General features: G+C 57.9%; 38 protein-coding genes. 26 read left to right on the forward strand and 12 right to left on the reverse strand.

All coding sequences use genetic code 11. The features are described 5' to 3' along the window. Positions 1-580 precede the first annotated feature (580 nt). A complete protein-coding gene (locus tag IEQ42_RS26310) occupies positions 581-1603 on the reverse strand; it encodes a zinc-dependent alcohol dehydrogenase family protein (protein WP_210706058.1) in 1023 nt (340 codons plus the stop codon). A gap of 269 nt (positions 1604-1872) precedes the next feature. On the opposite strand from IEQ42_RS26310, the gene IEQ42_RS26315 reads away from it, so the two are divergent. Then, positions 1873-2787 (forward strand): LysR family transcriptional regulator, encoded by a 915-nt coding sequence (locus tag IEQ42_RS26315; protein WP_042559271.1) that lies wholly within the window; start codon positions 1873-1875, stop codon positions 2785-2787. 160 nt (positions 2788-2947) lie between these two features. On the opposite strand, the gene IEQ42_RS26320 is transcribed toward IEQ42_RS26315, so the two are convergent. Then, entirely contained in the window at positions 2948-3697 is a 750-nt protein-coding gene (locus IEQ42_RS26320; RefSeq protein ID WP_232392151.1) for an SDR family NAD(P)-dependent oxidoreductase, read from the reverse strand. Between the two features lie 192 nt (positions 3698-3889). Between IEQ42_RS26320 and IEQ42_RS26325 the strand changes: the two genes are divergently transcribed. Next, complete coding sequence (locus IEQ42_RS26325) at positions 3890-4783, forward strand: AraC family transcriptional regulator (RefSeq protein ID WP_210706060.1); 894 nt, start codon at positions 3890-3892, stop codon at positions 4781-4783. Positions 4784-4799: 16 nt separating this feature from the next. On the opposite strand, the gene IEQ42_RS26330 is transcribed toward IEQ42_RS26325, so the two are convergent. From IEQ42_RS26330 to IEQ42_RS26340, 3 genes are read right to left on the reverse strand one after another with little or no spacing between them, the layout of a single operon-like run. Continuing rightward, complete coding sequence (locus tag IEQ42_RS26330; RefSeq protein ID WP_210706061.1) at positions 4800-5774, reverse strand: saccharopine dehydrogenase family protein; 975 nt, start codon at positions 5772-5774, stop codon at positions 4800-4802. After that, positions 5771-6172 carry a VOC family protein gene (locus IEQ42_RS26335; RefSeq protein WP_210706062.1) on the reverse strand — a complete coding sequence of 134 codons (402 nt, stop codon included), beginning with the start codon at positions 6170-6172 and terminating at the stop codon, positions 5771-5773. The genes IEQ42_RS26330 and IEQ42_RS26335 overlap by 4 nt, the downstream gene beginning before the upstream one ends. 18 nt (positions 6173-6190) lie before the next feature. Beyond that, entirely contained in the window at positions 6191-6934 is a 744-nt protein-coding gene (locus IEQ42_RS26340; RefSeq protein ID WP_200617189.1) for an SDR family NAD(P)-dependent oxidoreductase, read from the reverse strand. 138 nt (positions 6935-7072) lie between these two features. On the opposite strand from IEQ42_RS26340, the gene IEQ42_RS26345 reads away from it, so the two are divergent. Next, on the forward strand, positions 7073-7966 hold the full coding sequence (locus tag IEQ42_RS26345) for an AraC family transcriptional regulator (protein WP_200617190.1): 894 nt from the start codon (positions 7073-7075) through the stop codon (positions 7964-7966). Positions 7967-8123: 157 nt separating this feature from the next. On the opposite strand, the gene IEQ42_RS26350 is transcribed toward IEQ42_RS26345, so the two are convergent. Continuing rightward, positions 8124-8276 carry a hypothetical protein gene (locus IEQ42_RS26350; RefSeq protein ID WP_191623970.1) on the reverse strand — a complete coding sequence of 51 codons (153 nt, stop codon included), beginning with the start codon at positions 8274-8276 and terminating at the stop codon, positions 8124-8126. A gap of 334 nt (positions 8277-8610) precedes the next feature. Here IEQ42_RS26350 and IEQ42_RS26355 point away from each other — a divergent pair, with 334 nt between their 5' ends. The 9 genes from IEQ42_RS26355 (at position 8611) to IEQ42_RS26395 (ending at position 22131) form a co-directional block, all read left to right on the forward strand. Beyond that, the gene (locus IEQ42_RS26355) at positions 8611-10350 is read left to right on the forward strand and encodes a dipeptidase (RefSeq protein ID WP_210706063.1); all 1740 of its coding nucleotides are present in this window, start codon (positions 8611-8613) and stop codon (positions 10348-10350) included. A 191-nt stretch (positions 10351-10541) separates the two neighbouring features. Beyond that, positions 10542-10889 (forward strand): DUF4190 domain-containing protein, encoded by a 348-nt coding sequence (locus IEQ42_RS26360; protein WP_210706064.1) that lies wholly within the window; start codon positions 10542-10544, stop codon positions 10887-10889. Between the two features lie 15 nt (positions 10890-10904). Beyond that, complete coding sequence (locus IEQ42_RS26365) at positions 10905-11357, forward strand: DUF805 domain-containing protein (protein ID WP_210706065.1); 453 nt, start codon at positions 10905-10907, stop codon at positions 11355-11357. 272 nt (positions 11358-11629) lie between these two features. Continuing rightward, complete coding sequence (gene mexE / locus IEQ42_RS26370; protein WP_042559279.1) at positions 11630-12883, forward strand: multidrug efflux RND transporter periplasmic adaptor subunit MexE; 1254 nt, start codon at positions 11630-11632, stop codon at positions 12881-12883. 15 nt (positions 12884-12898) lie between these two features. Beyond that, entirely contained in the window at positions 12899-16090 is a 3192-nt protein-coding gene (locus tag IEQ42_RS26375; protein WP_210706066.1) for an efflux RND transporter permease subunit, read from the forward strand. Then, complete coding sequence (locus IEQ42_RS26380; protein WP_210706067.1) at positions 16087-17508, forward strand: efflux transporter outer membrane subunit; 1422 nt, start codon at positions 16087-16089, stop codon at positions 17506-17508. Before IEQ42_RS26375 ends, IEQ42_RS26380 begins: the two co-directional genes overlap by 4 nt. Before the next feature lie 243 nt (positions 17509-17751). Further along, complete coding sequence (locus IEQ42_RS26385; RefSeq protein ID WP_210706068.1) at positions 17752-18807, forward strand: tetratricopeptide repeat protein; 1056 nt, start codon at positions 17752-17754, stop codon at positions 18805-18807. A 157-nt stretch (positions 18808-18964) separates the two neighbouring features. Then, on the forward strand, positions 18965-20464 hold the full coding sequence (locus IEQ42_RS26390; protein ID WP_210706069.1) for an ATPase domain-containing protein: 1500 nt from the start codon (positions 18965-18967) through the stop codon (positions 20462-20464). After that, on the forward strand, positions 20461-22131 hold the full coding sequence (locus IEQ42_RS26395) for an ATP-binding protein (RefSeq protein WP_210706070.1): 1671 nt from the start codon (positions 20461-20463) through the stop codon (positions 22129-22131). Before IEQ42_RS26390 ends, IEQ42_RS26395 begins: the two co-directional genes overlap by 4 nt. Positions 22132-22237: 106 nt before the next feature. On the opposite strand, the gene IEQ42_RS26400 is transcribed toward IEQ42_RS26395, so the two are convergent. From IEQ42_RS26400 to IEQ42_RS26420, 5 genes are read right to left on the reverse strand one after another with little or no spacing between them, the layout of a single operon-like run. After that, the gene (locus IEQ42_RS26400; RefSeq protein WP_042559284.1) at positions 22238-22615 is read right to left on the reverse strand and encodes a response regulator; all 378 of its coding nucleotides are present in this window, start codon (positions 22613-22615) and stop codon (positions 22238-22240) included. Between the two features lie 44 nt (positions 22616-22659). Further along, positions 22660-23874 carry a hybrid sensor histidine kinase/response regulator gene (locus IEQ42_RS26405; RefSeq protein WP_210706071.1) on the reverse strand — a complete coding sequence of 405 codons (1215 nt, stop codon included), beginning with the start codon at positions 23872-23874 and terminating at the stop codon, positions 22660-22662. Continuing rightward, entirely contained in the window at positions 23868-24461 is a 594-nt protein-coding gene (locus tag IEQ42_RS26410; protein WP_210706072.1) for a chemotaxis protein CheB, read from the reverse strand. The genes IEQ42_RS26405 and IEQ42_RS26410 overlap by 7 nt, the downstream gene beginning before the upstream one ends. Next, the gene (locus IEQ42_RS26415; RefSeq protein ID WP_042559287.1) at positions 24458-25291 is read right to left on the reverse strand and encodes a CheR family methyltransferase; all 834 of its coding nucleotides are present in this window, start codon (positions 25289-25291) and stop codon (positions 24458-24460) included. Before IEQ42_RS26415 ends, IEQ42_RS26410 begins: the two co-directional genes overlap by 4 nt. Next, the gene (locus IEQ42_RS26420) at positions 25291-28785 is read right to left on the reverse strand and encodes a response regulator (RefSeq protein WP_210706073.1); all 3495 of its coding nucleotides are present in this window, start codon (positions 28783-28785) and stop codon (positions 25291-25293) included. Before IEQ42_RS26420 ends, IEQ42_RS26415 begins: the two co-directional genes overlap by 1 nt. A gap of 263 nt (positions 28786-29048) precedes the next feature. Between IEQ42_RS26420 and IEQ42_RS26425 the strand changes: the two genes are divergently transcribed. The 13 genes from IEQ42_RS26425 (at position 29049) to IEQ42_RS26485 (ending at position 43915) form a co-directional block, all read left to right on the forward strand. Then, entirely contained in the window at positions 29049-29420 is a 372-nt protein-coding gene (locus IEQ42_RS26425) for a response regulator (RefSeq protein ID WP_210706074.1), read from the forward strand. A 153-nt stretch (positions 29421-29573) separates the two neighbouring features. Continuing rightward, positions 29574-30881 carry a glycosyltransferase gene (locus tag IEQ42_RS26430; protein ID WP_210706075.1) on the forward strand — a complete coding sequence of 436 codons (1308 nt, stop codon included), beginning with the start codon at positions 29574-29576 and terminating at the stop codon, positions 30879-30881. Between the two features lie 114 nt (positions 30882-30995). Next, positions 30996-31892 (forward strand): phosphatidylinositol-specific phospholipase C domain-containing protein, encoded by an 897-nt coding sequence (locus tag IEQ42_RS26435; protein WP_210706076.1) that lies wholly within the window; start codon positions 30996-30998, stop codon positions 31890-31892. A gap of 86 nt (positions 31893-31978) precedes the next feature. Continuing rightward, on the forward strand, positions 31979-32884 hold the full coding sequence (locus tag IEQ42_RS26440; RefSeq protein ID WP_210706077.1) for an AraC family transcriptional regulator: 906 nt from the start codon (positions 31979-31981) through the stop codon (positions 32882-32884). 323 nt (positions 32885-33207) lie between these two features. Next, positions 33208-34518 carry an ABC transporter substrate-binding protein gene (locus IEQ42_RS26445; RefSeq protein WP_210706078.1) on the forward strand — a complete coding sequence of 437 codons (1311 nt, stop codon included), beginning with the start codon at positions 33208-33210 and terminating at the stop codon, positions 34516-34518. Between the two features lie 142 nt (positions 34519-34660). Next, positions 34661-35587 (forward strand): carbohydrate ABC transporter permease, encoded by a 927-nt coding sequence (locus tag IEQ42_RS26450; protein ID WP_210706079.1) that lies wholly within the window; start codon positions 34661-34663, stop codon positions 35585-35587. A gap of 8 nt (positions 35588-35595) precedes the next feature. Beyond that, on the forward strand, positions 35596-36426 hold the full coding sequence (locus IEQ42_RS26455) for a carbohydrate ABC transporter permease (protein ID WP_150591945.1): 831 nt from the start codon (positions 35596-35598) through the stop codon (positions 36424-36426). 165 nt (positions 36427-36591) lie between these two features. After that, complete coding sequence (locus IEQ42_RS26460; protein WP_210706080.1) at positions 36592-37695, forward strand: ABC transporter ATP-binding protein; 1104 nt, start codon at positions 36592-36594, stop codon at positions 37693-37695. Between the two features lie 19 nt (positions 37696-37714). After that, positions 37715-39187, forward strand: a complete 1473-nt coding sequence (locus tag IEQ42_RS26465; RefSeq protein WP_210706081.1) for a mannitol dehydrogenase family protein — start codon at positions 37715-37717, stop codon at positions 39185-39187. Between the two features lie 207 nt (positions 39188-39394). Further along, positions 39395-40891, forward strand: a complete 1497-nt coding sequence (gene xylB, locus IEQ42_RS26470; RefSeq protein WP_210706082.1) for a xylulokinase — start codon at positions 39395-39397, stop codon at positions 40889-40891. Positions 40892-40904: 13 nt separating this feature from the next. After that, positions 40905-41843 carry a carbohydrate kinase family protein gene (locus IEQ42_RS26475; protein WP_210706083.1) on the forward strand — a complete coding sequence of 313 codons (939 nt, stop codon included), beginning with the start codon at positions 40905-40907 and terminating at the stop codon, positions 41841-41843. A 22-nt stretch (positions 41844-41865) separates the two neighbouring features. After that, entirely contained in the window at positions 41866-42510 is a 645-nt protein-coding gene (locus IEQ42_RS26480) for a transglycosylase SLT domain-containing protein (protein WP_395593659.1), read from the forward strand. Positions 42511-42712: 202 nt separating this feature from the next. Beyond that, positions 42713-43915: a hypothetical protein gene (locus IEQ42_RS26485; RefSeq protein WP_210706085.1), complete on the forward strand. Its 1203-nt coding sequence runs from the start codon at positions 42713-42715 to the stop codon at positions 43913-43915. A gap of 134 nt (positions 43916-44049) precedes the next feature. Here IEQ42_RS26485 and IEQ42_RS26490 read toward each other — a convergent pair whose 3' ends face one another. Continuing rightward, entirely contained in the window at positions 44050-45351 is a 1302-nt protein-coding gene (locus tag IEQ42_RS26490; RefSeq protein WP_210706086.1) for an OprD family porin, read from the reverse strand. A gap of 374 nt (positions 45352-45725) precedes the next feature. On the opposite strand from IEQ42_RS26490, the gene IEQ42_RS26495 reads away from it, so the two are divergent. After that, positions 45726-48017: a type VI secretion system Vgr family protein gene (locus tag IEQ42_RS26495; RefSeq protein WP_210706087.1), complete on the forward strand. Its 2292-nt coding sequence runs from the start codon at positions 45726-45728 to the stop codon at positions 48015-48017. Positions 48018-48215: the final 198 nt, after the last annotated feature.

Below are 48215 nucleotides of genomic sequence, written 5' to 3' on the forward strand. Positions count from 1 at the left end.
GTCTGCTTACGTTTGCCGGCGTACTCAGCATCGGCGAAGGACATCTGTTTCATCGGGACTCAACCGTTCGATTCCTGTGAGGCGGGTATTTCACCAAATCTGGAAGCCTTTTTCAGAGTTTCCCTAACACTTACAAATTCGTAGTTATTTGAAACACTTGACCTGACAAAAACTCTGTTTTTGTCAGGTCAAGACTTCAAGCCATTGTTTTACATAGGTATTTTTTATTGTTAATTAATCCTAGGAAACTTCCCACAACGTCCCACGACAAGTGATTACAAGAAAAAGAGAAGGCGTTTAGGAATAGCCCTACAGCAATTAAACAAAGAATGCCGTGTTTAACAAAACCGGGGGTTATATGTTGAGGTCGACAAATTGAATGCACAGCCATGGCTCATTCCTTGAGATGAAAGTAATCATTCAATTATCAGGGCTTACATTGCGATTAGAAGATACAGATCCGGGCCAAAAACCAGTTCAGTTGCTGAACAGGTCCCGGACATGGCACCAGAGAGGCTTGCTTTTCGAGGGATGATAAACACGAAAGAGTCCGTGGGGCCACGGACTCTGATTGCCAGGGTTACACCGACTCGATTTGGAGAGCAACCCGTTCGCGGCATGGGCATTCGTCCATGTAGCGATGCGCTTCGACGAACTCGCTGAACGGGAACACCCGGGTCTTGAGCGGAAGCAACACGCGGTCTGCGGTCAACTGGTTGATGTCACGCAGGGCACGTTGCACGGCGACGTGGTCCTGGGCGATACCCAGCTCCGGCTTGCCGGTGAAGTTGCCGATGCAGTGCACAAAGAACTGGATGTTCTTCTGGAACGCTGCGCAGGCCGGAAACGGTGTCTGGTTCCCACCCTGAAGGCCGTACAGCACAAGGCTGCCCCGGGGCGCCAGTACATCGCCAAGCAGCGACATCTGCGGACCGCCAAGGCCGTCGAACACCACATCGACGCCACGGTTGTCGGTGATCTTGTTGATTCGCAACAACAGATCTTCCTCTTCGGTGACAATCACCTTTTCCGCGCCCAGAGACAGCAAGTACTCGCGCTCCTGCGCCTCTTTGGTGGCGGCAATGACGCGCACGCCCATGGCCTTGCCCAACTGTACAAACGAAGGGCCGGCGCAATGGCTGGCGTCAGTGACCAGGGCAAACTGCCCGGGTTTGACCCGCGCCAGATCGGCGTAGGCGAAATAGGCGATCAACAGAGGTGTGTAATGCACACTGGCTTGGATCGGGCTGAGCACATCCGGATAACGGGTCAGCGCAGTACGCGGCAACACGATCGACTCGCCGTAGACGGGATAGTCGTTCGGACTTTCGGCCGGGAAACTGGCGACCTTGTCACCGACGGACAGGTCTTCGACACCAGCGCCAATCGCCGTGACCACACCAGCCATTTCATGGCCAAGGCCTGATGGCAGACGCGCCTGGGATGACGCCAGGTTCTGGCGCCACAGCGTGTCGTACCAACTGATGCCGATTGCCTCGACACGCACCTGCACTTCGCCAGGACCTGGCTGAGCGGCCGCATGCTCTTCGCATTTGAGCACCTCGGCCGGACCAAACTTGTGAAAACGGATCGTGCGGGACATCGCAAACCTCGTCAAAGTAACCTCTAATGCCATGAACTCTATCTGGGCTTTTAACCCAAGACTATCAGTGGCTATTAATAGTCGACATGCCTGTCATTGATTCCGCAGTATGTGCGGTATTGGCAAAATCCTTGAAAAACTGCTGCCACCTTCTGAGTAAAGCTGAATTTTCCGGTGCAGAGTACCAGTCTTTCCCCGTAAGATTCATGCCGGCCATTGTTCTCATATGGCCGCCCTCGTCAAGCTTGATGACTCTGCCAGGACTCCAGATGAATCGTAATGACCTGCGTCGTGTCGACCTGAACCTGTTGATCGTATTCGAAACGTTGATGCATGAGCGCAGTGTGACCCGTGCTGCCGAGAAGTTGTTCCTCGGCCAGCCGGCGATCAGTGCGGCGCTGTCGCGCCTGCGCAGCCTGTTCGATGATCCCTTGTTCGTGCGCACCGGCCGGAGCATGGAACCGTCCGCCCGCGCGGTGGAAATCTTCGCCCTGCTCTCGCCTGCCCTCGACTCGATTTCGACCGCTGTCAGCCGCGCGGCAGAATTTGATCCGGCCACCAGTACTTCGGTATTTCGGATCGGGTTGTCGGATGACGTCGAATTCGCCCTGCTGCCGATGCTGCTAAAACGACTGCGCGCCGAATCGCCGGGAATTGTGCTGGTGGTGCGCCGGGTCAACTACATCCTGATGCCGGGCTTGCTGGCTTCCGGCGAAATCTCGATCGGCGTCAGCTACACCACCGACCTGCCAGCCAATGCCAAGCGCAAAGTGCTGCGCCGCAGCGCGCCCAAGTTGTTGCGCGCCGACACCGTGCCGGGGCCGTTGAGCCTCGACGACTATTGCGCCCGCCCCCACGCCCTGGTGTCGTTTGCCGGCGACCTCAGCGGTTTTATAGATGAAGAACTGGAGAAACTCGGCCGCAAACGCCATGTGGTACTGGCTGTGCCGCAGTTCAATGGTTTGAGCACGCTGCTGGCCGGAACTGACATTGTCGCGACCGTGCCGGACTATGCCGCCGAAGCACTGACGTCTGCGGGTGGCGTTCGCGCAGAAGATCCGCCGTTGCCGACGCGCACGTTTGAGCTGCACATGGCTTGGCGTGGGTCGCAGGATAATGATCCGGGCGAGCGTTGGTTGAGGTCGCGGATTCAGATGTTTTTTGGGGATCCTGACAGCCTCTAGGTGGCGTAGGGCTGCCTGTTCAACTGATCACTCCTGCCTTGTCATAGGCATTAGGGCCGATTTGCTGAGTCCGGGCCTGTCCACGCGCCTGCACTGTTGGAAGCATGCCCCCGTTGCTCAATAGTAACAGGGGCATGCGTATTTGGCGGGTTCTGAGGTGTCAGTAGCCCACACCACGAACACCGCCCGAAGCCCGGATGGATTCACCTGTCACCCAGTGCGAATCCCGCGATGCCAGAAACACGGCCAAGGGGGCAATATCTTCCGGCTCACCGAAGCGACCCAGCGGAGTTCCGGCGATGAGCTTTTCACCAAATTCACCGGCAAAATTTCCGTCAGTCGCCGGCGTGTTCGTGTGCCCTGGCAGGATGGAGTTGACCCGGATGCCACGCGCGCCCAGCTCCCTGGCCAGTGCAAGGGTCAAGGTGTCGACCGCGCCCTTGGTCGCCGAGTAAACACTTGAAGCCAAGTAGGGATCGGTGCTGAGAATCGAGCTGATATTGATAATGCTGCCTGTCGGGCCCAGCAGCTTGACGGCCTCGCGTACAGCCAGAAGGTAACCCAACACGTTCACGTTGAACTGCTTGTGGAAGGCGTCTTCAGTCAGGTCATCAATCATCTGGAACACCGCCACGCCGGCATTGTTAACCAGCACATCCAGGGTTCCGTATTTGATCCGGATCGTTTCAAACAGTCGAACCACATCATCTGCCTGGCTCATGTCTGCCTGGACAGCAAAGGCGCAACCGCCGGCCTCTGCGATCTGCGCAACGACTGCATCCGCGTCGGACTTGCTGGAGGCGTAGTTGACGATGACTGTTGCGCCCTCTGCGGCCAAAGCCTTGGCGATCCCGGCGCCTATGCCTTTGGACGCTCCCGTGACCACCGCTATTTTTCCTTCGAGTTTCATAAACTGACCTTTGATATGACGTGAAATGAGGCTTGCTTGCAGTCGGGGCTTGCATGACCGCTGGTGCAACGAGCCGCGTGTCATCAGTATTCAGCGATTGAACAATCAGACGTTTGCCGGTTATTCGCTCATCCTTGCCTATTCTTCTCAGCTGGCTTGCCACGCACCTGGATTTAGCTCACGGTGGCAGGCATGGAAAAATCACTGGCAGAACTGCGCAGCATCGTGATGCGCGCACAAGACAAGTGGACCGAAACCGGGTTGCCCCGCGTGGCCATGGTCCGGGCAGAGGCCTGTGCGGATCAGGTCTATCAGCCGATGTTGCATCTGGTGCTTCAAGGCACCAAGACCCTGTCGATCGGCGCGGATGTTTCCAGGTACACGGAGGGCACCTATTTCCTGGTGCCCGTCGATGTGCCCGCGACGGGCCAGGTACAGGCCGACACCTTGGATCAGCCTTATCTTGCCGTCAGCCTGACTCTGGAGCCCGATGTAATCGCGACGTTGCTGCTGGACGAGGGCAAGGCGCCCAGGGCCTCGCAAAATACGTGTTTTGAGGGCGTGCGCGCGCCCGTTGAAATGATCGATGCATGGTTACGCATGATGCGACTCATGGATCGCCCACATGAGGTTGCGATACTGGCGCCGATGATCGAACGCGAAATACTGCTGCGCGCGCTACAAGGGCCACTGGGCGATATTCTTCGTGACGTTGCACGACCGGATGGCCGAATGGTGCAGATCCGCCGGGTTACCCAGTGGATCCGTGAGCATTACGCAGAGCCTTTTCGCGTTGAGCTACTGGCGCGCATGTCAGACATGAGCGTTGCCGCCTTCTACCGGCACTTTAAATCCGTGACAGCTATGACACCGATTCAGTACCAGAAGCGCCTGCGCTTGCTAAGGGCGCGCTGGCTGCTGCTGTTCGATACGCTGGACGCGACATCCATCGCTTATACCGTAGGATACGAAAGCGCCTCCCAATTCAACCGCGAGTATGCACGCCTGTTCGGTCTTCCTCCGGCACGGGACGCGGCCAGATTCAGGACGCCCGCCCAAACCGAAGGTTTTATAGCAGCCTCCTGAACAGCCAATATCCACCTCAAAAGTCGGTGATCACCGTACCGTCAATACTCTCGGCAAACCCACCACCAAACACGTTGGCCGGTGTTGCAAAACCCAGCTGTCGTTCACCGTTCAGTACCCGACGTGAAGCTTCTACTGCCGCCAGCGGCGTATAGGAATAGCCGTTCACGGTTTCAATCATCGACCGCACCGTTGCGCCATCAGCCCCGGTAACCTCAACCACTGCCCGCGCGCGATGAGCGGCCCTTTGCTCAGGCGTGGGACCATCAGGCAACTGCGACAGATCACCTTCGGGAAACCCGTCACCCGAGATATGCACGAACATCGCGATGTTGCGGATGCCGGTCGAATGCCAGCCCGTCACCAGGTCGCCGAATGACAAGGGTGCACAGAGGACCGGACCCTCGCCAAAATCAAAGCGACGCGGCGCGGCATCCGGCGTCGCAACAAGTTCGCCATCGACTCTGGCGAGCACGCCTGCGCCGATGATCTCGCTGACGCTCATCGCCGACCCGCGAGACATCGAACCGGGGACCTGAAGCGCGATGCTCAGCGCAACCGGTTTTACGGCACGCTTGGCAACATGCACCGCCAGCGAATCAGTAGGAACGACATCCCAGCCGACACCCGGCAACAGCATGACGTGATTCGCAGCCGCTTCAGCACCCAGCCCCTCGGCCATGCGGTAAGTATTGATCTCGGCAGTGATATCCAGATAGTGCACGCCGGCCTTGATACAGGCGTGCATCAACGGCTCGGCCGTTTGCGCGAACGGCCCGGCGAAGTTCAGCAATACTGAGATACCAGACAAAGAGCCCTCGGCATCTTGGGTATCAAACACCCGATAAGGCACGTCCAACTGCGCTGCGAGCGATTCGAGACGCTTGGCATTACGCCCGGCGATTTCGAAATCCAGACCGAGCGCTTTTGCTCGCTCAGCAGCCATCCGCCCGGTATATCCCGCTGCGCCGTATATCAGAAGCCTACTCATTGGATGTGCTGCCATTTCTTGAAAACAAATTCGAGGCTGTACCCATCCGGGTCCCACACATTGGCAGCGTAGTAGTCGGGATCGTAATGCAAGCGTGCCCCAGGCGGGCCGTTGTCGACCGCACCCTGATGCAGGGCAGCGGTATAAGCGGCATCAACTTCAGCCTGGCTGCTTGCGACAAAACCAACATGGACCGCGCGCCCTTCCACAACGCCCTCACGCAACCAGAAAAACATCCGGCCGTTGGCACCGAAGCCTTTCAGGTCAGGATGACCCGGTGGGCCGTCCTTGCCATCGTAGTCCAGGCGCGCGGTGATACCCAACGGGGCCAGGGCGGCTTCGTAGAAACGGATGGACCGTGCGATATCGCTCACGGACAAAAAGATATGATCCAGCATGGCGAAACCCTCATGTATTCAGATGTTGTAGCCACCGGCCACTTCGAGCGTCTGGGCATTGATCCAGGCGCCCTCTTCTGACAGCAACATGGCAATGACGCGCGCGACGTCTTCCGGCTCGCCGACCCGGCCAAGTGCCGTTTGCGCCGCCAGCTTCGCCTCGAACTCAGCGTTCAGCCCCCCGCCCAACCCGGTGCGGATGGCGCCGGGTGATACCGCGTTGGCCCGTATGCGCCGCTCGCCGAATTCTTTGGCCATGTAACGGGTGAGCACCTCGAGCCCGCCCTTGAAGGCAGCATAGGGCGCCACGCCAGCGGTTGCGACGCGGGTTGTGGCACTGGTCAGGTTAACGATACTGGCATTTTCCGCGAACAGCGGCAGGAGGGTTTGAGTGAGAAAAAACGGCCCTTTGAGGTGCACGTTGAACAGGCCATCGAACTGCGCTTCGGTGACAGTTGCCATGGGATTGAACAGGCCGTACCCGGCATTGTTGACCAGGCCACTCAGCATAGTGGCGTTCCAGGTGTCCCGTAAGGTCAGTACCACTGACGTGCGAAACGCTTCGAAGCTGCCAACATCAGACACGTCGAGCTTGAGAGCGACGGCCTTGCCACCGACGCGCTCGATGCGTTCCACGACGGTGTTGGCAGCCTGGGGATCAGTGTTGTAGGTCAGAATGACCCCCATTCCGCGCCGGGCAATGTGTTCGGCGGTACTGGCACCGATTCCACGGCTGCCGCCGGTAATCACGATAACGCTCATTTGATGTTCCTCTGTGGCTTATAGGTGACCCCACAGTACTCATCACGATCGCCAGGGTCGTACCCATTCCTACTCGAAACCTGCCTGTTTCTGCTTTTCTCTTGCATGGCGCAGGGTGCTGCCGTCAGCATGCCCGGCATGGACAATCAACTGAATGAACTCAGGTCGCTCGCGGCCAAGGCTGAAAACCGTCGTACCGAAACGGGCATCCCCCGCGTGGCCATGGTCAAGGGCAAAATCCCCGAACACATGCTGGCGGCGGTCTATGACCCGATGATCAATCTGATCCTGCAAGGCAGTAAAAGCATGAGCGTGGGGGATCGGACGCTTCGGTATGACCCTGCGACCTATTTCGTCATGTCCATTGATTTGCCAGCAGTGGGGTCTGTTCATCCAGGCGCATCGGGAGAACCTTACCTGGCAGTCAGCCTTACGCTTGATCCAGCTGTGTTGTCGACGCTATTTGAAGACCTGCCCAAACCTGTCAGCCGACCTGAGAACAATCTCGGGTTTTCAGTGGCGTCAGTCACAACCGATTTGATGGATGCGTGGGTACGAATGCTGCGATTGATGGGGGATCCGGAGGCCATCGCAGCCCTCGCCCCGGTTTATGAACGGGAAATCATCTTCCGTGTGCTCCAGGGTCCCCATGGCTCGATGCTCCGGGAGATGGCTGCGCCGGATACGGCGATGGCCCGAGTCAACATGGCGATCCAGTGGATCCGCCGTGACTTCGCGCAGCCAATTGGGGTGGAACGCTTGGCGCAACGAGCGTCGATGAGCGTCTCGGCGTTTCATCGCCACTTCAAGGCAGTCACCAGTCTGAGTCCTTTGCAGTATCAAAAACGGGTTCGCCTGCTCCAGGCTAGAACACTGATGGTGGTTCACGCCAAGAGCGTCATGGCGGCTGCCTTCGAGGTCGGCTATGAAAGTGCGACACAATTCAGCAGGGATTATTTACGGGTGTTTGGACTTCCCCCTGCCCAAGATGCCGGAAGAATCCTCGGAAAAACGAGCGCCGCCAGACGCTAATCAGTCAGAGGATTGGTTAAACGGCTAGAAAAGATCCATGACCGTCAGCCAATCCGGATTTACCGGTTGCCTGCTGATAGTCCGAGCCACCCGCGATACTTAGCTATGCATCGTGCATTAGCAGGCCTTGGCGGTAAGCAAGCACTCAGGCGCGTCTCTACTTGCTCGGCTGCGCGTCATCCTTCTGCTGCATTTGGATCGATGACTTCGCGCCGTCGGTGTTGTCTTTGGTCTCGTTGTCCGAGTTATCGAAACAGCCTTGCAGCATGAGTGCGCAGCACAGACTTAAAAACAGGAGTGGCTTGTTCATATCAGGTGTCTCCATCGTTGCATGGTAGGGACGGCTTGGTTTCAGTGTCGCCATGGCAGTCATAACGATGGACGCCAAAAGCACCGCGACAGTTCGTTTCTTTGATCATGCTCGGCGACAGGAAGCTGCGCCGCCGATTGAAAATCACCGTCATGAAAAGGCCCGGGATTTAAACCCAAGTGTTTACGTTCGTGCGCCGCTTTTGCATTTCTGTGCGACAGATCCCGTTTCAGGGGTGCCGCACGGCAGCATTGCAGTGGTAGTTTGTAAGGGCATGTGTCCATGCGTTGAGACACTCTTTTACCAACTGCACTGCCAAGGAATGCCCTTCGTAATGAATTTCCCTTTCAAGAAACTGGCCGCCACCACGCTGATGCTCGCCGGTCTATCCGCCTTCATTGCGCCCGCGCAAGCCAACATCACCCCGCAGCAAAGCGCTGAAATCCTTAAGAGCTTCAGTGCCGACACGACTACGGATTTCCGGCAGTTCCTCGGCAGCGTGGCCAAGAGCGATCTGGCGAAAACAGCCAGTATCGGTCCGGCCATTGGCGCCTTCCTCGACAGTAAAACGCTGACCGCTGAACAGCAAAACGAGATCTATCGCCTGCTCGGCATCTATGCACGCGTGAAGTACAGCGCGGCAGCCACCGAGACTCTGCGCGAGTTGGTGGAAATCCCCACCTTTCGCAAGGACGGCGTTGCCCAGCACGACAATCCGGAATTCATCAAGATCGCAGAGAAGATCAAGGACCTGGCCAAGTCTTTCAATCTGAATTTCCGCAACATCGACAACCGCGTTTACGAGATTTCCCTCGAAGGTTCCGGCGATGAGGTGGTCGGCATTCATGCGCATGCCGATGTGGTCCCGGTGACGCCGGAGAACTGGGTATTGAAGGACGGTACTCGTCTCGACCCGTTCAAGATCACTCTGATAGGCGATCGCATGTATGGCCGCGGGACCGAGGATGACAAGAACGGCATCGTGGTGACGATGTATGCCATGAAGGTGATCAAGGAAGAAAAGCTGCCGCTGGCACGTAATTTCAAGCTGTTGGTGGACACCACCGAAGAAACCACTGGCGACGCGATCCCCTACTACTTCGAGCGTAACCCGACGCCCAACTACAACCTGGCGCTGGATGGCGGTTACCCGGTGGTGATTGCCGAGAAAGGTTACGGCACCGTCATGGCCAACTTTGCCAAGCGCAAGGCTGAGGGCAAAGGCGCGGAAATCATCTCGATGACCGGTGGCCTGGCGACCAACCAGATTCCGTCGGCGTCGGTCGCTACGCTGGTCACCGATAAACCTGCCGAACTGGCTGCCAGCCTGCAAAAGGCCGGTGACGAGTTTGCCAAGCGCAATGGCGGCGATTTCCAGGTGAATGCCAAGGTTGACGGCAAAGACGTCAAACTGACCGTGACCGGTGTGTCCGCGCACTCCTCCGAGCCAGAATCCGGGGTTAACCCGGTCGCGCGGATGCTGGTCTTTATCAATAACCTTGATGGCAAAGTCGCGTTCAAGCACAACCACATCACCGACGCCGCGCGTTACGCCGCCGACAACTGGGGTCTGGATTACCTCGGTAACAAGCTGGGGGTCGGTTTCTCGGATTCCTTCATGGGGTCGCTGACCACATCGCTGACCTACGTCGCAATGGATGACAAGGCCTTTAAACTGGCGGTCAACCTGCGCGTGCCGAAAGGCAAATCGCCGGAAAAACTCAAAGCCGAAATCGCTGAGAAACTGGCGGCGTGGAGCAAGAAAACCCATGTTGCCGTTGCCTTCGATTATTCGATCGCCGAACCGATGTACCGCAATCCAGAGGGCGCGTGGGTCAAAGCGCTGCTGGCGGTGGCCACTGAAAATCTGGGCATGAAACACGAGTTCGGCACTTCCGCCGGGGCAACCTCGGTGCATGAACTGCCCAATGGCGTGCAGTTCGGTCTGGCCCGGCCAGAGGCTAAATACACCGGTCACACCGACGGTGAATTCAAGACTGTGGAGCAATTCCAGCTTGATCTGCAGATCGTGACGGAAATGATTGGCCGGATCGGTCAGTTGCCGAAGCTCTGATGCAAGCGTGGCGAGGGATCGAACTCCCTCGCCACCGCTGACAATCCCCCGCAACACTCTTCCAAAGCACTGCTTTCAACCGCCATGATGGGTAATGGCAAAGTGCCGGATGACAATTTTGGTAATAAAGCTTAACTTAGCGCGCCCCGCCAGATGGAAGGTCGGGTTTCAGCACTCAGTTAAGGAAAACGATGGCAATGGTCTATTGTCGTGCTTGCGCCAAGGAGCTTCACGAAACGGCGCTCAACTGCCCCCAATGCGGGGCTGTCCAGCAGGCCCATGTGCCGCAATCGCAAGCCGAAACACCCTGGCTGGCCATCGTTTCACTGATCTTCGGGATTATCTGCGCACTCAACCTGTTTGATGACTCCGAATGGGACAGTGAGACGATCCTCGGCGTGGGAGTTTTCTCCATCGCAGGTCTCGCTTGCGGCATCACCTGCCTCAACCAAAAACACTCAGGAAGAAACCTCGCGATCGCCGGCATTGTTTTGTCAGGCCTTACTGCGTTCGTTTTGCTCTGTCTATCGATTGAATAATTTTAGGGAAAAAATATGAGCATGGTTTTCTGCCGCGGTTGCGCCAAGGAAATAAGCACCTTGGCCGTGGCTTGCCCACAGTGCGGGGCGCCTCAAGCAACCCAACAGTCCTATGCAAGTGGCCCAGCCATTACAACGGGTAACCCGTACGTCGAGGCGTGGAGAAACTACGTAGTGTTTCGGGGGCGCGCCACTCGCCGTGAGTACTGGATGTTCATTCTGATCAACCTGGGAATCTCTTTTGGCATCATCGCTATTGATGCCATGCTGAACACCAAAGGCATGCTGTACAACCTCTACAGCCTCGCGATACTTCTGCCATCGATCGCAGTAGGTATCCGTCGAATGCACGACACCGATCGCAGCGGCTGGTGGTTGTTGCTGCCTATCGTCAACCTCGTGTTCCTTGCACAAGACAGCCAGCCGGGGCCGAATCGTTTCGGCGAGAACCGTAAAGGCAACAACTGATACACATCAGCATCGCTGATCGAGACGGCCTTCATGGCCGTCTCTTTGTTTCTGAAATCCGTCCCCCTACAAGTAGCTGCACCTTTACTGGTCGCGTAAAACAGAATTGCCATCAATCCGATTGATAGGTCCCTAACGAAAGGTGCATGCTAGAGGGCTCGCTCGGGGCTTATATCATTCCGAATGATAGTTACCTTTGCCTCATTCGATTCGTTTGCTAACTATCCGCCGAGCATCATCCGCCCATCTTCAATACTTGGCGGATGCATTCCATGGAACAGTCACTTAAACATTTGCGCTTCCCGTTGGCATTGCTGGCCGTACTGGTGATGAGCGCTTGCGGCAAAAATCCGGAAACCGCAGCCGCCCCGCCTGCTGCCAAAGTCAGCGTGGCCAAGGTGCTGGAACAACCGGTCAACGAGTGGGACGAATTCACCGGGCGCCTCGAAGCGCCGGAAACCGTTGATATCCGTCCACGGGTTTCTGGCCAGATCGACCAGGTTGCTTTCACTGAAGGCGCACTGGTGAAGAAAGGCGACCTGCTGTTCCAGATCGATCCGCGTCCATTCCAGGCTGAGGTTCGCCGCCTCGAAGCCCTGGTTGCTCAATCGCGCGCCAACGCCACTCGCAGCCAGAACGAAGCCGCCCGAGGCGAACGTCTGCGTGCCAGCAACGCAATCTCCGCCGAACTCGCCGACTCGCGTACCAGCGCCGCGCAAGAGGCCCGCGCCGCCGTTGGCGCACTGCAAGCGCAACTGGATCTGGCCAGGCTGAACCTGAGCTTCACCCGCGTGACCGCGCCAATCAGCGGCCGCGTCAGCCGTGCCGAAATCACCGCCGGCAACCTGGTAACCGCCGACACCACGCCACTCACCAGCGTGGTTTCTACCGATAAGGTCTACGCCTACTTCGACGCTGATGAGCGGGTATTCCTCAAATACACCCAACTCGCCCGTCAAGGTCAGCGCGGCGCCACCACCCCGGTGTACATGGGTCTGTCCAATGAGGATGGCAATCCGCACCTGGGTCAGATGAACTTCATCGACAACCAGGTCAATCCGAAAACCGGCACCATCCGTGGTCGCGCGGTGTTTGACAACAGCGATGGCACTTATACCCCGGGCCTGTATGCACGCCTGAAACTGGTAGGCAGTGGCACCTACGACGCCATGTTGATCAACGACGAAGCCGTCGGTACCGATCTGGGCAAGAAGTTCGTGCTGGTGATGGATGCGGACAACAAAACCGTTTACCGCGCCGTTGAACTCGGCCCGAAAATCGAAGGCCTGCGGATCGTCCGTAGCGGCCTGAACAAAGACGACACCATCATCGTCAAGGGCCTGCAACGCGTACGCCCTGGCTCACCGGTGACGCCTGAAGTCGTCCCGATGGCCAGCGAGCAAACCATCGCGGCACTCGCTCAACAACGTCAAGCGCTGGAAGCCAGCAACCTGCCTAAAGTCACGCCTGCCAAAGGCGCGTCCGGTTCGGTTGCGAAGCTGGCCGCTACGACCCCACGCGGTTAAGGGACGACAACTCCGATGAATTTTTCCCAATTCTTCATTTCACGGCCGATCTTCGCAGCGGTGCTGTCGCTGCTGATCCTGATCGCCGGTGCGATTTCGCTGTTCCAGTTACCGATCAGCGAATACCCGGAAGTCGTGCCACCGACCGTGGTGGTGCGTGCAAACTTCCCGGGCGCCAACCCAAAAGTCATCGGTGAAACCGTGGCGGCTCCTCTGGAGCAAGCCATCACCGGCGTCGAGAACATGCTGTACATGTCCTCGCAATCGACCGCTGACGGCAAGATTACCCTGACCATCACCTTCGCCCTGGGCACTGACCTGGACAACGCGCAGGTGCAGGTACAAAACCGGGTCACCCGAACCGAGCCGAAACTTCCCGAGGAAGTGACGCGCATCGGTATCACCGTCGACAAAGCTTCGCCTGACCTGACCATGGTTGTGCACTTGACCTCCCCGGACAAGCGTTACGACATGCTCTACCTGTCCAACTACGCGATCCTCAACATCAAGGATGAGCTCGCTCGTCTGAGCGGTGTCGGTGATGTGCAACTGTTCGGCATGGGCGATTACTCGCTGCGTGTCTGGCTTGATCCGAACAAAACCGCTTCGCGCAATCTGACCGCTACCGATGTGGTTACTGCCATTCGTGAACAGAACCGCCAGGTAGCCGCCGGCCAACTGGGTGCGCCCCCTGCCCCGACTGCACAGAGCTTCCAGCTGTCGGTCAACACTCAGGGCCGACTGGTCACCGAGGAAGAGTTCGAAAACATCGTCATTCGTGCAGGTGACGACGGTGAGATCACTCGACTTAAAGACATCGCTCGCATTGAACTGGGTTCCAGCCAGTACGCGTTGCGTTCGCTGCTGAACAACCAGCCGGCAGTGGCGATCCCGATCTTCCAGCGTCCAGGTTCCAACGCCATCGACATCTCGAATGACGTTCGGGCGAAAATGGACGAGTTGAAGAAAGGCTTCCCGCAAGGCATGGATTACAGCATCGTCTATGACCCGACGATCTTCGTGCGCGGCTCGATCGAAGCAGTGGTTCACACCCTTTTCGAAGCGCTGATCCTCGTGGTCCTGGTGGTAATCCTGTTCCTGCAAACCTGGCGCGCCTCGATCATTCCCCTGGTGGCGGTTCCGGTATCGTTGATCGGTACGTTTGCGGTGATGCACCTGTTCGGCTTCTCACTCAATGCCCTGTCGCTGTTCGGCCTGGTGTTGGCCATCGGCATCGTGGTGGATGACGCCATTGTGGTGGTGGAGAACGTCGAGCGAAACATCGAACTCGGACTCACACCGGTCGAGGCGACCAAGCGCGCCATGCGTGAGGTGACCGGCCCGATCGTTGCCACGGCACTGGTGCTGTGTGCGGTATTTATTCCGGCGGCGTTCATTTCCGGTCTCACCGGTCAGTTCTATAAGCAGTTCGCACTGACCATCGCTATCTCGACCGTGATCTCGGCGTTCAACTCGCTGACCCTGTCGCCGGCACTGGCCGCTGTATTGCTGAAAAGTCATGACGCACCGAAAGACCGCTTCTCCAGAGTGCTCGACAAGATCTTCGGCGGCTGGCTGTTCCGCCCGTTCAACCGCTTCTTCGAACGTGCCAGCCATGGCTACGTCGGCACGGTGGCTCGGGTTATCCGCAGCAGTGGTATCGCGCTGATCTTGTACGCAGGCCTGATGGTGCTGACCTTCTTCGGCTTCTCGCACACCCCGACCGGTTTCGTACCCGGCCAGGACAAGCAATACCTGGTGGCTTTCGCGCAATTGCCGGACGCCTCGAGCCTGGATCGCACTGAAGACGTGATCAAGCGCATGTCCGATATGGCGCTGAAACAGCCGGGCGTGGAAAGTGCAGTAGCGTTCCCGGGCCTGTCGATCAACGGCTTCACCAACAGCCCGAACGCCGGCATCGTGTTCGTGACCCTGAAACCGTTCGATGAACGTAAAGACCCGAGCATGTCCGCCGGAGCAATCGCCGGCGCCCTGAACGGCCAGTTCGCGGACATTCAAGAGGCGTACATGGCGATCTTCCCGCCGCCGCCGGTACAAGGTCTGGGCACCATCGGTGGTTTCCGCCTGCAAATCGAAGACCGGGGCAACCTGGGCTACGACGAGCTGTACAAAGAAACCATGAACATCATCAACAAGAGCCACAACGTGCCGGAACTGGCTGGCCTGTTCACCAGTTACACCGTGAACGTGCCGCAGGTCGATGCAGCGATCGACCGCGAGAAAGCCAAGACTCACGGCGTGGCGGTCAGCGACATCTTCGACACCCTGCAGATCTACCTGGGTTCGCTGTATGCCAACGACTTCAACCGTTTCGGACGCACTTATCAGGTCAACGTTCAGGCCGAGCAACAGTTCCGCCTCGAATCCGATCAGATCGGTCAGCTGAAAGTGCGTAACAACAAAGGCGAAATGATCCCGCTGGCGACCTTCATCAAGGTCAGCGACACCTCGGGCCCGGATCGAGTGATGCACTACAACGGCTTCATTACCGCGGAAATCAACGGTGCGGCAGCCCCCGGCTACAGCTCTGGCCAGGCCGAAAAAGCCATCGAGAAACTGCTTCAGGAAGAACTTCCGAACGGCATGACCTACGAATGGACCGACCTGACCTACCAGCAGATTCTGTCCGGCAACACCGCCCTGTTCGTGTTCCCGCTCTGCGTACTGCTGGCGTTCCTGGTACTCGCGGCTCAATACGAAAGCTGGAGCCTGCCACTGGCGGTGATCCTGATCGTACCGATGACGCTGCTGTCCGCCATTACCGGTGTGATCATCTCTGGCGGCGACAACAATATCTTCACCCAGATCGGACTGATCGTGCTGGTGGGACTTGCGTGTAAGAACGCGATTCTGATCGTCGAGTTCGCCAAGGATAAACAGGAAGAAGGCCTCGATCCGCTCGCGGCGGTACTGGAAGCCTGCCGTCTGCGTCTGCGGCCGATCCTGATGACCTCCTTCGCGTTCATCATGGGTGTGGTGCCACTGGTGTTCTCCAGCGGTGCCGGTGCCGAAATGCGTCACGCGATGGGTGTGGCGGTGTTCTCCGGGATGCTCGGGGTGACCTTCTTCGGTCTGTTGCTGACGCCAGTGTTCTACGTATTGATTCGTAACTTTGTCGAACGCGGCGAAGCCCGCAAAGCGGCCAAGGCGCACTCTCTTCAAAAGCCACTGGAGGCGCAACAATGAGTCTGAAAGTCTTCCTGCCGAGTCTGCTGGTGCTGGCCCTGAGCGCCTGCGCCGTCGGCCCCGACTACAAGACCCCGGCGACGGAGGCGGCCAACATCACGGCCGCCACCGACGGCGCCAACGGTCAGAAGAATTTTGACCGTTCGAAGTTTGAAGGCATCTGGTGGCAGCAGTTCGACGATCCGACCCTCAACCAGTTGGTGACGCAATCGCTGCAAGGCAACCGTGAATTGCGCGTGGCGTTTGCCCGCTGGAAAGCCGCACGGGCAATCCGCGATGACGCCAGCAATGACATCATGCCGACCATCAGCAGCCGCGCCAGCAGTGATCTGGCCAAGGGGCAAATCCCCGGCCAGACCACCGATCGGGTCAGCAGTGAACGCTACGACCTGGGCCTGGACATGGCCTGGGAGCTGGACCTGTTCGGGCGCATCCAGCGCAATCTGGAAGCCAGCGATGCCGATCAGCAGGCCGCCGAAGCCGATCTGTACCAACTGCAAGTCACCATGATTGCCGAACTGGTGGACGCCTACGGTCAACTGCGTGGCGCGCAACTGCGCGAAAAGATTGCGGTGGCCAACCTGAACAACCAGCAGGAGTCACGCAAGATCACCATCAGCCTGCGTGATGCCGGCGTTGGCGATCAGCTCGATGTCGAACGTGCCGATGCGCGTCTGGCTTCGGTCGAAGCCAGCGTGCCGCAACTGCAAGCCGAGCAGGTTCGGCAGAAAAACCGCATCGCCACCCTGCTCGGTGAGCGTCCGGACAAACTGACCGTCGACCTGAGTCCAAAAGACTTGCCGGCAATTGCCAAGGCCTTGCCAATCGGCAACCCGGGAGAGCTGCTGCAACGTCGTCCGGACATCCTCAGTGCTGAACGCCAACTCGCTTCAGCCACGGCGCGAATTGGCGTGGCGAAAGCGGACCTGTTCCCACGGGTCAGCCTCAGCGGCTTCCTCGGCTGGACGGCCGGGCGTGGTTCGCAGATCGGTTCCTCGGCGGCCAATGCCTGGGCACTCGGCCCGAGCATCACCTGGGCAGCATTCGATCTCGGCAGCGTGCGAGCGCGTTTGCGCGGCGCCGATGCGGATGCCGAGGGCGCGCTGGCGACCTACGAGCAACAAGTGCTGCTGGCACTGGAAGAGTCGGAAAACGCCTTCAGCGACTACGGCAAACGTCAGCAACGCCTGATCTCGCTGATCCGCCAGAGTGAATCGAGCCGCAACGCAGCCGACCTGGCAGAGATTCGCTATCGCGAAGGCACCACAGATTTCCTGGTGCTGCTCGACGCACAGCGTGAACGGCTGAATGCCGAAGACAGCCAGGCGCAGGCCGAAGTGGATCTGTATCGCGGGATTGTCGCGATCTACAAAGCCCTCGGCGGTGGCTGGCAGCCGGAGACGGTCGCCAGCAAGTAACCATTGATTGTTAAAGAGCTCCTTTGGTTGGCCGCAACCAACCAATTTTTTGCCCCGCGTATCATTCGGTCGCGGGGCTTTTTTATGCCCGCAATTGCAGGAGAGGCCAAAGTTGCTCCGCCATTTGAAATGCGTTCCCCTTGTAGGAGCTGCGTCACGATTCGCATGCTCGGGTTTGACTCACGGCCCGAGCTGACCGAAGCTTGCCGCTCTGCTCAAGTACGTCTGTTTTCGGAAACCCGCATGCCTCAGTCTCGCCGCTATCTGCTTATCTGCCTTGGCCTCGTGCTTATTGTCGTCGTGGCGTGGCTAGCCCTGCGCAGCACCACGCCGGTCATTCCGGACGCGATCAAGCACGGCTACAGCGAAGCACTGGGCGCTGCCCGAACCGGTGAACCGGGGGCGGCGCGTCAGCTGTATCAGCAATTGGGCCGGCCGGATCTGTCGGTCAAGCGCCGCGTCTGGCTGCACGGCGAACTGCCCAATTACCCGAGCCCACAGGCGCTGAAACTGGCCGACGCGGACCTGCAGCACGAAGCACCCGAGGTGCGGGTGGCCGCGATCAAAAGTGTGGTTGGACTCGTGCCGGGTGGGCAACGCAGTCTGTTGCTCGGACCGATGCTTGATGATGAGGAGCCGACTGTCCGGTTTGCCGCGATCAACGCCCTGCTCGGCCTGACCCCGGATGAACTCGGGCTGTATTTTGCGCCGTTGCAGCAGGCCATCGACGGCTGGAAGCAAGCACTCGAGGATCAACCGCCGAGCGCCGCTTCCTATGCGCAACTGGCGCGCCTGCATCTGCATAACGCCGAGCTCAAAGAGGCACAGCAAGCATTGGAGAATACGCTGCGCCTGGACCCCGGCAACCTGCCGGCGCTGGTGATGCAGATCGATGTGCTCGACCGCCAGGGGCAGGCCGACGCCGCGCGACAGTTGCTCGCCCAAAAGCTTAAAGCCCAGCCTGACTCCGCCTATCTGCAACATGCCCTGGGGCTGTGGTTGCTGCACCATGGTCAGCGTGAATACGCCCTGCTCGGTCTGTCCAAAGCGGTGGAGCTGGAGCCGGACAACAAAGACTACCGCTACGACCTCGCCACCACTCTTCACAGCGCAGAAGAACTGGAAGCGGCGCAAAAGCAACTGCAGGAAATCGTCCAGCGCCATCCGGCCGATCGCAAGGCGCGGGTGCTGCTAATCAACTACTGGAAAGAAAGCGGGCAATTGCAGAATGTGCAGATACTGCTCGCCCAGCTTGAACAGTTGAATCCCGACGATCCGGCAATACAGCAAGGCCTCTGAAATTGTCCTGCGGTGAGGGGAAAAATCCGCTCGCCACAGCAAATTTCCAGCCTTCATGAAAGAAAAAGCGGAACTGCCATCACGGCTACAGGTCAAGTAAACAGGCAGTCCACCCTAGACGGCTGCCTCGCTTCCCCTAGTCATGAGAGGGCATTTTTTGTCTACATCTAACGAGTTGATCAGTGAAAAAGCCGCCACCGGAGTCGAAGGCATGGATGACATCCTCGCCGGTGGCTTGTCTCGCGGTCATGTATTTTTGCTGGAGGGTGAGCCCGGCACCGGCAAAACCACGGTCGCTTTGCATTTTCTGATGGCCGGCGCGAAAGCCGGTGAACGCTCGTTGTACATCACGCTCTCGGAAACCGAGCGTGAATTGCGCCAAGGTGCGCTGTCCCACGGCTGGGACCTGGATGAAAACATCAACATCTTCGAGCTGACGCCCCCGGAAAGCCTGCTTAATGCAGAGCACCAGCAGAGTTTGCTGTACTCCTCCGATCTGGAATTGGGCGAAGCCACCAAGCAGATATTCGAAGCGGTCGAACGCTTCAAGCCGACCCGGGTGGTACTCGACAGCCTGTCGGAAATCCGTCTGCTCGCACAAAGTTCCTTGCGCTACCGCCGACAGATTCTGGCAATCAAGCACTACTTCGTGCGCTACAACGCGACGGTTCTGCTGCTCGACGACTTGACCACCGAGTCTCTCGACAAAACCGTGCACAGCGTGGCCCACGGTGTGATTCGCCTGGAAGAAATCACCCCCAACTATGGTGCCGAGCGTCGCCGAGTGCGGATAGTGAAGTACCGTGGCCAAAAGTACCGCGGCGGTTATCACGACTTCACGATCATGGGCGATGGCGTGCATGTGTTCCCACGACTGGTCGCAGCCGAACATCGCGGCGACTACCCGCGACTGCAATTGACCAGCGGTATTAAAGAGCTGGACGCGTTGCTCGGTGGCGGCATCGAGACGGGATCAAGCACGTTGATTCTCGGCCCGGCGGGTACGGGTAAATCGCTGATCTCGATGATCTTCGCCGCCGCAGCTGTAGCACGCGGGGAAAAAGCGGCGTTGTTCATCTTTGACGAAGAGCTGGAACTGCTTTACGAGCGGATGAGAAACATCGGTATCGATCTCAAGGCCCTGCGCGCCACCGGCAACCTGCTGATCGAACAAGTGGATGCCGCCGAGCTGTCTCCGGGTGAGTTTTCCCATCGTGTACGTCGCTGCGTTGACGAAGGCCAGATCAAAACCGTGGTGATCGACAGCATCAACGGCTATCAGGCAGCCATGCCTGAAGAAAAGGCCTTGGTGCTGCACATGCACGAATTGCTGCTGTATCTGAACCGCAAAGGTGCAGCGACGTTCATGACAGTCGCCCAGCACGGCTTGGTCGGCGACATGCAAGCACCGGTGGATATCACGTACCTGGCCGACACGGTGATTCTGTTGCGCTACTTCGAGGCCGTCGGCAAGGTGCGTCGCGCCATTTCCATCATCAAGAAGCGCACCGGCAGTCACGAATCGACAATCCGCGAATACCTTATTTCGACGCAAGGCATGATCATCGGCGAACCGCTGGAAGCCTTTCAGGGTGTACTTCGTGGTGTCCCGACGTACCTCGGTGAGAAAAAACCGCTGTTGCAGGAACGCTTATGACTGGCTCGGTGCCGCTCGCCGAACGGGCGCTGATTCTGGCGCCCATGGGGCGCGACAGCCAAATTGCGCTGATGATTCTAAACGAGGCCGGGTACGACGGCTTGATCACAGCGAATCTCGCCGAACTGTGTGCGCAATTGGAAGTCGGTGCCGGGCTGTTGCTGATCGCTGCCGAAGCGTTGCACGGCCCGGAGCTGGAAACGCTGTTTCTGCACCTGGAAGAACAGCCTGCCTGGTCGGATCTGCCGACCATTTTGCTCACCCATCACGGCGGACAGGAACAGGGCCCCTCCTCTCGACTCAGCGATCAGTTAGGCAACGTAACGTTTCTTGAGCGGCCGTTCCATCCAGCCACTCTGATCAGCCTGGTGTCTGCCGCCCTTCGCGGCCGGCGACGACAGTACGAAGCGCGCGACCGTCTGATCGATCTGAGTGAAAGCGAACGACGCCTGCAATCGACACTGGAAACCCTCGAACAGCAAGTCGAAGAACGCACCGCGCAACTGCGGCACAACGAAGAAGCATTGCGTCAGTCGCAAAAAATGGAAGCAGTCGGTCAGCTCACCGGAGGTATCGCTCACGACTTCAACAACATGCTGACCGGCATTATCGGCAGCCTTGAATTGATTCGTCGGCGCCTGGCCCGAGGGCGCACAGAAGACCTCGACAGCCTGATCGACCTGGGCGTGACCTCGGCCAATCGGGCTGCCAGCCTGACTCATCGCCTGCTGGCTTTCTCTCGCCGGCAATCGCTCGACTCCAAAGCCGTGCAAATGAATAGCCTGGTGCTGTCGATGGGCGAGTTGCTACAGCGCAGTCTCAACGAAAGCATTCAATTTGAAATGCGGCTGGACGAAAAACTCTGGGTGGCCGAGGCGGACCCCAATCAACTGGAAAGCGCCCTGCTCAACCTGGTCATCAATGCCCGCGACGCCATGCCCGAGGGCGGCAAATTGGTAGTCGAGACGAGTAATCAGGTGCTGCATCGTGAATTCACGGTGGCGTACCCCAACCTTGAGCCCGGCGATTATGTGATGTTAAGCGTCACCGACAACGGCTGCGGCATGCCACAAAATGTGATCAGTCGCGCGTTCGATCCATTTTTTACCACCAAGCCGATCGGTCAGGGCACAGGCTTGGGGCTGTCGATGATTTACGGCTTCAGCAAGCAGTCGCGCGGCCACGTGTCGATCGACAGCGAAGTCGATCAGGGCACGACCGTCAGACTTTACCTGCCGCGCTACCGTGGCGAAGAACTTGAGCAACCCGCGTCCGACATCCAGCAATCGCCGCACGCAATAGATGGCGAAACCGTACTGATCGTCGAAGACGACCCGGCCGTACGCGTGCTGGTCAGCGCGGTGCTCAGTGAGTTGGGGTATGCGTTTCTGGAAGCTGGAGATGCCGACGGCGCAATGCCGATTCTCAACTCGACGCAGCGCATCGATCTGTTGATCAGCGATGTCGGGTTGCCAGGCATGAATGGTCGTCAGTTGGCTGAGATTGGCCGGCAATACCGGCCGGATCTGAAGATTTTGTTCATCACCGGGTACGCCGAGCATGCGGCGGTGCGCGGCGGCTTCCTGGACTCGGGAATGCAGATGATCACCAAGCCGTTCACCTTTGATCTGCTGACCGCCAAGGTGCGAGAGATGATCAAAAGCTGAAGCCTCAAAAAAGCGATAGGAGCTGCCGAAAGCTGCGATCTTTTGATCTTGAAACAAAGTCAAAAGATCGCAGCCTGCGGCAGCTCCTACATGAGGGCGATCGCGATCAGGCCAACATTTCCTGAATCTTTTCCTGCAACACGTCCAGATCGAACGGCTTTTCCAGAATCGGCGCCTTGAGCGTGATCGGGCTACCGGTCTCGCGGATTTCCTGCGGATAACCGCTGATGAAAATCACCTTGAGATCGGGTCGCAGTTTCACGGCGGGCTCGGCGATCTGCACGCCGGAAATGCCGCCGGGCAAACGGAAGTCGGTGATCAACATGTCCAGATGTGGCTTGCTCGCGAGGATTTCGAACGCCTGCTCGCCGTTTTCGGCCTGCAAGACGCGATAGCCCTGCCCCGACAGATAATCCGTCAAAACCATCAAGATAACTGGTTCGTCCTCGACGACGAGTACTACATCTTGTGCATCTACGCTCATGGGAAGCCTATGTTCGGTCAATAGCTGCTGATACGACCGTGCGGTCACTCAGAGGTTGCGTCGGATTTGCCGTTTTCCTCGATCGGCAGACAAACGCGAAACAGGGCGCCCTCGTTGATTTGACTCTCGACGACGATGGAACCGCCATGGGCGGCGACGATCTGCTCGGAAATGAACAGACCCAACCCGAGACCGGCCACTACCGTCTTGGCGGAAACCCGTTCGAACTGTTGAAAAATACGTTTCTGGTTCTCGGAGCTGATGCCGATCCCGTGGTCCTGAACCTCAACCCGAGCTTCGTTGCCCTGGCGGTAGACGCGCACCTGAATCGGGCTCCTGCCGCCGTAACGCAAGGCGTTGGTCAGCAGATTGGAAATCACCTGCTCGATGCGGAACTCATCCCAGCAACCTTTTACCGGCATGTCTGCCTCGAAGGTGACGGTGGTTTCCGCCGCTTCGATTTGCGCAGCAAAATTTTGCAGCAGATTGCTCACCAACTGCACGAGGTCAAAGGAATTCGGCCGGATCGACAGCTTGCCGGTGCGAATCCGCGACACGTCGAGCATGTCCTCGATCAAGCGGATCAGGCTTTTGATCTGCCGCTCATCGCGATCGACCATGGCGTGCATCTTGTCGAGGGTGAACGCCGCGGCGTTGTCACGCGCCAGGTGCATCTTGCGCAATTGAGTTTCGAGTATCAGGCCATTGAGTGGTGTACGCACCTCGTGGGCGACGATTGACATGAAGTCATCGCGCATCCGCACTGCTTGCTCGAGCTCCGACTGGGTGCTCTGCAATTGCTGCAGCAGCGCTTCCTGCTCCCGCCGGGCCTGCTCCAGCGCTTCGACCTGTTGCTTCATGGCCTTGCTCTGGCGATACAGATCGACGAATACGTTGACCTTGCTTTTCACCGCGTGAATATCCAGCGGCTTGTGCAGGAAGTCCACCGCGCCGCTCTCGTAGCCCTTGAACGCGTAGTTCAGTTCGCGGCCGGCGGCGCTGACGAAAACGATCGGAATGTTCTTGGTTTTCTCGGTACCGCGCATCAGCTCGGCCAGTTCGAAGCCGTTCATGCCGGGCATCTGCACGTCGAGAATGGCCATGGCAAACTCGTGTTGCAGCAGCAGCGACAACGCTTCGTCAGCCGACAACGCCTTATAGACGGTGCGGTCTTCGCGTTTGATCAGCGCTTCGAGAGCCAGCAGGTTCTCGGGCAGATCGTCGACGATCAGCAGTTTTGCCTGAATATTACTCAGCATGCGATTTGTTCCAGCTCGACTAGCAGACGGCCGATGCCGTGAATGGGTAAGACATGATCCGGCTGCTGAATTTTCAGCGCTGCCAGAGGCATGGTGGCGACCTGAGCGTCGCTGGGCTCCTGCACAATGGTCAGCCCGCCGCAGCGTTTGACCTGCGCCAGCCCGCGCGCGCCATCGTGATTGGCGCCGGTCAGCAACACAGCGGCCAATTTGGGTCCGTAGACATCGGCAGCAGACTCGAACAGATAGTCAATTGATGGCCGCGAATGATGAAGGCGATCCTCAAGGCTCAAGGACAAACTGCGATCCTGCTCCACCGACAGGTGATAACCGGGCGTGGCGAAATACACCGTGCCGGCCTGGATATCCTGCTTGTCCGTGGCCTCTTCGACCGGCATCAGCAGACGTCGGGCGAACACTTCAGCCAACTGGCTGCGACGCTCCTCCGGCAAGTGCAGCACGATGATGATCGGCAGCACAAAACCCTGGCGCAACGGGCCAAGCAGCTTGATCAATGCCTCGACGCCACCAGCGGAAGCACCGACCACAATAGCCTCGATTCGAGGCAAATCCGCAGTGTCGTTCATTTTTTGCGGTAGATCCGTTCTTGCTTTACCAGCGGCTCGAACTGGTTCGCATAGCTGGAAAAATCCAGCGTCTCCTTGCTGCCCAGTACAAGAAAACCGCGATGACAAAGCGATTCATGGAACAGCCCGAACGCTCTGTCCTGAAGCTTCTTGTTGAAGTAGATCAGCACATTGCGGCAAGAAATCAATTGAGTTTCGGAGAACACACTGTCAGTGGCCAGGCTGTGGTCGGCGAACGTCACGTTTTCGCACAGGCTTTTGTCGAAAATCGCGTAACCATAAGCCGCCGTGTAGTAATCGGCAAATGAACACTGGCCACCGGCCTGCTGATAATTGGCGGTGTAGGCCCGGACATTTTCCATCGAGAAAATACCCTGCTTGGCCTTGTCCAGCGAACGCGGGTTGATGTCGGTCGCGTAGATGATCGTGCGATCGAGCAGGCCCTCTTCGCGCAGCAAAATCGCCATCGAATAGACCTCCTCCCCGGTGCTGCACCCGGCAATCCAGATCTTGATCGACGGATAGGTGCGCAGCAGCGGCACCACCTCATTGCGAATGGCGAGGAAGTGCGACGGATCACGAAACATCTCGCTGACCGGAATCGTCAGCAATTGCAGCAACTGCATGAACGCTGTCGGGTCATGCAGGACTTTCTCCTGTAACGCAGAGATGGTCGCGCACTCGAACTGGCTCAATGCGTGCTGCACCCGACGCTTGATCGAAGCGCCGGAGTAATCGCGAAAATCGTAGCTGTATTTGAGGTAGATCGCCTCAATCAACAGCCGCAATTCGATTTCACTGTTTCGCTCTAATGAGTGATTGCCGTCCACTAAATGCGTTCCATCTTCGGTAACCACACACGAATCAGCGAGAACAGGCGATCCAGGTCGATAGGCTTGGCCAGATAATCGTTGGCACCCGCTTGCAGGCAGCGCTCCTGATCGTCCTTCATGGCCTTGGCCGTCACCGCAATAATGGGCAGTTTGCGCCAGCGCGGATCCTTGCGGATCTCAATGGTGGCTTCGAAACCATCCATTTCCGGCATCATCACGTCCATCAGCACCAGATCGATGTCCTCGACTTCATTGAGTTTTTCAATCGCCTCACGACCGTTCCGGCCGATCACCACGACTGCGCCTTTGGTCTCCAGCGCGCTGGTCAGGGCGAAGATGTTGCGTACATCGTCGTCCACCAGCAGCACTTTGCGACCTTCGAAGACCTTGTCGCGGCTGCGCGCGGTCTTGAGCATCTTCTGCCGTTCATGGGACAACTGTGATTCGACTTTGTGCAGAAAGAGTGTGACCTCATCCAGCAAGCGTTCCGGTGAACGCGCGCCCTTGATGATGATCGAGCGCGAATACTTGCGCAGCTCGGCCTCTTCGTCGCGGGTCAGGTTGCGCCCGGTGTAGACAATCACCGGAGGGAACGAACAGATGTCTTCGGTGGACATGCGCTTGAGCAACTCGTTGCCGAGCATGTCCGGCAGCTTCAGGTCGATCACCATGCAATCAAAGATCGTCGTGCGCAGCAGATCCAGAGCCTCTTGAGCAAGGCCCACGGCGGTGATTTCGATGTCTTCATCGCCAATCAGCCGCGCAATGCTTTCGCGCTGCAGGTCATCGTCCTCGACCAGCAGCACGCGTTTCACCTTTTGCGTCAGCTTGGCTTCGAGACGGGCGAACACGTCCTTGAGCTCTTCGCGGGTGGTCGGCTTGACCGCGTAACCGATCGCACCCATGTGCATCGCCGCTTCGACACGATCCTCGACCGAGATCACGTGGACCGGGATGTGACGGGTCTCGGCGCGCTCTTTCAAACGCTGCAGCACGGTCAGACCGGAGTGGTCTGGCAGGCGCATATCGAGCAGGATCGCATCCGGCAAGAAATCCCGCGCCAGATCGTAGCCTTCGTCCGCCCCATGGGCGACCAGGCACTGATAACCCAACTCATGCGCCAGGTCGTAAAGGATGTGAGCGAAATTCGGCTCGTCCTCGACCACCAGAATGCAGCGGGTCGCAAACGGCCCTTTGTCGCGGTCATCGGCAAAGCGCGGGATGTTGACCGGGGCAAGTGATGTAACCGGCGCTGCCGACGCGGCAACGTGCGTAACGGCCGCGGGCGGAGTAAAGCTCAGCGGCGTGAACGCTGTATCACCCGGCTCGCTGTACTGCAACGGCAATACCAGGGTAAACACACTGCCCTGCCCCGGCGTGCTGCTGACACTGATAGAACCGCCGAGCAACATTGCCAGGTCCCGGGAAATCGATAACCCCAGCCCGGTGCCGCCGTACTTGCGATTGGTGGTGCCATCGGCCTGACGGAAGGCTTCGAAGATGCTTTCCTGCTGATCCGTGGCAATGCCGATCCCCGAATCCTGAACGATGAAGGCAATGTGCTCATCGGGCTGACTGGCAATCGTCAGGCTGACCGAGCCTTGCTCGGTGAACTTGATGGCGTTGGACAGCAGATTTTTGATCACTTGTTCCAGACGCTGGCGGTCAGTAAACATCATTGTCGGGGCGCCGGGTTGCACTTCGACACGGAACGCCAGCTTCTTATCCGCCGCGATCGGTTCAAAGACACCCCGCAAACCGTCCGCCAGCCGTGCGACGTGGGTGTTTTCCGGCAGAACTTCCAGCTTGCCCGCCTCGACCTTGGAGATGTCGAGGATATCGTTGATCAAGTTGAGCAGATCGTTGCCGGCGGAATAGATCGACTCGGCAAACTTGACCTGCTCGGGACTGAGGTTGTCCTGCGGGTTTTCCGCGAGCAACTTGGCGAGGATCAGCGAACTGTTCAGCGGTGTGCGCAGTTCGTGAGACATGTTTGCGAGGAACTCGGACTTGTACTTGCTCGAACGCTGCAACTCTTCGGCACGCTCTTCGAGTTGCACCTGAGCTTGATTCAGCTCGGTGTTTTTCAAGTCCATGGCGTCGCGTTGTTCTGCAAGTGTCTGGGCCTGTTCAGCCAGTTGCTCGTTGGTCTGCTCAAGCTCCACTTGCTGGGTTTCCAGATGCGCCTGGGACTCCTTGAGAATCCGCGACTGCTCTTCCAGCTCTTCGTTGGCGGTTTTCAGCTCTTCTTGCTGCACCTGCAACTCTTCGTTGAGTTGCTGGGTTTCGGCCAACACTTCCTGCAGGCGCTGGCGATAACGGGCCGCCTCGATAGAGGTGCCGATATTGCTGGCGATCAGCTCCAGCAACTCGATGTCGCGGTCATTGAGCGGACGCAGGAAACCCAGCTCGATCACGCCGTTGACCCGATCGTCTTCGCTGGTCGGCACCACCAGCACACTGTGCGGCAGACCGTCGCCAAGACCGGAACTGACCTTGAAGTAATCGAATGGCACCGAATCCAGCCGAACCAGGCGCGCCTGCTGCACCACTTGACCGACAATGCCTTCAGCACTGTGAATCGCCTGCCCGTGTTCTTCCTGTTCCCGCGAGAAGCCATAGGTGGCGACCCGCTTCAGGTCACCGTGCTCTTCGCGTACATAAAGAGCCGCCACCGCGCTGCCGAGATATTGGGCGCAGAACTGCAGAATGTTGCGTCCCAACAGATTCAGTGTCAGTTGCCCCAGCACTTGCTCGGCCAGTTCGGTCTGGCCGTTGCGCAGCCAGGCCTGGCGTTCCAGGCGCTCGGCGCTGGCTTGCTGTGCGGCCAATGTGGCGCCGTAGTTTTGCGACAGATTGACCAGATCGCGCCGACCAATGTAGGCCAGCAACCCGCTGATACCCGCGACAAACAGCAGATAAAGGGTGATGCTCCAGATCGTAGTGCGGCGCACCTCTTCATTGCGCGAGGCGCGCAACTGCTGCTCCATGTCGATCACATCTTCGAACTGCTTGCGAATCTCGTCCGTCAGACGCTTGCCGCGCCCGGCTCTCACCGCACCACGGTAATCACCGCTGCTGCGCTGCAAATCGATCATCGATTGCGCGTAGGTCGCCCATTCGGTCTGCAACGCTTGCAGGCGGCGCAAACGATCGATTTGCACTGGATTGTCGGCTGTCAGCTCAAGCAACGTATTGAGCGCCACGGCGATTCGCGGCCTGGCTGTTTCGTACGGGTCGAGGAAGTGCTCATCGCCGCTTAACAGGTAACCGCGCATGCCGGTTTCCAGATCCACGGTCAGTTTCACCGCTTCGTTGGCGTTATTGATCACGCGGTCAGTGTGTTCAACCCACTGGATGACCGATAGCAGGTAAGTGATCAGCGACACGAAGAACACCGCACTGAGCACGCCGACGCCCAGTGGCAGACTGACGTTGCGACTCAGGAGTTTGCGAAAGCGTTGCTCATCAACCGAAGACGGAGAGGACATGGGGCAGCCTTGTCGAACTGTTGAAAACCCGAGAGTTTGCCCCAAAACACCGGCCTGGATCCATTTTTCTGACGATTTTGGCAGTAAATTCCTACATTTGCCTGCGCCTGGGTGCGTGCCAACAGTTATCCTTGCACGCCTCGCAGCTGCTAATCTTTTTTGTATCAAAACGGGAACTTGTGGCTATGCGCCACTTACTCATGCAAGAGCCCGGTATTTTTGATCGACCGGCGCGCCCCAACCCTACCCTTGAGAGCTTAATTATGTCCGCCACCCTTTCCACCATCCTTGTAGTCGAAGACGATGCCATCGTGCGCATGCTGATCGTCGATGTCCTCGAGGAACTGGACTACAAAGTGTTGGAGGCTGACGGTAGCGAACAGGCGCTGGAAATTCTGGTGGATACGGCCAGTCACATTGATCTGATGATGACGGATGTCGGTTTGCCCGGTATGGATGGCCGTGAACTGGCCCTGGAAGCGCGTAAAATGCGTCCCGAATTGCCAATCCTGTTTGCCAGTGGTTACGCCGAAAGTATCGATGTGCCAGATGGCATGCACGTTATCGGCAAACCGTTTTCGATTGACGAACTACGCGACAAGGTGAAGGGCATTCTTGTAACTCAAGACACTTGATCATGTAGTCCCTGGCACGACCAGATTCCCGGAAGCGCCCCACACTCTGCGCCTCGACGCCCCTCCCAACGGATATCGACAAACCGGAGACTGTCCGGTTTGTGTTTTAATTCGCGCTGTTTTTTCCCCACCGTATGTTTAGGAATTCGCGTTATGAGTCAGCCTGCAACCAAAGTTCTCGTCATTGGTTATGTCTGGCCCGAACCCCGTTCCTCCGCTGCCAGCGGGCACGTGATGCAGATTCTCGAGACGTTCCTGACCCAAGGCTGGGACATCACCTTCAGCAGCCCGGCGGGGCCCGGTGAGCACAAGGCCGATTTGTCTGCACTGGGGATCCGCGAGGTGCCGATCGAACTCAATAACAGCAGCTTCGATACCTTCATCAGCAACCTGGCGCCCGACATTGTGTTGTTCGACCAGTTCATGATGGAAGAACAGTTCGGCTGGCGGGTTGAAAAGCATTGTCCAGACGCCCTGCGTGTTCTGGAAACATCCGATTTGCAAAGCCTGCGACATGCCCGCCATCAACGTCAGAAGGATCGTTTGAAAATCAACGACGATCAGGATGACTTCAGCGATTTGTTCGCCCCGGCATTGCGCGAAGAGTTTGAGTTGATGGCCGATACCGACCTGGCCAAGCGTGAAATCGCTGCGCTGTATCGCTGTGACTTGAACTTGATGATTTCCGAGGTCGAGATAGATCTGCTGGTGTCACAGTTCGGGCTGCCGCGACAACTATTGCACTGGTGCCCGTTGATGATCGAGTCGCCGACAGCAGCATTTCGCCCGTTCGAGGAACGCGCGCATTTTCTGAGCATCGGTAATTTTCGCCACGCGCCCAACTGGGATGCCGTGCTTTGGATGAAGACCACGATCTGGCCGCTGATCCGCCAGCAACTGCCGCAGGCGCAACTGCATATCTATGGTGCATACACCCCGCCCAAAGCCACTGCGCTGCATAATGCGGCGCAAGGGTTTCACATCATGAACTGGGCTGAGGATGCTTTGCAGGTTATGTCCGCAGCGCGGGTCTGTCTGGCCCCTCTGCGTTTCGGTGCCGGCATCAAGGGCAAACTGGTTGACGCCATGCTCTGCGGAACACCTAGCGTGACCACGCCGATCGGCGCCGAAGGCATGCACGGGGATCTCCCTTGGCCCGGCGCGGTCACACAAACGGCAAGCGACTTCGCGAACAATGCCGTTCAACTTTATACCGATGAGGCTCGCTGGCAAGCGAGCCAACTTGCAGGAACAGTATTGCTCAATGAGCGTTACCCTATTTCAGTTCATGGCCCGGCATTGATAAAAAAACTCATCAGTTACCAACTAAACCTGAAACAACTCAGGGCCAGTAACTTTATCGGAAACATGCTACGCCACCACTCCCACAAAAGTACTCAGTACATGGCGCAGTGGATTGAGGCAAAGAATCGTAACATTGCGCCAGACACCGATACTTAAGATCCGATAAACACACAATTCGAACAACATCATCATTAGTCAAATCTCTGTCATTCGTTATATACATCCTGCGCAGCTAACTTAAACAACTTACCAAGCCAGCAGGATGTAAACATGACACCGAGTAGTTTTAAGGATTTCCCCGCTCACGAGTGGATGAGAGCGACCCCTGAATGCGACAATCTATCGCTTAGAGAAATGACATTGCCCGGCACGCACAATGCGGGCTGCGACCTGGAAGCCTCTTACTCCAGTGTATTCACCCGTAACTGGTTCGCTTGTCAGGACGTGCCCTTCTATAGCCAGCTTAATCGCGGCGCCCGGGCGCTTGATGTACGCCTGGTCTATAACGCCAAAGCGAGTGGACTTGAGAAATTTCGTTTCATACATAACGGAGCCTGGTCTTCGCGCACACTGGCTGATCTTATTCGCGACATTAAAGCTTTTCTCGAACGAAGCTTTAACGAGTTCATCATTCTGGACTTTCACAAACTCGAACATGGTAACGAAAAGTTTGACTTCGGCTACTTCAGCGACATGATGAAGGAGCACCTTGGAGAACACATCATACCGACAGAAAACATGAACCTGACGCTTGGAGAATTAAAGGCAGTCAGCCGCCCTCAGCGCGTTCTGGTCACCGCGCCTTATAACAGCAGTCTTGATAGAAAAGTCTTCGCATCTGAAACCCCGCATCGATGGGCCGGCAGCGACGGTTCAAGGATTTTTGAAGATACTTTCTCTCACTCGCGTTTAAAACTTTATATCGCTGAAGTTATGGCCAATCCTCCCGGGCAACGGGCGCCGTGGTCGCTGTCGGCTGCCATCTATGACGCGGGTGGGCCAGTCAGAATGCTGGAAGAGCTCGACGAATGGTTCGACCCGGCAAAAAGTGATTGGGCGGAAAAATGCAGCATCATCAACTTCGACTTTATTAAAAACTCCAAGCTCGTCTATTTCTGTTATCTGGCAAATCTCAAGAGGGCGGGCAAAAAGGCTCACCAGGGTTGATCAGCCAGCCTATTGAAGTATCGGGCTGGCACCTTAGGCCATGAAAGAGGCATGATCGCCAGGCGATAACAAAAAAGTGTCCAGCCATGACCCGCACCGCACGCGTGACCGACCCCTCTTACGAGTTGATGGATGACCACAACGGGCTGTCCATCATCTACCGCCAGCATGGTTTTCCCTGCCCGTTGGTGCGTTGGCATTTTCACAAGGAATACGAACTGCACCTGATCGTTGCCAGTTCGGGCAAAGTGTTCATCGGCGACTACATCGGCAACTTCTATCCAGAATCGCTGTTCCTCACCGGGCCCAATCTGCCGCACAACTGGATCAGCCAGGTGGCCGAAGACGAAATCGTCGAAAAGCGCGACATGCTGGTCAATTTCACTGATGAGTTGTTCGAGAGCGGCCACCAGGTGTTCGCCGAATTGAAGACGCTGGCGCCATTGTTGGAGCGTGCTCAGTACGGCATCGAGTTCCGCTGCAAACGCACGATTCGCCAGGCCATGACGTTGATGCAAAGAATCGCCGACAGCAGCGGCGTCACTCGGCTTGGGCACTTTTTCATCCTCATGGAGTTGCTCGCAGCCAGCGATGAATTCCAGTTATTGTCCGGCGCCACCACGCCGCAACTGGCGGACGAGCACAATATCGATCGCACCAACCGCGCGGTCGATTACATCTTCAGCCACTACGCCCGGGACATTTCCCTGGAAGAAGTCGCCGAGCATCTGAGCATGACACCGACCTACTTCAGCCGCGTATTCAAACAGGCGACCGGGCGCACCTTCATCGAGTTCGTCAATCGCTTGCGCATCAGCAAATCCTGCGAGCTGTTGGCCGATGGAGATAAACCGGTGACGGATGTGTGCTTCGAGTCCGGATTCAACAATATTTCCAACTTCAATCGGCGCTTTCAGCAGCTCAAGGGCATGACACCTTCGCATTATCGACGCCTGGCGGTGCAGCGCCTGACTGAGCAAAACCACAGCTGAAAGCAGGATCAAAAGATCGCAGCCTTCGGCAGCTCCTACACCGGTCTTCTGTAGGAGCTGCCGAAGGCTGCGATCTTTTGAACTTGGCTATTAATCTCTGAAAACCTGTACATATCCGATGTCCTCCCCACGCTGCAATCCCCTTCCCTGCGTTTACCCGGTCAAAGTCCAGTACAAAAAAGTATCAGTCGAAGTGCGATGGATGATTTGTCAGTCCTGCGATTGAACGCTGTAATCAGCACACATTCTTCCTGCATTCGGAAGACACAAAAACAATAACCGTCCTTCTGCCTCCCCCCGGGGTGCAGAAAAAGGAGTGCACGATGCAACCCACTGCAAAAGCTCTGCTTGCCCTCACCTGCATGACCCTCAGCAGCGTCAGCCTTGGCGCCCAGCCCCTGACCATCGCCACCGTCAACAACAGCGACATGATCCGCATGCAGAAGCTCTCGAAAACTTTCGAGGCCGAGCACCCGGACATCAAGCTCAATTGGGTCGTGCTGGAAGAAAACGTCCTGCGTCAGCGCCTGACCACCGACATCGCCACTCAAGGCGGGCAGTTCGACGTGTTGACCATCGGCATGTACGAAGCTGCACTGTGGGGCGCCAAGGGTTGGCTTGAACCGATGAAAGACCTGCCGGCCAGTTACGCCCTCGACGATGTGTTCCCGTCGGTGCGCGAAGGTCTGTCGGTCAAGGGTTCGCTGTATGCCCTGCCGTTCTACGCCGAAAGCTCGATCACCTATTACCGCACCGACCTGTTCAAAGAGGCCGGCCTGACCATGCCAGAGCGTCCGACCTGGGAACAGATCGCTGGTTTCGCGGAAAAACTCACCGACAAAGATAAAGAGCAATACGGCATCTGCCTGCGCGGCAAGGCCGGTTGGGGCGAGAACATGGCGTTGATCACCACCGTGGCCAATGCCTATGGCGCGCGCTGGTTCGATGAGCAGTGGAAGCCTGAATTCACGGGGCCCGAGTGGAAAAACGCGCTGAATTTCTATGTCGACACCATGAAGAAATCTGGCCCGCCGGGTGCCTCCAGCAACGGTTTCAACGAAAATCTTGCGCTGTTCAACAGCGGCAAATGCGCCATCTGGGTCGATGCCAGCGTCGCCGGCTCGTTCGTCACCGACAAGACCCAGAGCAAGGTTAGCGACCACGTCGGCTTCACCTTCGCACCGCATCAAGTCACAGACAAAGGTTCGGCATGGCTGTATTCGTGGGCTCTGGCGATTCCGACCAGCTCCAAGGCCAAGGATGCCGCGAAAACCTTCAGCGCCTGGGCCACGTCGAAAGAATACGGCGCACTGGTTGCCGAGAAGGACGGGATCGCCAACGTACCGCCGGGCACCCGCGCCACGACCTACAGCGATGCCTACATGAAAGCGGCGCCGTTTGCCAAGGTCACGCTGGAATCGCTGAAAGCCGCCGACCCGAGCAAACCGACGCTGAAACCGGTGCCGTACATAGGCATTCAACTGGTGACCATCCCTGAGTTCCAGGCGGTGGGCACTCAGGTCGGCAAGCTGTTCTCGGCGGCGCTGATCGGCCAGACCACGGTGGATCAGGCGCTGGCGTCAGCGCAGCAGACCACTGAACGCGAGATGAAGCGCGCGGGTTATCCGAAGTAAACCAGCGCATTTCCATGTGGGAGCGAGCCTGCTCGCGAAAGCGCCAGGTCAGTCACTGAGATGTTGAATGTGACGGCCTCTTCGCGAGCAGGTTCGCTCCCACAGTTGATCTTCATCCGCCCGTCGCTAATCGGTTATTGCCATGAATACTTCAACTGCCAAAGCCCAAATCGACCTGTCCCGGCCGCAGCGCAAAAGCCGCGTGGCCAATCCCGGCTGGTTTCTGGTCAGCCCCTCCGTGGCCTTGTTGCTGCTGTGGATGATCGTGCCGCTGGGCATGACCATCTACTTCTCGTTGATCCGCTACAACCTGCTCTACCCCGGTGAAAACCAGTTCGTGGGGCTTGAGAACTTCACTTATTTCCTGACCGACTCAGGGTTCATGCCCGGCGCCACCAACACCTTGCTATTGGTTGGCAGCGTGTTGCTGATCAGTGTGGTGTTCGGCGTGTTGATCAGCGCGTTGCTGGAGGCCAGCGAGTTTCTCGGCCGTGGCATCGTGCGGGTCATGCTGATTTCGCCTTTCTTCATCATGCCCACGGTCGGCGCGCTGATCTGGAAGAACCTGATTTTCCATCCGGTGTCGGGAATCCTCGCCTACATCTGGAAACTGTTCGGCGCACAACCGGTGGACTGGCTGGCGCACTACCCGCTGCTGTCGATCATCATCATTGTTTCGTGGCAATGGCTGCCCTTCGCGATCCTGATCCTGATGACGGCCATGCAGTTCCTCGACCAGGAGCAGAAAGAAGCCGCGCGCCTCGACGGTGCAGGTCCCATCGCCATCTTCTGGCACCTGACGCTGCCGCACCTGGCTCGGCCGATTGCGGTGGTGGTGATGATCGAAACGATCTTCCTGCTGTCGGTGTTCGCCGAGATTTTCACCACCACCAACGGCGGCCCCGGTTACGCGTCTACCAACCTCGCCTACCTGATCTACAACCAGGCGCTGGTGCAGTTCGACGTCGGCATGGCCTCGGCGGGCGGCTTGATTGCCGTGGTCATCGCCAACATCGCCGCGATCATTCTGGTGCGGATGATCGGCAAAAACCTGACTGACAAAGCCTGAGGCCTGCCATGACTCTTCAACAATCCCGCCGGCTGCAAAGCCTGCTGCTCGGCACCCTGGCCTGGGCCATCGCGATCGTGATTTTCTTCCCGATCTTCTGGATGGTGATGACCAGTTTCAAGACCGAAATCGACGCCTTCGCCACGCCGCCGCAGTTCATCTTCACGCCCACGCTGGAGAATTACCTGCACATCAACGAGCGCAGCGACTACTTCAGTTTTGCCTGGAATTCGGTGGTGATTTCCTTCAGCGCTACCGCGCTGAGCCTGCTGATTGCGGTGCCGGCCGCCTACTCGATGGCGTTCTACGAAACCCAGCGCACCAAAGGCACGCTGCTGTGGATGCTCTCCACCAAAATGCTGCCGCCAGTGGGCGTATTGATGCCGATCTACCTGCTGGCCAAGAGTTTCGGCCTGCTCGATACGCGCATCGCGCTGATCGTGATCTACACACTGATCAACCTGCCGATTGTGGTCTGGATGGTTTACACCTACTTCAAGGACATCCCCAAAGACATCCTCGAAGCCGCCCGCCTCGACGGCGCCACGCTGTGGCAGGAAATGGTCCGTGTGCTGCTGCCAATCGCCAAGGGCGGCCTCGCCTCGACCGTGCTGCTGTCGCTGATCCTGTGCTGGAACGAGGCCTTCTGGTCGCTGAACCTGACCTCCTCGAAAGCCGCACCACTGACCGCGTTAATCGCCTCGTACTCAAGCCCCGAAGGGTTGTTCTGGGCCAAGTTGTCGGCGGTGTCGACTCTGGCCTGTGCGCCGATTCTGATCTTCGGCTGGATCAGCCAGAAACAACTGGTGCGCGGGCTGTCGTTTGGCGCTGTGAAATGAAGATATTCAATCGAATGCGATTCCCTGTGGGAGCGAGCCTGCTCGCGAAAGCGGTGTGTCATCCAACAAAGATGGTGACTGATACGGCCCCTTCGCGAGCAGGCTCGCCCCCACAGAAAAGCCGATCCGGTTCAACTGAATAATAAAATGCGGAGGCCCATCACCATGGCCAACCTGAAAATCAAGAATCTGCAAAAAGGCTTCGAAGGTTTCTCCATCATCAAGGGCATCGACCTGGAAGTGAACGACAAGGAATTCGTGGTCTTCGTCGGCCCGTCCGGCTGCGGCAAGTCCACGCTGCTGCGTCTGATCGCAGGCCTGGAAGAAGTCAGCGACGGCACCATCGAACTGGATGGCCGCGACATCACCGAAGTCAGCCCGGCCAAACGCGACCTGGCGATGGTGTTTCAGACCTACGCGCTTTATCCGCACATGACCGTGAAAAAGAACATGTCTTTCGCACTCGATCTGGCCGGTGTGCCGAAAGCCGAAGTCGAGCAGAAAGTCGGTGAGGCGGCGCGCATTCTTGAGCTCGGGCCGATGCTTGAGCGCAAACCCAAACAGCTCTCCGGCGGTCAGCGTCAACGTGTCGCGATCGGCCGCGCCATCGTGCGCAATCCGAAAATCTTCCTGTTCGACGAGCCGCTGTCCAACCTCGACGCCGCGCTGCGCGTGCAGATGCGACTGGAACTGCTGCGCCTGCACAAGGACCTGCAAGCGACCATGATCTACGTGACCCACGATCAGGTCGAAGCGATGACCATGGCCGATAAGGTCGTGGTGCTCAATAGCGGCAGGATCGAGCAGGTCGGCTCGCCGCTGGACCTCTATCACAGCCCGGCCAACCTGTTCGTAGCCGGTTTCCTCGGCACACCGAAAATGGGTTTCCTCAAGGGCAAGATTACCCGCGCCGACGGCCCAAGCTGCGAAGTCGCGCTGGACGCTGGTACTCGCATCACCCTGCCTTTGAACGCCGCGCACCTGAGCGTCGGCAGCGCTGTGACCCTGGGTATTCGCCCGGAACATCTGGAGCTGGCACAACCGGGCGACTGCACCCTGCAAGTCACCGCCGATGTCAGCGAACGTCTGGGCAGCGACACCTTTTGCCACGTCAAAACCAACGCAGGCGAAGCCCTGACCATGCGTGTGCGCGGTGATCTGGCGAGCCGTTATGGCGAGCAACTGAACCTCTATCTGGACGCCGCCCACTGCCATTTATTCGATGCCGAAGGCGTGGCGCTGGCCCGTCCGCTGCGTGCGGCTGCCTGATTTTTTCGAGAGTTTTCCCATGAAACTGAACAAACAAAATCTCAACCGCCTCGCCGCCGAAGTGCAACTGCCGGCCTACAGCCTCAGCGACACTCGCCAAGGCATCGCGCACATTGGCGTCGGTGGCTTTCACCGGGCGCATCAGGCGTATTACACCGACGCGCTGATGAACACCGGCGAAGCCCTGGATTGGGCGATTTGCGGTGTCGGCCTGCGCGCCGAAGACCGCCGCGCCCGCGACGATCTCAAAGAGCAGGATTACTTGTTTACCCTGTTCGAACTCGGCGACAGCGATGACACCGAAGTACGCGTTATCGGCGCGATTCGCGACATGCTCCTGGCCGAAGACGGCGCGCAGGCGTTGATCGACAAACTCGCCGATCCGCAGATCCGCATCGTCTCGCTGACCATCACCGAGGGCGGTTACTGCATCGACGACAGCAACGGCGAATTCATGGCGCACCTGCCGCAGATCCAGCACGATCTGGCGCACCCAGGCGCACCGACAACCGTGTTCGGCTTCCTCTGCGCGGCCCTGGAGAAACGCCGTGGCGCAGGCACGCCGGCGTTCACGATCATGTCCTGCGATAACCTGCCGCACAACGGCGCGGTGACCCGCAAGGCGCTGCTGGCCTTCGCCACCCTGCGCAACACCGGGCTGCGCGACTGGATCGAGCAGAACGTCAGTTTCCCCAACGCGATGGTCGACCGCATCACACCGATGACCAGCACCGCGCACCGTCTGCAGCTTGCCGACAAACATGCGGTGGACGACGCCTGGCCGGTGGTCTGCGAACCGTTTGTGCAGTGGGTGCTGGAAGACAAATTCGTCAACGGTCGCCCGGCGTGGGAGAAGGTTGGCGTGCAGTTCACCGACGACGTGTCGCCGTACGAAGAGATGAAGATCAAATTGCTCAATGGCAGCCATCTGGCGCTGACCTATCTGGGTTTTTTGAAGGGCTATCGCTTCGTCCACGAAACCATGAACGACCCGCTGTTCGTGCGTTACATGCGCGCTTACATGGACCTGGATGTCACGCCGCAACTGGCGCCGGTGCCGGGTATCAACCTGGACGATTACAAAGACACGCTGGTAGCGCGGTTCTCTAACCAGGCGATTGCCGATCAGCTTGAGCGGGTGTGTTCGGATGGTTCGTCAAAGTTTCCCAAGTTCACTGTTCCGACGATCAACCGGTTGATCGCCGATGGGCGCGAGACCCGCCGCGCGGCGTTGGTGGTGGCAGCCTGGGCGTTGTATTTGAAGGGCGTGGATGAGAATGGCGATACCTATTCCATTCCTGATCCGCGGGCTGTTTTTTGTCAGGCGCTGGTGGCGGATGATGCATTGATGACGGAGCGTTTGTTGGCGGTCGAGGAGATTTTCGGCACGGCGATACCGAGGTCGACGGAGTTTGTCGCAGCGTTTGAATGGTGTTGCGATAGTTTGCGCGAGGTGGGTGTTACGCGGACTTTAGAACGGGTTCTTGCCTGAAAAGCCCCTCACCCTAGCCCTCTCCCCGAGGGAGAGGGAACTGACCGTGGTGGTTTTTTGAGTTGCATCGACCTGAGATACCGAGTCGAACTCAGGTGCTGAAAAGCATACAAAACGGCTCCCTTTCCCCCTCGCCCCCCCTTGGGGGGAGAGGGCTGGGGTGAGGGGGTGGCTCTTGATCTTCATCGCTAACCGACTGGTCCACATATGACAACCCGACAACTCTTCCTCGGCATAGACTGCGGCACCCAAGGCACCAAAGCGATCATCCTCGATGCCGCCAGCGGTCAGGTGCTCGGCCAGGGCGCCGCGGCGCACACGATGATCAGCGGCGCCAATGGCCGTCGCGAGCAAGACACTCAGCAATGGCTTGCAGCTTTCGCCCTCGCCACCCGCCAGGCGCTGCTGGCGGCGGATGTCGACGGCCAATCAATCCTCGGCATCGGCGTTTCCGGCCAGCAGCACGGTCTGGTGCTGCTCGATGATGAAGGCGAAGTCCTGCGCCCGGCCAAGCTCTGGTGCGACACCGAAACCAGCGCTGAAAACGACCGATTGCTCACCCATCTGGGCGGTGAAAAAGGCTCTCTGGAACGCCTCGGCGTAGTCATCGCCCCGGGTTATACCGTGTCAAAACTGCTCTGGACCAAGGAACAGCACCCAGACGTTTTCGCGCGCATTGCCCGCGTCCTGCTGCCCCACGATTACCTCAACTATTGGCTCACGGGTCGAGCCTGCAGCGAATACGGCGACGCTTCCGGCACCGGTTATTTCAACGTCCGCAGCCGCCAGTGGGATTTGCAGCTGTTGCGCGACATCGACCCCAGCGGACGCCTGCAAGCGGCGTTGCCGGAGCTGATCGATGCGCACGAAGCCGTAGGCACGATCCTGCCCGCGATTGCCGAACACCTCGGCATCAACCGCAACGCATTGGTGTCCAGCGGTGGCGGTGACAACATGATGGGCGCCATCGGCACCGGCAACATCCAGCCCGGCGCGATCACCATGAGCCTCGGGTCGTCCGGCACTGTGTACGCCTATGCCGATGCGCCAACGGTCAGTGGGGACGCTTCGGTCGCGACTTTTTGCTCCTCCAGCGGCGGTTGGCTGCCACTGATCTGCACCATGAACCTGACCAACGCCACCGGCGCGATTCGCGAACTGTTCGACCTCGATCTCGATCAGTTCAACACCCTCGTCGCCCAGGCCCCTATCGGGGCTGAAGGCGTGTGTATGCTGCCATTCCTCAACGGCGAGCGCGTCCCCGCCCTGCCCCACGCCACCGGCAGCCTGCACGGCTTGACGCTGGACAACCTGACCCAGGCCAATCTGTGCCGCGCCGCCATCGAAGGCACGACCTTCGGCTTGCGCTATGGACTGGATTTACTCCGGCACAATGGTTTACAAAGCCGCAGCATTTGCCTGATCGGCGGCGGTTCGAAGAGCGCCGTGTGGCGCCAAATCGTCGCCGACATCATGGACACCCCTGTCATCTGCACCGAACAAAGCGAAGCGGCCGCCCTTGGCGCCGCTATTCAGGCCGCGTGGTGCAAGTCATGGTCCCATGGTCACGAAGACACGCTGGCCGATCTCTGCCAGCGCTGCGTGAAGCTTGACCTGAGCAGTGAAACCCTGCCGAACGCCGCCAATGTCGCGGCGTTCCAGCAGGCTTATGAACGCTATCAACAGCATGTCGCAACCCTATAAAGAGCAAACAATTATGTATTTGGTGTGTGGCGAAGCGCTGTTTGATTTCTTCAGCGAAGACGATGCCAGTGGTCTGGCCTCGAAAGTGAACTTCAAGGCGATTGCTGGCGGCTCGCCGTTCAACGTCGCGGTGGGTTTGCGCCGTCTGGGTGTGGACTCGGCCTTGTTCGGCGGGCTGTCCACCGACTACCTCGGTCGCCGCTTGCAACAGGTGCTGCAGGACGAAGGTGTGCGCCCGGATTATCTGGTGGACTTCGCTGCACCGACCACGCTGGCGATGGTCGCCGTTGGTGCCAATGGCTCGCCGCATTACAGCTTTCGCGGTGAAGGCTGCGCTGACCGGCAACTGAGCCTGGCGCATCTGCCTACGCTAGGCCCCGAAGTACGCGGCTTGCACATCGGCTCGTTTTCCCTGGTGGTGCAGCCGATTGCCGACACACTGCTGGCGCTGGTGCAGCGTGAAAGCGGCAAACGCCTGATCAGCCTCGACCCCAACGTGCGCCTCAATCCCGAGCCGAATATCGACCTGTGGCGCGAACGAATCGCCACGCTGGTGCAACTGGCCGATCTGATCAAAGTCAGCGATGAAGACTTGAGCCTGCTGTATCCCGAGCAGGATCCGCAGCGGGTCATCGAAGGCTGGCTGGAGCATCGCTGCCACATGGTATTCCTCACCCGTGGCGGTGAAGGCGCAAGCGTGTTCAGCCGCGCCCACGGGTCCTGGTCGGTGCCGGCGTGTCCTGTGAAGATCGCCGATACCGTCGGCGCCGGTGACACTTTCCAGGCTGCATTGATTACCTGGCTGACCGAACAGGGTCTGGACTCGGTCGAAGGCGTGCAGCAATTGGCTCGCGAACAGATCGACGCGATGCTCAAGTTCGCCGTGCAAGCGGCAGCGCTGACCTGCAGCAAGACCGGTCCGGATCTGCCCTATCGTCATCAATTGACCTGAACGCGTAAACTGTCGCCCTTTTATGCGCATCACAGGACGACGGCTTTTGAATTCTCGGCAGACAATTGGACTATTGATACTCGCGGCGCTGTTGACGGGCTGCGGCACCTCGCCGCCCCGCTCGCCTGAAAACATCTGCGAGATCTTCCGGGAAAAAAGCGATTGGTACGACGCCGCGCAAGTCACGCAAAAGCGCTGGGGCGTGCCGATCCAGGTGCCGTTCGCAATCATGTATCAGGAGTCCGGCTACCGCTACGACGCCAAGACGCCACGCAAATACCTGCTCTGGATAATTCCGTGGGGCCGCGTCTCGACCGCATCTGGTTATGCGCAGGCCAAGGATGAAGTCTGGTCCGACTACCAGAAAAGCACCGGTAGAAACTGGGCCGACCGCGAAGACTTCGACGACGCCATCGACTTCATCGGCTGGTACATGGACAAGACCACCTCGATCAACGGCGTCTACAAATACGACGCCTATGGCCAGTACCTCAACTATCACGAAGGCTGGGGCGGTTATCGCAACAAGACTTACGCCAGCAAGGCGTGGCTGATGCCAACTGCGCGCAAGGTGCAGAATCGTTCCGACATGTATGCGCAGCAATATGCTGGCTGCAAGGAGGATCTGAATCGCGGGTTCTGGAGCCGGTTCTGGCATTGGCTATAACACCCGTGTAGTCACCCGCGAGCTCTAGCATGGCAAAGAGCATGTAGTCACCTGTCAGATATGCCAGTTGCCTGCGGCTTGTCTCTCCTTTCTACTAAGTTCGACAGCGCCATTAGCATCCACGGCGCCGTCAGGCCAGGACATCGAATTCTGCATCGACGCCTGTTTGCAAAACCTGAACGACGAACATGGAAGATCCGTCATGAACTTATCCCTTGCGCGACAAACCGCCATTTCTACCACTGTACTTTTACCGCTGTTGATGTTGATGCTCAGTCCCGCTCAAGCGGCGCCCCCTCAAGCCGTGCTGGTCGGACCGACCGGCAAGACGTGTAGGACCGCTGCGGTTACCGACAACGGTAACGTACTGGGCGCCTGCATAAATCAAACCCCAACGCAGGCCTGGTTTTTCCGTCCACCTTCAACCTTCATCAACTTGAAGCCACCGGCCTTGGGCTCGGCCTGCGACCCTCATCAAATGGGAGTCAATGTGATAGTGGGGACTTGTAAAAAGCTGCTAGGGATAAGTGGTGTTGTGACATGGTCTATTAATACGCCCTCAGGTCCGCCAACCGAACTCCTTCCTCTGATTCTGGATCTTAGAACTTCGTTTGGAGCCGCCAACCTGCACGGGCAAGTAGCAGGACAAAGTATCGGAACACGACAGACGGCAGTTCTATGGCCGCTGTTCGGTGAAGGAAAGCCGATCATGGTTTCCAACCGCTATGATAATTGCAAAGTTGCCGACATTAACGATGAGGCCCACAACGGCCTTCCAAATGTTGCGCTCAATTGTGGCAACAGCCCGAGGGTCGCGACCTACAATGGCGTTAAATATCTTGTAAACACGCTCAAGACGCCGGCAGATGCAATCAACTGCAAAGTTACCGCGATCAATAATAGCGATAAGGCCGCGGGAACCTGTCATTACACGAATGGCCCGTCCAAAGCGACCTTCTGGTCGAGTTTCGACGCAGTGCCGACAACACTGGCGTCTGCGAATGGCTACGCAACCGAGACCCAGTTTTTCAACGAAAACGACCTCATCGTCGTGAAGGAGACGGATACGACGCCTGGGCAAATCGTACGGCCGCGGTTGTGGCGCCAAGTGCCCAATCAAGCTCCCTATGTACCCGTACCTTCGGGCTGTAATCTCATCCAGGTCGACGCACTTGCCCAGGCCGTCGACAAGACCATCATGACCTGCGTGCCCACCGATTCGAATGCGCCGCTGGGCGTCTACACTTGGAGCCCTGCCGAAGGGTTGACTGAAGTACTGGGAATGGCCGGGACAGAAGATAACCTGGCGAGGGCAATTTCCATCAGTGGCACCCTTGGCGGTGGTTATGGCGTAACTCCTTCCGGCAGCGAGCAGGCTTTCCAGGTTTCACTTCCCGGACTTTGAAGCGACGCGCTGCTTGAAAAATGCTCGCTCCTACATTGGACGTCTATCGAACACAGAATCCGTGTTCAATGGAGATCCCTGTGGGAGCGGGCTTGCCCGCGATGACGATGGGTCTAATTCCGACAATCCAACGGTTACAACACCGAAAAGTTGTAACTCACAATCAACCGTGTCTCATCCACATCCCGGGCAAACTGCTGGTAATTCGTACGGTAAGTCGCATTACGCAAGCGTAAACTCACGTCCTTGAACGCCCCCGTCTGAATCACGTACTTCAACTCGCTGTCACGCTCCCACTCTTTGCCTTCCTGATCACTGCCCACGACCTTGATGTGATCACCGTTCACATAACGCGTCAGGAAACTCAGACCGTTGATGCCGATCGCCTTGAAGTCATAGTCATAACGCAGTTGCCAGGAGCGTTCCTGCGCGGCGGCGAAGTCGTTGACCTGCACATAGTTGATCAGATACGGGTTGCTGCCATCGAGGTACGGCATCGAGTTGTCGCCGTTCATGCGCTGCCAGCCACCACTGAAAGTGTGGCCGCTGATGGCGTAAGACAGCATGCCGCTCAGTGCACGGTTGTCGATTGAGCCGGCTTTTGCATCGCCGCTGTCGGCACTTTTCAGCAAGCGCAAGTCAGCTTTCAATACACCGTTGCCCAGCGGCTGATTGCCCAACAACCCGACGTAGTGCTGACGATAGATGTCTTCAAGTTCGGCGTAGTGATACTGCGCAGTCAGACGATCGTTGATCTTGTAGTCGAAGCCGTACATGTCGAAATGGTCGGCGGTGGTGTTACACGCGTAGCGCTTGTTCTTGCAGTGCACGCGGATGTCTTGCGAATCGGTGGAGTCACGCGCGGTGTACTTGTCCAGACGCGCCGCCATGAAGGTCAGATCCTTCACTTCTTTTGAAGTCAGCATTGCGCCGTTGAACATCGTCGGCAGCAAACGGCCGTCGTTGTATTTCAGCAGCGGCAGATCCGGCAGCAGCGCGCCGTACTTCAGCACGGTGTCCGAAACCTTCACTTTCGCGGTCAGGCCGATTTTCGCGTATTGATCTTTCGAACCGCGGGGGTCCTGCCCGCTGGACGGCAGCAAACCGCTGTTACTGCTGTCGGCGCTGGAATCCAGTTTGAAGCCGAGCATGCCCAGCGCATCGATACCGAAGCCAACCGTGCCCTCGGTGTAACCCGATTGCAGATTGAGAATGAAACCCTGCGCCGACTCTTCACGCTTGGACGCGCCCTGATCGTTGGACGTGTGCCCATCACGGAAATCGCGGTTGAAGTACACCGTGCGCGACTCGATTTTCGCCGTGGTGTCTTCAAGAAATCCGCCAGCCTGCACTTGCGCGGTGAAACCGGCGCACAGCACAAGGGCTCCGAAGCCAAACGACTGGCGCGGGGTGATGAGAAAAAAGGGGGGACGCATGAAAAACTCCAACATTGAAGCGTTTGCGCAAACGCGCAATAAGCCAGAAAAATAGCTCCCGTCCCGGATCAATGAAGCGCCGAGAGGAAGTGAACACGCAGGGGTGAGCCGCAATGATGGCAGATGGCTTTGACGTGCTACAGGCGACTTTAGTCTGAAACTGACTGGCTATTCTTCGGCGCTCTGCCGTTTGAACCCTCCAGATTGGCGAGCCATGCTTTTGGGGAATAGCCGATTTTATTGGGCCGAACGTTCGTCCTAAGGGTTTTCCCTATAACCCGCACAGGCTGGGCATACGGCATTTGCGCCTTGAACGAGACGGTCTAATCCTGCAACATCCACCTCCTGCTTATTCAACGGACGGAATTCAAGGCATGCTGGACGCCAACGCAACCCACATCACCCTCACCCTCGAAGGCGTTTCCGCTGACCTGCAAGTCCTGAGCTTCACCGGTCGCGAAGCCCTCAACGAACCGTTCCGTTTTGACCTCGAACTGGTCAGCGCTCGCCCCGACCTCAAGCTCGAAGAGTTGCTGCACAAGCGCGGCGTGCTGACGTTTGGTGCCACTGGCGAAGGCACGATCCACGGTTTGGTGTACCGCATCGAGCAAGGCGATTCCGGCAAAACCCTGACGCGCTACAGCATCAGCCTGGTGCCGCAACTCGCTTACCTGCGGCACAACCACGATCAGCAGATTTTCCAGCAACTGACCGTACCGAAGATCATCGCTCAGGTCCTGGAAGATCGCGGCATTCTTGCCGACGCCTACAGCTTCCAGCTCAGTGCCGAGTACCCGGAACGCGATTACTGCGTGCAGTACGACGAATCCGACCTGCATTTCATCCAGCGTTTGTGCGAAGAGGAAGGCATTCACTTCCACTTCCAGCACAGCAGCAGTGGCCACAAACTGGTGTTCGGCGACGACCAGACCGTTTTCCGCAAACTCAAAGCAGTGAGCTACCAGCAAGACTCCGGCATGAGCGCCGACAAACCAGTCATCAAGCGTTTCAACCTGCGCCTGGAAACCCGCACCACCCGCGTCAGCCGCCGCGACTACGACTTCGAAAAACCGAAGATCCTGCCCGAAGGCACGGCGAAAAGCCCTTTTGCCCCGGACCTTGAGGACTACGACTACCCCGGCCGCTTCACCACCCGCGAGCGCGGGAAATTCCTCTCGACCCGAGCACTGGAACGCCATCGCAGCGACTACAAACTCGCCGAAGGCAAAGGTGACGAGCCGACCCTCACCAGCGGCCATTTCCTCACCCTCGCCGAACACCCGCGCGCCGAGTGGAACGATATGTGGCTGCTGCTGGAAGTCTTCCACGAAGGCAAACAACCGCAAGTGCTCGGCGAAAACGTCACCAGCGACGTCACCGACAACAAAAGCGATTTCCACCAGGGCTACCGCAACAGCTTCATCGCGACCCCGTGGGACGCGCACTACCGCCCTGCCCTCGAACACCCGAAACCTAAAGTCCTTGGCAGCCAGACCGCCGTCGTCACCGGCCCGGCCGGCGAAGAAATCCACTGCGATCAATACGGCCGCATCAAAGTCCAGTTCCACTGGGACCGCGACGGCCAGGCCGACGATAAAACCACCTGCTGGATGCGCGTCGCCAGCGGCTGGGCCGGCGCAGCCTACGGCGGCATCGCCATCCCGCGCATCGGCATGGAAGTCCTCGTCACCTTCCTTGAGGGCGACCCCGACCAGCCCCTCGTCACCGGCTGCCTGTACCACAAGGAAAACGTCGTCCCCTACGACCTGCCGGCAAACAAAACCCGCAGCACCTTCAAAACCCTGAGTTCACCGGGCGGCAAGGGCTACAACGAGTTTCGGATCGAAGACAAGAAAGGCATCGAGCAGATCTACATCCACGCCCAGCGCGATTGGGATGAAAACATCGAGCACGACCAGAAGATTCGTGTGGGCAACGAACGGCACGACACCGTTGAAGCCAACACCCTGAGCGAGTTCAAGGTTGAAGAACACCGGATTACGCATCTGGATCGTAAAAGCGAAATGCGTGCGGATGATCATTTGACTGTCGGTGTGACTCAGCATGTGAAAGTGGGGACTGCTCAATTCGTCGAAGCCGGCACCGAAATCCACTACCACGCCGGCGACAAGGTTGTGGTTGAGGGGGGCATGGAACTCACGGCCAAGGCTGGCGGGAGTTTTGTGAAGGTTGATGCGGGTGGTGTAACGATTAGTGGCGCAGAGGTGAAGGTTAATACCGGGGGTGCGCCTGGGGTGGGGACCGGGATCGGGATTTTGATTCCGTTAATTCCGGGGTTGGCGGCGGCCGACATTGCCGGCAAGTTGATGGAAACGGCCAAAGCCAATCCGACGTGGCTGGAGTTGAATTTGCACTACGACAATCTGGAACCGGTGCCGGGCGCGTCTTATCGCGTGGATTTTGCCGATGGCTCGACCCGCGAAGGCGTGCTGGACGATGACGGCTTCGCCCGTTTGGAAGACGTGCCGAAAGGTCCGGCCAAAGTCTATTACGGCGAGGATCCGCGGCCTTTTGATCGCGAACCAGTGAAAATCGTCCAAAGTAGCGATGCAAAGGTCAATGAGGACATCCGAAAACTTGGACTCGATCCAGACAACGTTGATTTACAAGCACTAGTGGAGAAAGCCGCAGGGAGGCTGAGATGAGTGAAGAAGCGCAAACTGAAGACCGTACAGCAGCTTATAAAGAGGCAGCAGTCGAACTTGCGAAGGGTATTGCCTTAGGGAAACTCTGAAAAAGGCTTCCAGATTTGGTGAAATACCCGCCTCACAGGAATCGAACGGTTGAGTCCCGATGAAACAGATGTCCTTCGCCGATGCTGAGTACGCCGGCAAACGTAAGCA

Source organism: Pseudomonas iridis, assembly GCF_017980685.1.
Taxonomy (GTDB): Bacteria; Pseudomonadota; Gammaproteobacteria; order Pseudomonadales; family Pseudomonadaceae; genus Aquipseudomonas; species Aquipseudomonas iridis.

Excerpts from the sequence above, each read along its gene's own strand:
- IEQ42_RS26365 (WP_210706065.1), top strand. The coding sequence starts at position 10,905 with ATGAGCATGGTTTTCTGCCGCGGTTGCGCCAAGGAAATAAGCACCTTG.
- IEQ42_RS26335 (WP_210706062.1), bottom strand. The coding sequence starts at position 6,172 with ATGCTGGATCATATCTTTTTGTCCGTGAGCGATATCGCACGGTCCATC.
- IEQ42_RS26400 (WP_042559284.1), bottom strand. The coding sequence starts at position 22,615 with ATGAGCGTAGATGCACAAGATGTAGTACTCGTCGTCGAGGACGAACCA.
- IEQ42_RS26410 (WP_210706072.1), bottom strand. The coding sequence starts at position 24,461 with ATGAACGACACTGCGGATTTGCCTCGAATCGAGGCTATTGTGGTCGGT.
- IEQ42_RS26425 (WP_210706074.1), top strand. The coding sequence starts at position 29,049 with ATGTCCGCCACCCTTTCCACCATCCTTGTAGTCGAAGACGATGCCATC.
- IEQ42_RS26325 (WP_210706060.1), top strand. The coding sequence starts at position 3,890 with ATGGAAAAATCACTGGCAGAACTGCGCAGCATCGTGATGCGCGCACAA.
- xylB (WP_210706082.1), top strand. The coding sequence starts at position 39,395 with ATGACAACCCGACAACTCTTCCTCGGCATAGACTGCGGCACCCAAGGC.
- IEQ42_RS26315 (WP_042559271.1), top strand. The coding sequence starts at position 1,873 with ATGAATCGTAATGACCTGCGTCGTGTCGACCTGAACCTGTTGATCGTA.
- IEQ42_RS26395 (WP_210706070.1), top strand. The coding sequence starts at position 20,461 with ATGACTGGCTCGGTGCCGCTCGCCGAACGGGCGCTGATTCTGGCGCCC.
- IEQ42_RS26420 (WP_210706073.1), bottom strand. The coding sequence starts at position 28,785 with ATGTCCTCTCCGTCTTCGGTTGATGAGCAACGCTTTCGCAAACTCCTG.
- IEQ42_RS26465 (WP_210706081.1), top strand. The coding sequence starts at position 37,715 with ATGAAACTGAACAAACAAAATCTCAACCGCCTCGCCGCCGAAGTGCAA.
- IEQ42_RS26435 (WP_210706076.1), top strand. The coding sequence starts at position 30,996 with ATGACACCGAGTAGTTTTAAGGATTTCCCCGCTCACGAGTGGATGAGA.
- IEQ42_RS26495 (WP_210706087.1), top strand. The coding sequence starts at position 45,726 with ATGCTGGACGCCAACGCAACCCACATCACCCTCACCCTCGAAGGCGTT.
- IEQ42_RS26485 (WP_210706085.1), top strand. The coding sequence starts at position 42,713 with ATGAACTTATCCCTTGCGCGACAAACCGCCATTTCTACCACTGTACTT.
- IEQ42_RS26310 (WP_210706058.1), bottom strand. The coding sequence starts at position 1,603 with ATGTCCCGCACGATCCGTTTTCACAAGTTTGGTCCGGCCGAGGTGCTC.
- IEQ42_RS26445 (WP_210706078.1), top strand. The coding sequence starts at position 33,208 with ATGCAACCCACTGCAAAAGCTCTGCTTGCCCTCACCTGCATGACCCTC.
- IEQ42_RS26330 (WP_210706061.1), bottom strand. The coding sequence starts at position 5,774 with ATGAGTAGGCTTCTGATATACGGCGCAGCGGGATATACCGGGCGGATG.
- IEQ42_RS26340 (WP_200617189.1), bottom strand. The coding sequence starts at position 6,934 with ATGAGCGTTATCGTGATTACCGGCGGCAGCCGTGGAATCGGTGCCAGT.
- IEQ42_RS26385 (WP_210706068.1), top strand. The coding sequence starts at position 17,752 with ATGCCTCAGTCTCGCCGCTATCTGCTTATCTGCCTTGGCCTCGTGCTT.
- IEQ42_RS26450 (WP_210706079.1), top strand. The coding sequence starts at position 34,661 with ATGAATACTTCAACTGCCAAAGCCCAAATCGACCTGTCCCGGCCGCAG.
- IEQ42_RS26480 (WP_395593659.1), top strand. The coding sequence starts at position 41,866 with ATGCGCATCACAGGACGACGGCTTTTGAATTCTCGGCAGACAATTGGA.
- IEQ42_RS26355 (WP_210706063.1), top strand. The coding sequence starts at position 8,611 with ATGAATTTCCCTTTCAAGAAACTGGCCGCCACCACGCTGATGCTCGCC.
- IEQ42_RS26320 (WP_232392151.1), bottom strand. The coding sequence starts at position 3,697 with ATGAAACTCGAAGGAAAAATAGCGGTGGTCACGGGAGCGTCCAAAGGC.
- IEQ42_RS26375 (WP_210706066.1), top strand. The coding sequence starts at position 12,899 with ATGAATTTTTCCCAATTCTTCATTTCACGGCCGATCTTCGCAGCGGTG.
- IEQ42_RS26455 (WP_150591945.1), top strand. The coding sequence starts at position 35,596 with ATGACTCTTCAACAATCCCGCCGGCTGCAAAGCCTGCTGCTCGGCACC.
- mexE (WP_042559279.1), top strand. The coding sequence starts at position 11,630 with ATGGAACAGTCACTTAAACATTTGCGCTTCCCGTTGGCATTGCTGGCC.
- IEQ42_RS26460 (WP_210706080.1), top strand. The coding sequence starts at position 36,592 with ATGGCCAACCTGAAAATCAAGAATCTGCAAAAAGGCTTCGAAGGTTTC.
- IEQ42_RS26475 (WP_210706083.1), top strand. The coding sequence starts at position 40,905 with ATGTATTTGGTGTGTGGCGAAGCGCTGTTTGATTTCTTCAGCGAAGAC.
- IEQ42_RS26405 (WP_210706071.1), bottom strand. The coding sequence starts at position 23,874 with ATGCTGAGTAATATTCAGGCAAAACTGCTGATCGTCGACGATCTGCCC.
- IEQ42_RS26440 (WP_210706077.1), top strand. The coding sequence starts at position 31,979 with ATGACCCGCACCGCACGCGTGACCGACCCCTCTTACGAGTTGATGGAT.
- IEQ42_RS26350 (WP_191623970.1), bottom strand. The coding sequence starts at position 8,276 with ATGAACAAGCCACTCCTGTTTTTAAGTCTGTGCTGCGCACTCATGCTG.
- IEQ42_RS26360 (WP_210706064.1), top strand. The coding sequence starts at position 10,542 with ATGGCAATGGTCTATTGTCGTGCTTGCGCCAAGGAGCTTCACGAAACG.
- IEQ42_RS26380 (WP_210706067.1), top strand. The coding sequence starts at position 16,087 with ATGAGTCTGAAAGTCTTCCTGCCGAGTCTGCTGGTGCTGGCCCTGAGC.
- IEQ42_RS26345 (WP_200617190.1), top strand. The coding sequence starts at position 7,073 with ATGGACAATCAACTGAATGAACTCAGGTCGCTCGCGGCCAAGGCTGAA.
- IEQ42_RS26430 (WP_210706075.1), top strand. The coding sequence starts at position 29,574 with ATGAGTCAGCCTGCAACCAAAGTTCTCGTCATTGGTTATGTCTGGCCC.
- IEQ42_RS26490 (WP_210706086.1), bottom strand. The coding sequence starts at position 45,351 with ATGCGTCCCCCCTTTTTTCTCATCACCCCGCGCCAGTCGTTTGGCTTC.